This is a genomic window from Microbispora bryophytorum (assembly GCF_006874465.1).
Taxonomy (GTDB): Bacteria; Actinomycetota; Actinomycetes; order Streptosporangiales; family Streptosporangiaceae; genus Microbispora; species Microbispora bryophytorum.
The window spans coordinates 343618-387015 of sequence record NZ_VIRL01000004.1 but is presented as its reverse complement, the minus strand read 5'-3'; the positions used below and the strand labels follow the sequence as shown (position 1 = coordinate 387015).

The following is a 43398-nucleotide window of genomic DNA, read 5'->3' as shown; positions in this document are numbered from 1 at the left end:
CCGCCCCCCGCAAGGAACGCACCATCGATGTCGGCCGTCAACGACGACACGTCCAACACCCGCCCGTCAGGCGCGAGCACGCACGGCCGCTCCGCACCCACCGGACCCACCCGCAACAGCTTCACGAAACGCCTCCTTGGAGATACACCCGATGTCTCAACCGGCCGAGCCTGCCACAGCCACCGGGCTGGTGTAAAGACGGGATGTTGTGCCGCAACACCGACGAGCAGACCCCGCATTCATCCGATCACCGCACGGGCCTGGCTTAGTTAGTTCAGCTAACTACTAAGGTGGACCTCCGGCGCCGCCATCACTCGGGCAGTGCCGTGATCGCAGGGAAAGGGAATCGGAATGACGGACGCGATGTGGGCCGGCACGGTCGCCGTGACCGGGCACGAAGGCGCCGAGCTCGAAGCGTACGCGGCACGGCCGCTGGGCTCCTCCCCCCACGGCGGGGTCGTGGTGATCCACCACATGCCCGGCTACGACGAGGCCACCAAGGAGATCGTGCGCAGCTTCGCCGCGCACGGCTACGCGGCGATCTGCCCCAACCTGTACTCCCGGGAGGGCGCCGGCGTCAGCCCGGACGACCAGGCCGCCGCGGCCCGGGCCAAGGGCGGCGTCCCGGACGAGCAGCTCGTCGGCGACGTCGCGGGCGCCGCCGCCTACCTCAAGGGCCTGGAGCACGCCAACGGCAAGATCGGCGTGATCGGCTACTGCTCCGGTGGACGGCAGACGTTCCTGGCCGCCTGCTCGCTCCGGATCGACGCGGCCGTCGACTGCTACGGGGCCTTCGTGGTCACCGCGCCGCCCGCCGACTTCCCGCTCACGGCCGAGCCGCTGATCTCCCGGGCCGCCGACCTGTCCTGCCCGCTGCTCGGGCTCTTCGGCGCGGACGACAAGTTCCCCTCGCCGGAGGAGGTGGACGTGCTCGCCGCCGAGCTGGACAAGCTCGGCAAGGAACACGAGTTCCACGTCTTCCCCGACGCCGGCCACGGCTTCTTCGCCACCGACCGGCCGAACTACCGTCCCGCCGCCGCGGTGGAGGGCTGGAAGAAGGTCTTCGGGTTCTTCGGCCGTCACCTCGCCGCCTGAGGAGAACAAAATGTGCACCTATCTCACCGAGAAGATCCGGATGGACGGCGCCGCCAAGGGGGCGTCGGGCTGGTTCACGGTCACCGACGGCATGGTCTACGTCGACCATCCCTACCACGCGTGCCAGGAGCACACGGTGAACATCGACCTCACCAACCCGGCCGAGGGTCCATCGGCCCGGGTCGCGATCGAGCTCACCGAGGAGGCGGCGCTCGCCCTGGTGGACGCCATCAACAAGGCCCTGGCCGCAGCGCCGCCCGGACTCGCGTCGGCCGCCGGCCGATCCGCCTCCCTCTGATCCTGCCCCCGTCCGCCGGCCGCGCGACGCCTGCCCTAGGTGAACGGGCAGGGGCCGCGGGCGGCCGGCGGACGGCGCGCGTCAGACGTCGAGCGACATGTACAGGCGGGTCCCGCCCGGCCGGAAGCCCACGCGTTCGTAGACCCGGCGCGATCCCTCGCCGCCGTACTCCAGCCACACCGACCGTGCTCCCCTGGCGAGCAGCGCCTCGGCGAGCGTGGCGGTGACCGCGCCGGCGATGCCCCGCCCGCGGAAATCGGGGCGGGTGCCGACCCCGGCGAGCTCCGACGTCTCCACGGCCGGAGCCGAGCACATGGCCGCTCCGGCGCAGCCGCCGCCGGGCGCCCGGACGAACCGGACCGCGCCGCCGCCCTCCTCCGTACGGCGCAGCCGGGCCACCCCCTCCGGCGACGAGGCGCCCTGTCCGCCGAACGCCTCGGACAGGGCGGCGTCGATCGCCGCGTAGTCCTCGTCCGTGGACGGCGTCTCCACCGGGAGGACGACCGGCGGCGGCGTCAGCGTGGCCGGGCTGCAGACGAGGTAGTCGTGCACCGCCTCGACGGTGAACCCCGCCTCGCGGAGCGCGGGCTCCACGGCGGGCGCGGCGTCCGGGGCGAACTCGAGACGGGGCTTGAGCCCGCGCTCCCGGAACGCCCCGATCAGCGCCGCGACGTCCCGTCCGCCCGGCCGGGCGCCGGGCAGGGGTGTGGCGTAGTTGATGTAGGGGCTGGTGGTGCCGGGCTCCATACCGACGACGAAGCCCCCGATCTCGACGACTTCGGGACGGCGGCGAAGGTTGGCCACGGCGAAACTCTGGACATCGATGCCCACGGTGATATCGACCTCACGAATGAAAGGCGGAGCGGTTCGCCCGCCGCGCGGAGCGGAGGGGTGAACTCGCATATGACGCCATCCCGGACGGGATGGAGAAGGTGCGCAGGGCACCGTCACGTGGGGCCGCCGCCGTGAGACGGTGAAGGCAGTGAACCGATGACGCGGAAGCGTACCGGTCAGTGCCGACGGCGGCCGCTGTGGGACGCCGAGAACATAGGCTTCATTCCTTCGCTGCTGTCTGGGTGAAACGCGGCCACTTTCCCACGCGGGTCAGTGAGCGCGCAATCCGTTTTGTCCGGCGGGGTCAGCGCGTCGCGGGGGCGAGCATGCCGACGAGGTCAGAGGCGTCGAGAGGGCGGATCGCGGCCGGGTCGAGACGGGCGGGGTGCAGGGCGTAGACCTGTGCCCCCTCGCTCACCCGCACGTCGTCCTCCAGCACCACGTCCTCCAACACCACGGCGAGACCCGCTTCCGCCGCGCCTGCCTTCGCCGCCGGGTCGGCCGCCCGCCGTACGCCGAGGCGGGACGCGAAGGCGGCGGCGTCCTCACCGGGGCGACGCGCGTACCGGCTCACGGCGCCGTCGCGGTGCCGTACGACGACCTCGCGGGCGCGGGCGGCGGCGTGCCAGCAGGCGACCTCCCACAGGGTGACGCGCTCGCCGAGACCGTAGGCGTCCTCGGCGGCCGCGCCCAGACGGGCGAGTTGCTCCTCGTGTTCGTACACGTTGTGGAACCCGCCGAACGCGGACACGTTGAGGTCCACCCAGCGCATCGTGCGCGACCAGAGGTCGGCGACGAGCGGGACGAGGATCTTGGCCGGGCCGGTCAGGTCGAAGCGCTGCCGTACGGCGAGCGGGTCGAACAGGCCGTCCGGGTCGTCCATGAATCCGGCGAAACCGCGGACCAGTTCGTCGAACGGCACGTCGTTGTAACTGAACACGACGGGCACCACATACCTGCCGCCGATCGCGCGCAGCGCGGTCACGTCGAGGTCCACGAACTCCGACGCGCCCAGCGGCTCGGGCGCGGAGGTCAGATCCCCGGAGTGGACGGCGGCGCTCGCGCCGAGCCGCAGGTGCGTGTAGTCGCACAGCCCGGCGAACGTCCACCGCGCGTCGAACACCGCCACCGACAGGTCCAGGTCGACCACGCGATCCGCGGGCTCCGCCCAGTGCAGGAACAACCGGATGCGCTCGCCACCCGGCAGCGGCCGAACGCTCCCGCGCGGCAGCCGTACCAGCGAGGCCGAGGCGGACCGCTCTGCCTCCGGCGCGAGCAGGTCGGTGAGCTCCTCGTCCAGCAGCGCGGTCCCGACGGGCGGCAGCGCGGCTGCCCGGCGCAGCAGCTCGCCTGTCAGCACGGCGGACAGGGCGGCCACGGTCTCGGGAGCGAGCTCCTCGCGGGCGTCGGGCTCGGCCCAGATCCGCGCCGCTCCCCCGCGCGGCAGGAACATGCGGGTACCGCCCGGCGGCGTGCGCAACTGGCCCAGGGTGGCGATCAGCACGGCCGGGGAGACGTGCGGCGCGGCGGCGCGCAGAGCCTCGGCGAGGTCGGCGGCGGGCAGGCGGCGGGCGAGATCGGCGGTGCGCCGCAGCAGCTCTCCCGGCCGGCGCGCCAGCAGGGCGAGGGCCTCGCGGGGATCGGTCCGCAGCGCGTCCTCGAACCGCCCCGCGAACGTGCGGGCGCGCAGCCGTACGCCGTCGAACGACAGCAGGTCCCCGTGGGCCGCCACGCGCTCCAGCAGGACGTCCGCCATCGGCGTGCCCTTCCGCAGCGGGGTGCCGCGCAACACCGCGAACGCCAGGGCCGCGTCCGGGTGACGCCGGTGGAACTCGTGCGGGTGCAGCACCTCCGCCATGTGCCGCCACTGCGCCGGGTAGCGGTGCAGGTCCTCGATCAGGTACGGCAGCGCCTGCCGGTCCAGCGCGGCGAGGAGCGCGCGGCGCACCGGCCGGGACAGGCTCGTACGGCGCGGGGGGTGGGCGCGCAACCCGGGGTCGCCGCCCATGAGAGCGTGGAGCAGCCGCAGCACGTCGGTCGCCGTGTCGGCGTGCGCCGTGAGCAGGGCCAGGTCGCCGTGCCGTACGGCCGTGGCCAGGACGACGGCGCGGGTCTCGCGGGCCGGGATCTTCTCGGGCAGCCAGCCTGCCGACTCGGGCCAGAAGCGATCGACGATCTCGGCGACGACCGCCCTGTCCTCCGCGCGCGGCGCGGCCTGCCGGGACAGCAGCGGACCCAGCAGGTCGCGGGCCCGGGCGGTGGGGTCGTCGCACAGCCCGAGCAGGGTCAGCGTCTCCGGCACCCGGCCGTTCCACCTGACGGCCGGAGCGTAGACGTCGTCGGCCGGGCGCAGGAAGGGATCGCCGGGGTCGATCCGGCGATGGCAGATCGGGCAGGCGCTGTAGTCGGCGCCGTCCCAGCACGTGCGGCAGACGAGGTGCGCGCACGGGGACACCGGATGGACGGCGGCGACCTCCCCGCACAGCACGCACGGCTGCTCCGGCCGCTGGAGCAGCATGGAGAACACCCTGCGGACGAACAGCTCCACCGTGTCGGCCGGGACCGACTCCGGAAAGCGGCGGAACAGCGGCGTGTGCACGACGTGCCCGCCCAGCTGGGCCGACAGGGCGGAGACGAGCGCGCGGCCCGCCTGCCCGAGATCCCCGGCGTCCAGCTCGGCCAGCCGGGCACGCAGCGGCGCGCTCAGCACGTGCCCGAGCTGGAGCAGGTCGGCCTCCAGCGCGACCACCCCGTCGGCGACGGCGGCGAGGGGCCGTGCCCGGCGGGACGACCGCGACGGACTGCCGGAGCTCCCCGGGCCCGCGACGGCGGCCTTCCGCTCGGCGGCGGGGGCGAGGACGGCGGGCACCAGAAGGTCGGGGGCGACCAGCCGCTGCCGCAGCAGCAACTCCGCCAGCCGGTCCACGGGCATCCTCCCTGTGTGCGAGCGATCGGGCACGCGCCGAGAACGTGAGACGGGGCGGAGAACGGACGCACTAAAGCGATTAAAGATCGAGAAGGAAGCACGTCCAGGAGCCGCCCCGTGCCCCGAACCCTAGCCCGCCGCCCGATCTTGTGTCGTCCCCTTTTCCCCGTACGCCGGGGCCGGCGACCGCGACGCACGTGACCGCCTATAGGCGGCAACAAAAAACGCGGTCCCTCGCGCGCGCCGCGTTGCCTACGCCGCGTTTGCCTACGCCGCGTTTGCCTACGCCGCGGGCTCGGCCAGGGTGAACCACCTCGACGCGACCGGGACCATCGCCCCCGGCATGGGGCGAGGTCACCCGCCAGGGGCTGCGGCACCCGTCTCGCGCGTCATGCGATGGACCGGCGGGGCGAAGGGAGCTCCCCCGCCGGTCACCGCCGTGCGCCGCCTACCCGCGGGCGGCGGCTACCATTCTTCGCCGCCCGGTGCGCCGGTCCCCCGGCGCGGGCCGCCGTGCTCGTGCTGCCGGTAGTTCGCGGCGAACGCCAGCGCTCCGAGGCCGAACAGGAAGATGATCGCCCCGGTGACCACGTTGTTCCAGATGGTCGCCGTGGTCGCCGGCTGGCCGCGGATCACCCACGGCGCGATGATCGTCCAGGCGCCGAGCACCGGCACCACCCAGCTCATGCCGTACGTGCGGCCGAAGGCGGACGCGCAGCCCATCGCGAGCGCCGCGACCGTCAGCCCGACGATCAGGTTGTTGATCGCCAGAGCGCCGAAACCGCTGAAGCCTACGATCCACGGCGAGAGAGCGAGATAGACCCCCGCGAGGAACGTCACTCCGTCCATGACCTGTGCGGGAGCGGTCGATCCCGCGCGGTCGTACGTCTGGCGCAGCTCCGTCACGTCCGGACGGCGGGCCAGACCTGGTCGCACCATGTCGCGTCACCTCTTCCCCCAGACGGGCCGGGCCGAAGACCCGGACCCCTCGCTTGCATCATCCAACGCCGCAGGCGGCGAAGGGGAGGTCGCGAGATGCGCAGGAAACAGATGGACGCCATCGCTCAGTCAGATGTTCCCGCCCGGGGCGCGAGCGCCCGGGCCACGTTCACGACGGAGATGTGGCTGTACGCCTGGGGGAAGTTGCCGGTCTGACGCCCCGTGCGGACGTCGATCGCCGATGAGGGCGTAGCCCTCGATGCGCATCGTCCTCCCCCGCAGTCCCGGGGACTTACCCGGTCATAAGGGGACGAACCCGGCGATCAGCCGAGGCCGAGGACGTACCGCTCGACGAACTCGTTGGCGAAAACGCCGCGCGGGTCGTAGTGCCGCGCCAGCGCCGCGAAGTCGTCCAGGCGCTCGTAGCGGGAGCGCAGGACGTCCGCGGGAAGCGTGAAGACCTTCCCCCAGTGGGGCCGCGCGCCGAACGGCGCCAGGCACTCCTCGATCGCGGTGAGCACGGGCGTCACGGCGGCGGTGTCCTTGATCCAGGTGAAGTGGAAGGCCACGGTGTCGCGGCCCCCGCTCGGGCTCAGCCACAGGTCGTCGGCGGCGATCGTGCGGATCTCGGAGATCTGCAGGACCGGGGCGATGCGGTCCCGGATCCCGCCGAGGGCGTGGAACGCCGCGGCCGCGTGCCGCCGGGGCACCATGTACTCCGACTGGAGCTCCTCGCCGCTGCTGGGGGTGAAGTCGGGCCGGAAGTGCGGCAGACGCTCGAACCAGGGGCCGGGGACGCCCATCTGGGCCGTGCAGTGCACCGCGGACATGCCGGGCACGGGGTGCCTCGGGCCGTCGGCCGGCGTCGCGCCGAAGAAGCCGCCGCCGGTCTCGGCGCCGTAGCGCCCTCCGGCGGCCGTCGCCCCCTCCGCGCCGCCCGCGGCCCGCTCCTTCACCCAGACCTGGTTGATCCGGGAGGTCCGCCAGTCGGTGAACAGGCTGACGCTGTACGCGGCGGACATGACGGCGGCGAACCGGTCGTCCAGCACCTCGGCCGGCAGGCCCTCGTACACGCGCTGGCGGACGTCGAACGACGGCACGACGTCGAGCGTCATGGCGACGACGGCGCCGAGGGCGCCCAGCGCGACGACGGCCCCGGCGAACCGGTCGCCGTCCGCGTCGCGGCTCAGGGTGACGAGGTCGCCGTCCGCGGTCACCATCTCGATCGCGCGTACGGATGTGGCGAGACCGCCGTTGCCATCGCCCGAGCCGTGGGTGCCGGTCGCGCAGGAGCCCGCGACCGAGATGTGGGGCAGGGACGCGAGGTTGGGCAGCGCATAGCCCTTGTCGTGCAGACGGCGGCCCAGCTCGCCGTACCGGACGCTCGCGGCGACCCGCACCGTGGACGACCCGGCGTCGATCTCGATCTCCGGTGGCAGCGCGTCGAGCGAGATCAGCGCGCCCGCGGAGTCGGCGATGCGGTTGAAGGAGTGGCCGCTGCCCAGCACGCGGGCCTTCTCGCTCCGCGCCACCAGGGCGCGCACCTCGTCCACCGAGGAGGGCCGCTCGACCGATTCGGCCCCGAAGGTGATGTTGCCTGCCCAGTTTGTCACCAATTGAGTCACAGAGGAGTTCTACCGGAACATCGCGCCCGCATGCGGGCCGGATGCCCGCCTGGGTGCGGTTCACCTTCCCGGTGACGCTGGGTCTCGCCGGGCCCGCAGCCGCGCGGAGACCGGCGGCGACCACGACCGTTTCGCCGCGATTCGGTGACGCCGTTGGCCATGCGGGTCCGTGCCGGGCGGGAATGAACAAGGGACGGGAAGGGGGACGCCATGCCGACGACCGGGGTCAGCCATCCGCTGTTCGCCCGCTTCTACACGTGGTTCAGCCAGGTGCTCGACCGGCAGGGGATGTCCGGACAGCGCGAGGCGCTGGTGGCGGGGCTGTCGGGCCGGGTGATCGAGGTCGGCGCGGGCAACGGGCTGAACTTCGCCCACTATCCGCCGTCCGTCACCGCCGTGCTGGCCGTCGAGCCCGAACCGCGGCTGCGGGCGGTCGCCCTCGACGCGGCCCGTCAGGCGCGGGCGCGGATCGAGGTCGCCGGCGGCCTGGCCGACCGGCTCCCCGCCTCCGACGGCGAGTTCGACGCGGCGGTGGTGTCGTTCGTGCTGTGCTCGCTGCCCGATCCCGTCGCCGGACTGCGGGAGATCCGCCGCGTGCTGGTCCCCGGCGGGCGGCTGCGCTTCCTCGAACACGTCCGCGCCGGGCCCACGGGCTGGGCCAGGGCGCAGGACCTGCTGGACGCGAGCGTGTGGCCTGGCCTGACCGGCGGCTGCCACACGGGCCGCGACAGCGTGACGGCCGTCGAGGCGGCCGGCTTCACCGTCGAGTCGCTGGAGCGCTTCGTCTTCCCCGCCCGCGTCCGCAGTCCCATCTCCTTCTGCGTACGCGGCGAGGCCCGATCCTGAGACTCGGGTTCAGCGGGCGTCCGGGCGGCTCGCCAGAGCGTCGTACCGCCGGAAGGCGGACACCCCGAAGCCGGTCACCAGGACCAGCAGGGCGCATATCAGGCCGCCGCCCGCCCAGGAGGACACGAGCCCGAAGGCGTCCGCGGTGGCGCCCGCCCGCAGGTCGCCCAGGCGGGGCCCGCCGGCGACGACGACCATGAACACCCCCTGCAGGCGTCCGCGCATCTCGTCGGGCGCGTAGGTCTGCAGGATCGTCTGCCGCCAGACGGCGGAGGCGAGGTCCGTCGCGCCGCCGATCGCCAGCAGCGCCACCACCAGCCACAACGGCTGGGCCAGCGCCGCGGCGGTCACCGTCACGCCCCACAGGGCGATCACGAGCGTGAGCGCCACCCCCTGGCGGCGTACGCGGCCGACCCAGCCGGAGAAGACGCCGGCGACGACCGCCCCGATGGCGATGCTCGCCGACAGCCAGCCGAACGCCACGGTGGAGCCGCCGAAGCGCTCGGCCGCCATCTCGGGGAACAGCGCCCTCGGCATCGCGAACGCCATCGCGATGATGTCCACCACGAACGACATGAGCACGACGGGCTTGCTCACCACGTATCGGAGCCCGTCGACCACCGAGCGCAGGCCCGGCCGGGAGATCTCGCCGACGGGCGCCAGCGTCGGCAGCCGCACCGCCGCGTAGAAGCCGGCGCCGAACAGGACGGCGTCGATGAGGTACGCGGTGGCGTACCCGCCCTTGGCGAGCACCACCCCCGCCAGCAGCGGCCCGACCACCGTGCCGATGCTGCTGACGAGGAAGTTGAGGGTGTTGGCCGCGGGAACCCGCTCGGTGGGCACGATGCGGGGAATGATCGCCCCGCGCGTGGCCGAGGTGACGGCGAAGCCGATCGACTGCAGAGCGATGACGGCGAGGATGAGATAGACGCTGCCGAGCCCCGACCAGGCGTGCAGCAGCAGGGCGACGGTGGACAGCCAGGCCACCACCGAGCCGGCCAGCAGGAGCCGGCGGCGGTCCATCGCGTCGGCGACCGCGCCGCCCCACAGACCGAAGACGACCAGCGGGACGAGGCTCACCGGCCCGAGCATGCCCACCCACAGGGACGACCCCGTGAGGTTGTAGACCTGCCCGCTCACAGCCACCGAGGTGAGCTGGAAGCCGACGAAGGAGACGCCCTGCCCCACCAGCAGCCGCCGGTACGCGGGGATGCTCAGGGGCCGGGTGTCGAGGGCGATACGCTTCAGAACTCCCTGTACCCCCGCCACCCGCTACCTCGCTGATCTGGGCATATGAAACATTTGGGGTACTTTACCCTGATCGCGAACAGTAGCCGTGACCGGAGTCCCGGAAAAGATCGGACCGGAAAAGATCGGACCGGAACCGCCCGGCATGAATGCGACGACCGCCGGAGCGGGCGGCACCGGGGAGAGCGTCCGGGACGGACCCTCCGAACGCCCCCCGACGGCATGAACGATAGTTAATTTTTTCGGAACAATCCCGAATGTTTCCGCCCCGAAGGGTGCGCCGCCGCACGAACGGCCGACGCCGGCGACGTGTCTCGCCCCGCCTCGGCCGGGCGGCGGACGCGGACCGCTCCGCCGACACCGCACCTCACCGCCCCCCGCGAGGGCTCCACTCCGAAATTTCTGTCTGTGTGTCGAAACATCAGGTGACGAGAACGTCAGGCCACGAGCGGGGCGGTGCTGCCGCGCACGACGAGCCCGGTGGTGAGTTCGAGGCGGTTCTGCGGCGGGGAGTCCCCGCGGGCGATGGCGACCACCATCGTCGTCGCGGCGGCGGCCATCTCGGTCAGCGGCTGGCGGACCGTGGTCAGCGCGGGGATGAGCCACTGCGCCATCGGCAGGTCGTCGAAGCCGACCACGCTCAGCTCGTCGGGGATGCGCAGCCCCCTCTCGTGGGCCGCCTGGTACACGCCCATCGCCTGCGCGTCGTTGAAGGCGAACACGGCGGTCGGGGGCTGGGGCAGGGCGAGCAAGGAGCGGGCGTGCTCCAGGCCGTCCTCCGCGCTGAAGTCGCCCTGCCGGACGAGCTCCGGATCCGTCGGCACACCCGCGGTGTCCATGGCGGCGCGGAACCCGTCGAGCCGCGCGCGGCTGGACAGGGCGTCGGCGGGACCGGTGATGAGGGCGATGCGCCGATGTCCCAGCTCCAGCAGGTGGCGCGCGGCCGACAGGCCGCCGCTCCAGTTGCCCGCGCCCACCGAGGGCATCTTGTGCCCCGGATCGCCGGTGGGATCGACCAGCACCACGGGGATGTCCCGGGTCCTGAGCTGCCCGTACTGGGCCCGGGTGAGGCCGGAGAAGACCACGATCACGCCGTGGGGGCGACGGCCGATCACCCCCTCGATCCAGCCCTTGGCGGGAGGATGGTGGTCCTGCAACTCGGAGACGACCACCGCGAGGCCGTGCTCGCGAGCCACCTGCTCGACCCCCTTGATGACCTCCATCGCGTACCCGCCCTCCAGCTCGTTGAAGACCAGTTCGATGAGGGGAGCCGCGGTGGGGCGCTTCTTCTGCCGGCGATACCCGTGCTCGCGTATAAGGTCCTCGACCAGGGCGCGGGTCTCGGGGGCGACCTCGGACCTGCCGTTGACGACCTTGGAGACGGTCGCGGGGGACACCCCCGCCAGCTCGGCGAGCTGGGCGATGGTCAGCGGCCGGGAGGGGATGCGGTCCGGCGGTGTCGGCTCCCTGGTCGTCGTCATGGCCGCAGTTTAGCTCGAACTTTCGGACAGTAACCCGAATGTTTCGGATGTCTCACTGTCCGATCCTTGACGGCCTCCAACGCCCCGGCCTAGAGTCCACATAAACTATCGGTCCTAATTCGGAAACTTTCGGACCACAGTTTCAGACGACAGTTCGGATGAGACAGGGGTGCGGATGAGCAGGGGGCGCTCGATGCGGTTGCTCGCGCGCCGCCGTCTGCCGCCGCCGCGGCCCGGATACGGCCGGGCCGATCGTCACCTGGGTCCCGTACGGCGTCTTCCGGGGCCGAGGCCCACGCGACGGATCGACAAGCAAGGGATGTCATGACATTCGTAGACGCGCCGGGGCTCGCGCCCTGGCGGGACGGCGACCGGCCTCTCGACGAGCGCGTGGACGCGCTGCTGGGCGAGATGACGCTGGAGGAGAAGGTCGCCCAGCTCGGATCGGTGTGGGTCGACATCTCGCCCGCCGGCTCGGAGGCGGCGGGCGGCAATGTCGCGCCGCTGCAGGACCTGTTCATGAAGGACGGCACAAACCTCGCCGACCGGATGCGCGACGGGGTCGGCCATCTGACCCGGGTGTACGGCACGGCGCCGGTGAGCCCGGCGGAGGGCGCGGCCGGACTGCGGAAGATGCAGGATCAGGTGATCGCGGCCAACCGGTTCGGGATCCCGGCCATCGCCCACGAGGAGTGCCTGACCGGGTTCGCCACCTACGGCGCGACCGCCTACCCCACCCCGCTGGCCTGGGCCGCGACCTTCGACCCCGCGCTGGTGGAGCGGATGGCGCTGGCCATCGGCGACGACCTGCGCGCCGTCGGCGTCCATCAGGGCCTGTCGCCGGTGCTCGACGTGGTGCGCGACTACCGGTGGGGCCGGGTCGAGGAGACCCTCGGCGAGGACCCCTACCTGGTGGGTCAGATCGGCGCGGCCTACGTGCGCGGCCTGGAGAACGCCGGGATCATCGCGACGCTCAAGCACTTCGCCGGATACTCCGCCTCCCGGGCGGGCCGCAACCACGCCCCGGTCAGCATCGGCCCGCGCGAGATGGCCGACGTCATCCTCCCGCCGTTCGAGACGGCCATCCGCGAGGGCGGCGCCCGCTCGGTGATGAACTCCTACACCGACATCGACGGCGTGCCCGTCGGCGCCCACGCCGGCCTGCTGCGCGGGGTGCTGCGCGACCAGTGGGGATTCGACGGCACGGTCGTGGCCGACTACTGGGCGGTGCCGTTCCTGGCCATGAACCACAACGTCGCCGCCGACGAGACGCACGCCGGCGTGGTCGCGATGCGCGCGGGCATCGACGTCGAGCTGCCCGAGACGGTCGGCTACGGCACCCGCCTGGCCGAGCAGGTGCGGGCCGGCAACGTGGACGAGGCCCTGGTCGACGAAGCCGTGCGCCGGGTGCTGCGGCAGAAGATCGAGCTCGGCCTGCTCGGCGACGGCCCCCTCGTGCCCGAGGGCGCCGGCGACGTCGACCTGGACAGCCCCCGCAACCGCGACCTGGCCCGCACCGTGGCCGAGCACTCCGTCGTGCTGCTGAGCAACCCCACCGGCACGCTGCCGCTGGCCTCCGGCACGACCGCCCGCATCGCCGTCGTCGGCCCGTGCGCCGACGACCCGCAGACCCTGCTCGGCTGCTACGCCTTCCCCAACCACGTGCTCGACCGCTTCCCCGACCACGGCATGGGCCTGCCCATCGCGCCCGTCCTGGACCTCCTGCGGGCCGAGTTCCCCGATGCCGACCTGCGCTACGCACAGGGCGCCGAGGTGTCGGGCGACGACACCTCTGGCATCGCCGAGGCGGCCGCCCTGGCCGCGCAGTCCGACCTCGTGCTGCTGTGCGTCGGCGACCGGGCCGGGCTGTTCGGCAACGGCACCTCCGGCGAGGGCTGCGACGCCGACCACCTCGCCCTGCCCGGAGTCCAGCCCGAGCTGGTCGAGGCGGTCCTGGCCACCGGCACGCCGGTCGTCCTGGTCGTCGTGTCCGGCCGCCCGTACGCGATCGGCGCCTACGCCGGCCGTGCCGCCGCCACGCTCCAGGCGTTCCTGCCGGGCGTGGAGGGTGGCACGGCGATCGCGGGGGTGCTCAGCGGCCGGGTCGAGCCCTCGGGCCGCCTGCCCGTCCAGATCCCCGGCTCCCCCTTCGTCAACCCCTCCACCTATCTGCAGCCGCCTCTGGGACTGCGCACCGACGGCATCTCCGTGTCCGACCCGACCCCGGCCTTCCCCTTCGGCCACGGGCTGTCGTACACGACGGTGACCTACGACGCGATGACGACCTCGGCGGAGCGGTGCCCCACGGACGGCACGGTCGAGGCGCGGGTGACCGTCACCAACACCGGCGCCAGGCCGGCGGCGGAGGTCGTGCAGCTCTACGCCTCCGACCCGGTGGCGCAGGTGGCCCGCCCCGTCGCGCAGCTCGTCGGCTTCGCCCGGGTGCCGCTCGCGCCCGGGCAGACCCGCGAAGTGATCTTCGAGATCCCCGCCGACGCCTTCTCCTACACCGATCCCGGCCTGCGCAGGATCGTCGAGCCGGGCGTCATCGCGCTCACCGCGGGACCGTCCGCCGCCGACCGCCCCCTGCGGTCCGACATCCTGCTGACCGGCGACACCGTCGTGCTCGGCCGGGCCCGGCGGCTCACCACCCACGCGCGGGTGCCGGCGCCGGCCTCCTGACCGTGACACGCGTGCGGCGGGCGGCCGAGCCGCCCGCCGCGACGCCGTCCCGCCGCCGCGCTCGGCGACAACGCGGCCCCGCCCGGGCCGGACATCCCCCCGCCGCCGCGCTCGGCGACCCCGGCCGGGGCCGAACACACCCCGCCGCCGCTCCTGTCCGCCGCTGCTCCCCTCCGGGGCAGGAAACACTGTGAACCACCCCCCGTGAAAGGAGCCTCCCCGATGGCCCGGACCGACCTCGACGCGCTCGCACTGAACGCGCTCACCCTGGAGCAGAAGGCTTCACTGCTGTCGGGCCGGGATTTCTGGACGACCAAGCCGCTCGATGAGGCCGCGATTCCGTCCATCACACTGTGCGACGGACCGCACGGCGTACGCCGCGAGGCCGGCGGCTCCGACCACCTCGGCATCAACGAGAGCATCCCCGCCACCTGCTTCCCGCCCGCGGCCGCGGTCGGGTCGAGCTGGGATCCCGAGGTGGCCGCCCGGATCGGCGCCGCCGTCGGCCGGGAGGGCCGGGCCCTCGGCGTGGCGGTCGTGCTCGGCCCCGGCGTGAACATCAAGCGCTCGCCGCTGTGCGGGCGCAACTTCGAGTACTACTCGGAGGATCCCCTGCTCTCCGGCGTACTGGCCGCGGCGCACGTCGCCGCGCTGCAGGCCGAGGGACCCGGCGCGTCGGTCAAGCACTTCGCCGCCAACAACCAGGAGACCGAGCGCATGCGGGTCAGCGCCGAGGTGGACGAGCGCACGCTGCGCGAGATCTACTTCCCCGCGTTCGAGCGGGTGGTCACCCAGGCGCGGCCGGCCACCGTGATGTGCTCCTACAACCGCGTCAACGGCGTCCACGCCTCGCAGAACCGGTGGCTGCTCACCGACGTCCTACGCCGCGAGTGGGGCTTCAACGGCGTCGTCGTCTCCGACTGGGGCGCGGTCCAGGACCGCGTCGCCGCGCTGGCCGCGGGCCTGGACCTCGAAATGCCGAGGACCGGCGGCGCGAGCGACCGTCGCATCGTGGACGCCGTCCGCGCGGGCGACCTCGACGAGGCCACCGTGAACGCGAGCGTGCGCCGCGTCGTCGCCCTCACCGAACGCCACAGCGGCGTCTCCGGCGCGTTCGACTCCGACGCCCACCACGCGCTCGCCCGCGAACTCGCCGCCGAATGCGCCGTGCTGCTCAAGAACGAGGACGGCACGCTCCCGCTCTCCGCGGAAGCCCGCATCGCCGTGATCGGCGAGTTCGCCGCCAGGCCCCGGTTCCAGGGCGGCGGCAGTTCCCACGTGCACGCCACCCGGGTCGACGCGGCGCTCGACGCGATCCGCGCCCTCGCCCCGGACGTCGCCTACGCCCCGGGGTTCTCGCTGGACGGATCGGGCGACGCGCGGGAGCTTCGCGAGGCGGCGGCCGAGGCCGCCGCGTCCGCCGACGTCGCGGTCGTCTTCGCCGGGCTGAGCGAGCGTGAGGAGTCGGAGGGCTTCGACCGGGAGACGATCGACCTGCCCGCCGTCCAGATCGAGCTGATCCGCGCCGTCGCCGCCGCGACCCGCCGTACGGTGGTCGTCCTGTCCAACGGCGGCGTCGTCTCCCTGGAGGGCTGGCACGACGACGTGGACGCCGTGCTGGAGGGCTGGCTGCTCGGCCAGGCGGGCGGCTCCGCCGTCGCCGATCTCCTCTTCGGCGCCGTCAACCCTTCGGGCCGCCTCGCCGAGAGCATCCCGGTGCGGCTGAAGGACACGCCGAGCTACCTCAACTTCCCGGGCGAGGCCGGGCAGGTGCGCTACGGCGAGGGCGTCATGGTCGGCTACCGCTACTACGAGACGGTCGAGCTGCCCGTGCGTTACCCCTTCGGTCACGGCCTGAGCTACACGACGTTCGCGATCGACGGCCTCAGGGTCGTCCGCACGGGCGACGACAGGGCGACCGTCACCATGAGGGTGACCAACACCGGCGATCGGGCGGGCAAGCACGTGGTGCAGGTCTACGTGTCCACCGCCGCGGGTCCCGTACGGCGACCCGTCCGGGAGCTGCGGGCCTTCAGAAAGGTCTCCCTCGCCCCCGGCGAGTCGCGCACGGTCACCCTTCCTCTCGACCGGCGGGCGTTCGCGTACTACGACGTCCCGCTCGGCCGGTGGACCGTCGCGCCCGGCGACTACACGATCCAGATCGGCGAGAACGCCTCGTCCGTCGTGGCCGAGACGACGATCGGTCTGGGCGGCGACTCCGTCGTCCCCGTGGTGTCGCTCGACTCGACGCTCGGCGAGTGGCTCTCGCACCCGCTCGCCGGGCCCGCCCTGCTGCGGGTCCTCAGCGGTGGGAAGAGCCGGCGGACCGAGGAGGACGACGAGAACGGGCTGCGGATGGCCTCGTCGATGCCGATGGGACGGTTCCTGACCTTCGCCGGCATCGACATCCCGCACGCGACCCTGCGGGAGCTGGTGGAGCTGGGCGGGTCGGACGGCGCGGCGGCCTGAGCCGGTCTCGTCGTTCGTCGTGTCCGGGGGCCGAGGACACATCTCGACATTTCCGATTGTCGGAGCAAGCTGTCAAAATCGGCACCTGTGTCCCTAAGATGGTGATCGCCTCATCCGGTGGACCGGACCCGAGCGATGGAGGGCGGAGCGTGCACGAGGAGCTGGCTCCCGCGTGGGTGGTGGACCCCGGCACGCCGAGCGTGGCCCGGATGTACGACTACTACCTGGGCGGCAAGGACAATTTCGCGGCCGACCGCCAAGCCGCGGAGAAGATCATCTCGATCCTGCCCAACGCCCGCGAGGTCGCCCGGGCCAACCGCGCCTTCCTCGTGCGGGCCGTACGGCACCTGGCGCGCTCGGGCATCCGGCAGTTCCTCGACATCGGCACCGGGCTGCCGACCCAGGAGAACGTCCACCAGGTGGCGCAGGCCGAGGCGCCGGAGTCCCGGATCGTCTACGTCGACAACGACCCGATCGTGCTCGTCCATGCCCGCGCCCTGCTCGCCGACAACCCCCGGTCGATCGTGATCGACGGCGACATGCGGAAACCGGAGTCGATCCTCGGCCACCCGGGCGTCCGCACCCACCTCGACCTCACCCGGCCGGTCGCCTTGATCATGCTGGCCGTCCTCCACTTCGTGACCGACGACGCGGAGGCGGCGCGCGTCGTCGGCGCGTTCCGCGAGCCGCTCGCCCCGGGCAGCCACCTCGTGGTCTCCCACATCACCCAGGGCGACCTGGACGAGGACGCGGTCAGGCGGGGCCGGGACGTCTACACCACGACCACCGCGGGCGGCATCGTGCCGCGCACCGCGGCCCAGGTGCGCGGCTTCCTCGACGGCCTGCACGTGCTGGAGCCCGGCGTGGTGCCGCTGCACCGGTGGCGGCCCGAGAACGCGGAACCCGAATGGAACGGCGTGCCGGGAGGCGACATCCTGGGCGGAGTCGGCCTCGTCACCTGACGCCGGCGCGTCGCTCACCCCCGTGCGGCGCGGGCCCGTCACCGGGCCAGGGCGCCCCTCCGGGCCGCGGCCCGGTGCGCCGAACGACGCCGCATCTCCGCGAGCACCTCCAGGGGGCTGGCCAGGAGCCTGGAGAAGGCCAGCTCCGCGGCGCCGACCAGCGTGACGTCGTCGCCGAGCGCCGACACCCGCAGCCGCACCTGCTCGCGGGAGATCACCATGGCGTTCGCCTCCACCCGGTGACCGACCTGCGCCGCCGAGCCCGGGTACACGTCCCGCAGCATCCCGCCGAAGATCACCATGCCGGGGTTGAAGAGGTTGATCAGGTTCGCCACGCCGATGCCCAGCCAGTCGCCGATCCGGTGCAGCGCCTCCCCGGCCGCCGCATCCCCGCGTCCGGCGGCCTCCACCACCGCGCGCACGCCCTCACGGCCGCTCAGCTCGCCCGAACGGCCCGCGGCGTCGATCAAGGCGTGCTCGCCGACCTCGGCCTCCAGACAGCCGCGTGAGCCGCACATGCAGGGCCGCCCGTCGTACGGATTCACCATCATGTGCCCCAGCTCGCACCCGTAGCCGCCGTCGCCGCCGAGCAGCCTGCCGCCGACGATGATCCCGCCGCCCACTCCGACGTCGCCGTGCAGGTAGATCAGGTTGTCGAAGCCACGGCCCACGCCGCGGTCGCGCTCGGCCAGCGCGCCGAGGTGGGCCTCGTTGCCCACGAGCACCGGCAGCCCCAGGCGCGAGCCGAGCTCGACACCGAACGCCTGGTCCACCCACCCCACGTAGGGCCCGTACCGCACCGTGCCGTCGTCGGGCCGGATCATGCCGCAGTAGGCCGCGCCGACTCCGACGCACACCGAACCCGGCCGGACGCCGCGCCGCAGCTCACGGCCGAAGCCCGCGAGCACGCCGACGACGTCCTCCAGGTCCGCGCCCGCGCGGGGCCTGACCGCCTCCCGGCGGTCGAGGATCTCACCGCCCAGTCCCACCCGGGCCGCGACCAGGCGGTCGACCCGGACGTCGAAGGCCAGCACGTGCGCACGGTCGCGCTCCGGGCGGACCACCAGCGACGGCCGTCCCGCCCTGCCGGTGTCTCCGGGCAGCTCCTCGCCGACCAGGCCCGCCGCGGACAGCTCGGCGGTCAGTGCCATGATGGTGCTGCGGTTCAGGCCCATCCGATCGGCCAGCTCCGAACGGGAGAGCGCGCCGGACAGGTGCACGTGCCGCAGCAGATCGCCGAGGTTGCGCCGGCGCATCTCCTCCTGGGACCGACCGGCTTTCGACATGGTGCGCGGATCCTGACGACTCGGAGGAGTTCCTCGGTGGCGGGCCGTGGACAGGAGGGCAGGGCCGAGACCCCTTCCTCACTGTGAGGTTACCAATCGAGGCGCCCGCGGCGGAGCCCCGCGCTCACCGGCGATCCCGCTCACCCGATACCGCGCGCCCGCGGTTCCGCGCCGCCCGAGGGCCGGTCCCCCGCCGGCCTGCGGAGACCGCCGCGTGCCGGTCCGCCGCCCCCGCACGGATCGCCGTCCCTCCACGACGCGCCGCTCTCGCACGGGCCGCCTCCACGCGGGCCGGCTCCGCGCGGGCCGCCGCTCTCGCACGGGCCGCCGCTCTCGCTTTGCGGGACGTGTGCGGGGCCGGGGCCGTAGAAGCGCCCGGGTCGGGCGTGCCGAGCATCTGCGCGATGTCACACGCCCGGTTGCCCCTGCACATCGCGTTCTGAATGCCGGTCCCGCCGTTCGCGACGTTGATGGTGATCTGTTGCGTCCCGCGGTTGATCGTGGAAGCCGAGGCGGTGAGCCCGGGCTGGGCGGCGTCCGGCTGCGGCTGCGAGGGCCGGAGCCCGGACTCCTGGTGGCGTGGCGCCTCCCGCCCGTGGGTGCGCGTGATCGCGGCGGCGGGTCCCGCGGCGGCCAGCGCCGCCACGACGGACGCGCAGGCGAGGAGACGGAGGCCGATCTTCCTCATGGCCGTCCCGCCGTACCGCTGACACTTCATCGCGCGCCCCCGCCAGTCTCCGCCGCAGTGCTCCGGGCGGCCCCTTTCCGCCCGGGCCTTTTCAGGCTAGTGACCCGTCGGTTTCCCGCGCCCGGCGCGCGCGGCGTCTTGCGGCATCATTGCCATATCAGTCAGCGTGACCCCCGCATTCGCGGACCTGCGGCCCGTGTGCATTCGAACGCGATCACCAGCCGCGGGAAGTGATGGGCATGTTCTGCCAGACCTTGCACTTCCTCGGGCCGGGACCGCAGAAGACGCCCTGGGTGCTGATGCGGCCGCCGTTCGTGATCCCGGTCTGCTGCTGGCCCATCATGAAGGTCGGGGCGAACACACCGTTGAGATTCTGGTTGAACCTGCCGTTGCCCGACTTGAGTTGCCGGGCCGTGGCCGTCCCGCCCGCCGCCACCTGGCCCCCGCGGTCGCCGTGGCCGCCGTGGCCGGTGGCCTTCATCGGGGCACGGCCCGGCAACCGCGCGCTCGCGCCCGCCTCCTGAGCCGCGGCGCTCCACGCGATCGCGGCCACGAGAGCGGCCAGCGTCAGGCGACGGGCCGTCCGAACCCGAAACGGCCCGGAGCGGGACATGCGGCGGCGAGACATCGTGGAACGCACCTACCTACCAAGGTCATGCGGCATTTGGGCTTTCGTCGCGGACACAAGCAACGACGATCTCATACCCCGCCCCACGGCCTCGGCCCCGCACATGCCAAGCGGGGCATGGATGCTGACGTATTTTTTGTCGCTATGCCTTCTGAACGGATATCAAACGTTCATCCCCGAAAGTCTCACTATCGGGCTAAATCCGGTGACATGACATTCGTACCGAGCCGTGTTTCGGCCGGGGTCTTCGCCGGGCTCATTCGCCAGGCTTATTCGCCGACGGCGTCGCGATAGACCCAGGCGCCTTCGTGGCGGACGAAGCGGCTCTGCTCCCGCATCTCGCCGGGCTGTCCGCGATAGTCGTATCCGGCGCGGAAGGTGACGATGCCCTCGGTGTGGATCGGGCTCCCGCCGGTGGCCGCCTCGATCTCCAGCCCGGTCCACCGCATGTCCCGGTCGAAGTCGACCTGTGCCGGACGGGTGGAGGGATGCCAGGTCCGCAGCAGGTACGCCTCGTCCTCCACCGCGAACGCGGAGAAGCGCGAGCGCATCAGCGCCTCGGCCGTCGGCGCCGACTGCCCCGCGTGGAACCGGCCGCAGCAGTCGCCGTAGCCGGCCGGCAGGCCACAGGGACAGGGCTCGCCGGGGCGCGGCGTACGGCGGGAACGAGAGGTACGGCTCACCCCGCGAGGCTATCGCCCCCCGCCGGGCGCTCGCTCGCGTCCCGGCCTCTCGCGGACCGCACGGACGTCACCGCGACCGGCGCGGCCCGCCGAGTCACCGGACGGCGGCGGTTCTTCATGAACCGCCTGCCGGAGACCTCGCCGTTCAGCCGTCCCGGCCGTCACCGGCGGTGGCCGCGGCCCGGCTCACCGGGCGGAGCGCCACGCCGAAGCCGGTCAGTTGTAGGGGTTGTCGTAGGTGCCGGTGCTCTTGGTGCGCATCTGGTGACCGGTGCTGCCGAACCACCCGCCGGTCACGTCGAAGCGGACGTTGCGGACGGTGCTGCCGAAGTTCACCTCGCCGCTGTACACGAAAGCCTGCTGGCACCCGGCATAGGACGTGGTGCCGGTCTGGGTCGGCCAGGACGAACTCGTGCCGTTGACGTTGATCTAAAAGTACGGCGCGGGGTAGGCGTGCTGCCAGCACAGCCGCAGCGAGTAGCGGTACTTCGTGTTGCCGTCGTCGAACGCCACCGTGCCGTCCAGGAGGGCCGGTCACCGGTCCCGCCGCCATCAGCAGATCTTGTAGTCCTGCCGCGACGAGTTGTACGCACAGGAGCCGACGAGCGCGCCGGACGCGTTCCGCAGGTAGGCCTTGTCCTTGGTCTGGTTCCAGATGTAGGCGAGCGTTCCCCCGCTCCTGCCCCAGTAGAGGGTGGTGGAGGTGTCCTTCCCCCGGCCGGTCCGCAGGGTGACCGTCTTCCCGGCTCCGAGGGTGAACGGGCCGAACGTGTAGACGTGGTCCGATCGCTTCGTGTCGTCGCGGACGGTCCAGCCCTTGAGGCTGACGGCCTTCTTCGTCGTGTTCTTGATCTGCACGTACTCGCCGTTCAGGCTGCTGTTCGCGCCGAAGTCCGGCGAGCCGGGCGAGTCGTAGTAGATCTTGGTGATCCTTATGGCCGGGCCCGCCGCGTAGGCGGGCTGGGAGACGGCGACCACACCGGCGGCCACCGCTGCGGCCGCCAGCAGAGATCGGGTACGCACAGGGATGCTCCTGAGTTGGGGGGACATGATCGACATCGATCATATTGACCAATGTCGGGCGAGCCGCCGCCGGGGATCCGCCAGACGTCCACCACTTTCCGCTTCTGGAACGACACGACCGACACCGAGCCCTCGCCCCGGTTGGACACGTACAGGTGGCGCGAGTCGCGGCTCACGTACAGGCCGTGCGCGCCCCGGCCGGTCGGCAGGAGACGCAGGACCTTGTACGTCGCCGCGTCCACCGGCCACACCCCACGTGAAGGCGTTGATGACCGGTTGCCTGTCGCGGGACGTCGACGACACCCACGGCACCGCGCTGAACAGGCTCGTCACGGTCGTGTGAGGGCCTCCGTGCCCGGCCGAGCTGAGCCCCCGCCCGCGCACGACTTCGGACACCGCTCCGTCCGGGCCGATCTCGTCGGTCACGGCACCGAGCTCGCCTCAGGCGCCCCCGGTCGTCTGCGGACCTGGCGAGCCCGAGCGGGCGCACGTCACCGACGAGTACTGCCTGGTCCACCGGATCGAGGAGGCAGTCGAGAGCTGCACCGCCGCCCTCGGGCGGTTCGCCTGATCATGTGACCGGCCCGGCGGCGGGGCCGCCACAGTCGTGTCGCGATTGTCCACAGCGGACACGGGACGGCTATCGTCGGATTGCGGCAAAGCGATCATCAGAATGCCGGTGACCCGAGGAGGTCGCGTGCGCGACGTGTCCCCACCCCTGCACATGCGACGGGACGGATTCCATCCCGTCCCGGAGCTCTCCGCGCTGCGGGACGACGAGGGGGTGACCCGGATCCGCACCGTGTTCGGCACCGACGCCTGGCTGGTCACCGGATTCGAGGATGTCCGTACGGTGCTGAGCCGTCCCGATCTGTTCAGCAACGCGCTCGTGCCTCCGCTCCGGCCACCCGGCGCCCCGCCGCCGAGCAAGGAGGAGACCGCCGCGATGCGCGCCGGCAATCTGCTCGGCTCCGACCCTCCCGAGCACACCCGGCTGCGCCGGATGCTCACGGCCCAGTTCACCGTCCGCCGTATGCGCCGGCTGGAGCCCAGGGTCCAGCAGATCGTCGACGACCATCTGGACGCCATGGAGCGCGGCGGACCGCCCGCCGATCTGGTGACGGACTTCGCCCTCCCGGTTCCCTCCCTGGTGATCTGCGAACTGCTGGGCGTGCCGTACGCCGACCGGGCCGGCTTTCAGGGAACGTCCAAGCGGATGCTGGACGTGTCCCTGCCTCCGGACGAACGCGCGGCCGCGGCGGCGGAGGCTCGGGCGTACATCGCGGGCCTGATCAAGGCGATTCGCAAAGATCCCGGTGAGGATCTGCTCGGGATGCTCGTACGCGAGCACGGCGACGAGTTGAGCGACGCCGAACTCACCGGGATCGGCACCCTGCTGCTGCTCGCCGGGCACGAGACCACGGCCAACATGCTGTCCTTGGGCACACTCGCCCTGCTGCGGCACCCCGACCAGCTCGCGCTGCTGCGCGACGAGCCCGACCGCGTGGACGCCGCCGTCGAGGAACTGCTGCGCTGGCTGAGCATCGTGCACTCAGGAACGGCCAAGATCACGACGGCCGAGGTCCGGCTGGGCGACCGGACCCTCGGCCCCGGCGAGACCGTCATCTGCTCGCTTCCCGCCGCCAACCGCGACCCGGGGTTCATCCCGAACCCAGACGACCTGGACATCCGCCGGGATGCCGTCGGCCACATCGCGTTCGGGCACGGCATCCATCACTGTCTCGGGGCTCCCCTGGCCCGCATGGAGATGCGCATCGCGTTCCCCGCCCTGCTGCGCAGGTTTACCGGCCTGCGACCGGCGGGCGAACCCCTGTTCCGCTCCTTCACCGTCGTGCACGGCCTGACCGCCATGCCGATCACCTGGTAGGCGTCCCGCACGGCGGCCACCGTCGAGGGCGCCGCCGTGCTCGCCCGCCCGCAGGCCGGCACTGCCCGCCTGATCCACGGCCGGCCTGCCGGTGGAGCCCTCGGCGATCAGGTCGTGGGACGCGGATCAGGCTGCGCCGGCGCGGGGCGGTGGGTGCGCAGCCGGACGGCGTGGTCGAGCACGCCGTGGTCGTAGGCGGTCTCGGCGTGCAGCGCCAGATCGACGCCGGACACCTCCTCCTCCTCGCTCACCCGGAAACCCATCAGCCGGTGGATCAGCTTGCCGATCCCGTAGGTGACGACGAAGGCGTACAGCGCCACCACCGGGACCGCCATCGCCTGCTTGCCCAGCTGGGCCAGCCCGCCGCCGTACAGCAGGCCCCGGGGGCCGTCGGCGCCGGTGAGCGTACGGGTGGCCAGCAACCCGATGAGCAGGGTGCCGACGATGCCCCCGACCAGATGCACGCCGACCACGTCGAGGGAGTCGTCGTAGCCGTGCCGGAACTTCAAGCCGACCGCCTGCGAGCAGATCATGCCCGCGGCCAGGCCGATCCCCAGGGCGCCGAGCACGTCGACCGAGCCGCACGACGGTGTGATCGCGACCAGCCCGGCCACGACGCCCGAGGCGACCCCGAACGTGGTGGGGCGGCCGTCACGACGCTGCTCCACCAGCAGCCAGCCCAGCAGGCCGGTGCACCCCGCGGCCAGGGTGTTGAGGAAGACGGCGGCGGCGGTGCCGTCCGCGGCCAGCGCGGAACCGGCGTTGAACCCGAACCAGCCGAACCACAGCAGCCCGGCGCCGAGCAGCACCAGGGGCAGGTTGTGCGGCCGCATGGCCTCGGCCTTGAATCCGATCCGCGGCCCGAGCACCAGCGCCAGAGCCAGCCCGGAGGCCCCCGAGGTGATCTCCACGACCAGGCCGCCCGCGTAGTCGAGAGTGCCCATGGCGTGGATCCAGCCGCCGGGGCCCCACACCCAGTGGGCGATGGGCGCGTAGACCACGAGCGCCCACACCGGGACGAAGACCATCCAGGCCGAGAAGCGGGCCCGGTCGGCGATGGCGCCGCTGATCAGTGCCGCGGTGATGACGGCGAAGGTGAGCTGGAACGTCGCGAACAGCAGCGTGGGCACCTGCCCGGTGACCGATTCGGTGGTGATGTCGTGCAGCCCCACATGGGTCAGGCCGCCGATCAGTCCCCCGATGTCGGGGCCGAACGCCAGGCTGTATCCGGCGGCCAGCCAGACGAGGGTGACCAGGGCGATCGAGACGAAGCTCATCATGATCATGTTGAGCACGCTCTTGGCCCTGACCATCCCGCCGTAGAAGAAGGCCAGGCCCGGCGTCATCAGCAGGACGAGCGCGGTACAGGCCAGGAGCCAGGCGGTCGCGCCACCATCTACCTTCACCGGCATGTCATCGCCTCACACTCCTCAGCATGGTCGTCCGGCGGTTCCGCCACGACCGCACCATGAGACTCACCGTTGGCGGTTTCATGGCGTATTCGGGAGTGTTACTGCGATGTTTCTTATTGCGAGGGCGTTACCGGCTCCTCACCGGCTTCTCACCGGCTTCCCACCGAACCGTGCTCGACCAGGTCGAGATCGAAGCCGCGCTCGCGGCCCGCAGCGTCGTGCGAGGGTTCGATCCTGGATGCGTCGCAAAGGCAGAGGTCCGGCGGCCTCCTCCCCCGGGTCTTGGATCGAGGGAGGAGGCCCTGCCGACGTCCGATGTGGAGCGTCAGGCCACCGAGGCGGGGAACCGCTCCCAGACGCGGTGGGCGGCCATCAGCCGCCGCACAGCGGTGAAGACCTCCGTGGCCGAGTCACCGGAGATCACGCCTGGTGTGCCGGAGACCCCCGACTGGGCGAGCAGCTTCGCGCCCGCGCCCCAGGCGCCGATCGCCTTGGTGTGCCGCCAGCACTCCTCGATCATGAGCGTCACCCGCGGGTCGGCCGCGACGGAGTCGCCGGCGCCCGCTTTGGCGTCCCGCGCGGGCAGGGCGTCGGGGGCCGGCGCCGGCGCGGCCGCCACGAGCAGGGCGTCGAACTCGATCGACCGGGCGGTGGCGAAGGTCCGCTGCACGGGCATGTCGGCCAGCATCCCACCGTGCGGGGCGATCAACAGCGGCACCATGCCGGCGGCGAACACGGCCCTGCGCAGGTCGCGTACGCCGTCGAGGTCGGCGCCGTCGTCCACGACGATGCCGACGATGCGGCCGTCGGCCGGCCACTCCTTGCCCACCTGCGAGAGCGCGGGGCTCGGCGCCGGGTCGGCGAGCGGCAGGGCCGGCTCGGGCGCGGGCAGGCCCAGCCCGGTGGCGACCTCCCGGCAGAGGACCGGGTCGATGTTCGCCAGGCACTGGAGCTGACGCTCCTTGATCGCCTGCTCGTAGCACTTGCCCAGCTCGAAGGTGTAGGCGCGGATGATGTGCTCCTTCTCCACAGGCGACATGCTCCGCCAGAACAGGCGGGCCTGGCTGAAGTGGTCGTCGAAGGACACGGGGTTGGCGCGGACCTTCCTCGATCGGGCCACCTCGACCTGGGTGTCGACGAACGCGTTCTCGGCGTCACCGGCGACGAACGGGTTGCCGCCGTCCAGGGAGTTCGGCCGGTACGGCGCGACCCCGGCGTGCACGGCGTGCTGGTGGAAACCGTCACGGAGCATGTCGTTGACCGGGCAGTGCGGCCGGTTGATCGGAATCTGCGCGAAGTTCGGGCCGCCCAGCCGGGTGATCTGGGTGTCGAGGTAGGAGAACAGCCGCGTCTGCAGCAGCGGATCGTTGGTGACGTCGATGCCCGGCGGCAGGTGGCCGACGTGGAAGGCGACCTGCTCGACCTCGGCGAAGAAGTTCGCAGGCGTCCGGTTGAGCGTCATCCGTCCGACGGGCTGCACCGGCGCGAGCTCCTCGGGCACGATCTTGGTCGGGTCCAGCAGGTCGATGCCCTCGAAGGTCTGGTCCGGAGTGTCGGGGAACACCTGGATGCCGAGCTCCCACTCGGGGTAGGCGCCGGCCTCGATCGCGTCGTACAGGTCGCGACGGTGGAAGTCGGGGTCCATGCCGCCGAGCATCTGCGCCTCTTCCCAGGTCAGGGAGTGCACGCCGAGCTTGGGCTTCCAGTGGAACTTGACCAGCACCGTCTCCCCGGCCTCGTTCACCAGCCGGAAGGTGTGGACGCCGAAGCCCTCCATCATCCGGAAGGAGCGCGGGATCCCCCGGTCGGACATGTTCCACATGGTGTGGTGCTGCGCCTCGGTGTGCAGGGAGACGAAGTCCCAGAACGTGTCGTGCGCGCTCTGCGCCTGAGGGATCTCCCTGTCCGGGTGCGGCTTGCCCGCGTGGATGACGTCGGGAAACTTGATGCCGTCCTGGATGAAGAACACCGGGATGTTGTTGGCGACGAGGTCGAAGGTGCCCTCGTCGGTGTAGAACTTCGTCGCGAAGCCGCGGGTGTCGCGGACCGTGTCGGCCGAGCCGCGCGAACCGAGGACGGTGGAGAACCGCACGAAGACATCGGTCTTCCGCCCCTTCTTGAGGAAGCCGGCCCTGGTCACCGCCGAGGCGGTGCCGTAGGCCTCGAACACGCCGTGGGCGCCGGCGCCCCGGGCGTGGACGACGCGCTCGGGGATGCGCTCGTGGTCGAAGTGCGTGATCTTCTCGCGCAGGTGGTGGTCCTGCAGCAGGGTCGGACCGCGCTCGCCCGCCTTCAGCGAGTGGTCGGTGTCACGCAGCCGCGCCCCCTGCGCGGTGGTGAGGTAGGCGCCCTGCTGGCCCTTCGACGTGGCAGGTGCTCCGGTCTCCGCTCCGGTCGGCGTGACGGTGGCGGGAGCGCCCTGTTCCTTCTTCGGCGGCAGCGGATCACGGGGCGTCGCCGGCTCCTCGACGGTCGCCGGAGCGCTGCCCGGCGAGCCGGGAACGTCCGGCGTCAGGAAGTCGGCCACCTTCTCGGTGGCGTTCTCCACGACGTCCTTGACGGCCTTGGCAGGCTTGCTGGCATCCATTCGGCGAGATCCTCCATGGAGCGATTCGGACACGTCCGCGCCGCAGTACCCGCAGGTAGGAGACCCAAACACGCGGTACGCGCCCGGAGACCGGCCGCCGCTGCGGCCCGGGCGGCCCTCGTCCGGGCGGCCCGTGTCCGTCCACGACGACGCAGCGCCGGGACCGCGCCGCCATCAAGGGCGCGAAATCATGCCTGGCCGGTCACTTCAGGGCGTTCGCGGCGAGCCGCAGATCGGTGAAGGCCCGGTCGAGGTGAGTGTGCAGGTCGTCGGTGCGGTCGGCTCCCCACCGGCGAATGGCGATCGAGTAGGTGTCCATGCCCACCTGGGCGCACAGGGCCGCGAGCGGCTCGGCGACGCCGCGGGCCCGGAGGGCGTCGGTGAGCGCGACGACGAGGGCCGCGCTCTTGGCCAGCGCCCGTTCCTGCAGGGCCGGCGTGGCGGCGATGACCGGAGCCCGCCGCTGGGTGATCGGGAGGTTGCGCTCGATCAGCGGCACGGTCTGGTGGAACGCGGCCCGCAGGGTGGGCAGTGGTCTGGTGCCGGCCGGCACCGCTGCGACCGCGCCGGTCAGCAGGTCCCGTAGCTGCGCCTCGCCGTCGAAGAAGACCTCACGCTTGTCGGCGAAATGGCGGAAGAAGGTCCGCTCGGTGACCCCGGCGCGGGCGGCGATGTCCCCGGTCGTGGTCTTGTCGTAGCCACGCTCCAGATACAGCTCGAGCGCGGCCTCCTGGAGTCGCAGCCGCACATCATCCCCGTTTCGTGGCACGGCTCTGACGCTACCACGAGCGTCAGTGACTGACATGAATTTGCGTCAGTCACTGACGCAGCGTACCGTCAGTCACTGACGCAAATTCGTCAGTTCCTGACGTAAAGAAGGTCACCGTGGAACAGCGTTTCACCGGCAAGACCGTCGTGGTCACCGGAGCCGGCTCCGGCATCGGCGAGGGCATCGCGCGGCGGTTCGCCGCCGAAGGGGCCAACGTCGTCCTCGCCGCACGGCGCAAGGACCGGCTGGAGGCCCTCGCGGCCGAGTTCGGCACCCACCGTGCGCTCCCGGTCGCCACCGACGTCACCAGCCAGGACGAGGTACAGGCGATGATCGACGCCGGCGCCGCCCGGTTCGGCGGCATCGACGTCCTGGTCTCCAACGCCGGCGTCGGCCTCGGCAAGGAGTTCGCCGAGACGACGCTGGCGGACTGGCGGCTGGTCATGTGCACCGACGTCGACAGTTGCTTCTTCGGCGCGCAGGCGGCGCTGCCGTACCTCAAGGACAGCCGCGGCAGCATCGTCCAGATCGCCTCGGCCTCCCGCCTCGGCGGCGACCGCCGGCTCACCGCCTACAACGCGGCCAAGGGTGCGGTCGTGAACTTCACCCGCGGGCTCGCCTTCGACCTCGGCCAGTTCGGCATCCGGGTGAACACCGTCGCCCCGTCACTGACCGGACCGGAAGAACTGGCGACGAAGCACGCCGACCTGATCGAACGCTTCAACCAGCGGCGGGCACTCGCCGGCTTCAGCACCCCAGCCGACATCGCCGCCGCGGTCAGCTTCCTCGCCTCGGACGACGCCCGTTTCATCACCGGCGCCATCCTGCCCGTCGACGGCGGCATCACCGCCGGCAGCGGCCAGCCCTCCCTGTTCTGAAAGGACCTCCCATGCCTGGAACCATCGACGCGCTCGACCCCGAACTCGCCGCCGCGTTCGCCGCGATGCCCAAGGCCGCGAACGGCACCCTGCTCGAACTCTCCGACATCCCCGGCCTGCGTGCGCAATTCCGCGCGGCCCGCGCCCACCTGGCCCCGGCCCCGGCGGACCCGCGGGTCACGATCGAGACGCTGCGCATTCCCCGAGCCGATCGGACCGAACTCGAGGTGGTCCTCTATCGCCCAGCCGGTGCCGAGCACGCCCTACCGGCCCTGGTCTGGTTCCACGCCGGCGCCCAGGTCCTCGGCGACGACGCCCGCGACGACGACGCCTACCACACCGCTCTGGCCCTGGACCTCGGCTGCGTCCTGGCCGCCGTTGTCTACCGGCTCGCCCCGGAGACCCCGGCTCCCGGCGCCGCCGAGGACGGATACCTCGCCTACACCCACCTCGCCGAGCACGCCGTCGAGCACCGGATCGACCCGCACCGGATCGGACTCGCCGGTGCCAGTGGCGGCGGAGCGCCCGCCGCGGCCACCGCGCTCATGGTGCGCGACCGGCAGGCCGTACGGCCGTGCTCGCTGTCCCTGCTCTACCCGATGCTCGACGACCGCCTGGAGACGCCGTCGAGCTTCGAGGCCGTCTCCGAGGTGGTCTTCGCCCGTCCGGACATCCGGCTCGCCTGGGCCGCGGTCCTGGGCGACCGGTTGGACACCGGCGACGTGCACCCGTACTCCGCACCCGGCCGCGCCACAGACCTCGCCGACCTGCCGGACACCTTCGTCGCCGTCGCCCAGTTCGATGTGCTGCGGGACGAGGGCATCGACTTCGCCCGCCGGCTGACCGCCGCCGGAGTGCCGGTCGACCTGCACCTCTACGCCCGCGCGTTCCACGCCTGGGACCGCTTCGCGGCCACATCGACCCTGGCCCGCTCGTTCGAGCAGACCTGGCACACCTTCCTCCGCCGCAACCTGCACGGCTGAGCCGCAACCTGCACAGCTGATCTGCCGGCCTGATCATCGCCGTCGCGCCTCGATCGCTGTCACCCCCGCGACCGCGCGTCATCGGCGCCCGAGTCCCGGACATGCGGATGGTCCCCGGGCGACGCGGACGCCTCCGAGCCCGGCGGCCCGAGGGCCCGGGTCGTCGTGCGCCTCGGGCGTCACGCCTCCCGGATGCTGATGGCGGCGCGGTGGTGGCGGGGGGAGTCGACCTCGTCGAGCAGCGCGATCGCGAAGTCCGCGTACGTGATCCGGCTGGCCACGTCGCCGTGGTCGGCGGGCAGGTACCGGCCGGTGCGGGTGCCTTCGTGGTCGAAGTCGCCCGCGGGCGCCACGTACACCCAGTCCAGGTCGCGGGACCGAAGCTCGTCAAGGCCCGCTGCGTGGCCGAGGAAGAAGTCGCGGTACTCGTTCGGATAGCCGGGCTCGTCCATCAGGGGAACACCGGACGCCCCGGGCATGACCGATGCGAGACCGACCACCACCAGGCGGGGTACGCCCGCCTTCGCCAGGCCGGTGGACAGGGCGCGGGCCGACGCGGTGAAGAAGCCGTGCGGTGAAACGGACAGGTCCACGGCGGCGCTGATGGCGGCGTCGTGCCCGGCGGCCGCGCGTTCGACGCTCACCGGGTCCGTGACGTCGCCCGCCACCACCCGCACGTCACCCAGGTCGCTGTGGCCCGTGGGGTCACGCACCACAGCGGTGACCTGGTGACCGCGCCGGCGCGCCTCCGCGACCGCCTGCCGCCCGGCCCGGCCCCCCGCGCCGAAGATCACGATGTTCATGGCGAACCACCTCTCACCAGGGCCGGGGCCCGTGCGCCCGGCCGGTGCCCGGACGTTATCCGGCGCCGCGGTTACCACCGGGATACCGGTTATCGTGAGGCCATGAGGGAACCCCTGCCCGCCGACATGTTCGACGAGCTGTGTCCGTCCTCGCTCAATCCGATCCGAATCGGCGACAAGTGGGCGCCGCTGATCATCCGCTGCCTCGAACACGGGCCGCGCCGGTTCTCCGAGCTGCGCGTGCCGCTGAAGCGCGTCACTCCCAAGGTCCTCACCCAGTCGCTGCGGTCCCTCGAACGGGACGGTCTGGTCAGGCGCACCGTCTACGCAGAGGCCACCCCCCACGTCGAGTACGAACTGACCCCGCTCGGGCGCAGCCTGCTCGAACCGTTGGCGGCCGCCTGCGTTTGGACGGCGGAGCACTGGGACGAACTACTCGACGCCCGCGAGTCGTACGACCACGCCGCCCGCCTCGACCCCAGGCCATCGCCCCGTACGGGGGCAACGGCTTCGAGGACACCGGAGAGCCCGGCAGCCTGACGCGTGAAGACGCGGGCACCCAGACGACGCCGGGACCCGCCGCAGGCAAGAAGGCGCCGACGGACACACCGATGGCGCTGGGCGAAGAAATACGGCGAATGAGACCGGCGCGCGGCGCCCGGCCGGTGTGTCCCGGCCGGAGTGGCAGCCGGGGCGCACCGGGGTCAGGCGCCGCGCTGCGCCAACAGCAGGTAGGTCAAGATCTCCGGGTAGACCATCGGGGACGGCTGGATCTCGCAGCGGAAGCCGCGCGCCTCCAGCAGCTCCCTGATTTCGGCCATCCGGCCGTGCAGGTCCTGGACCTCCATCACCACATTGTCGATGCGGTCCCACTGGTCGTCGGCGATGCCGCGCAGCACCTCCAGCTCCGCGCCCTCCACGTCGACCTTCATAAGGTCGATGTGCGCCAGGCCGGACAGGTAGCTCTCCAGACGGCGGACCGGCACGGTGAGATACTCGGGCTCGTACTGCGCGGTCACATCCCAGTCGGGATGCCGCTGCCTGACCACGCTGACCTGCAACTCCTTGTCCTCGGGATAGCGCGTGGAGTTGCCTGGCATGTTCGGGTAGTGCACGAATGACGTGTCCTCGACACGCTCACCGATGGCCTCTCGGACGACGCGGACCCCGGTCAGCCCGTGCAGCTCGATGTTGCGGCACAGGTAGTCGGCGGTTCGCGGCACCGGCTCGAAGGCAAGAATCGAGGCGCTCGGCCACTGCCGCTTGGCGAAGACCGTGAACAGGCCGATGTTCGCGCCGACGTCGACGATCGTGGGTCTCTCCGAGAGGGAGAACTGGTCGTAGCACTCGTGCTCGAAGATTTCCTGGTACTGGAAATTCGCCTCGTGCTCGACCGGGGCGTACAGCTTCAGCTCTTCGTCGCCCAGCACGAGCAGGTCGTTTGCCCTCACGATGTCCACTGGTCTCTCCGGGAGTGATGGGTGGCTGATTCCACCGGCCGGAGCTCTCAGAAGAGCCGGCTGGAGGGGCGTACGCTGCGGACGCGGCGAATGTCTCGCCGCTCAGGTGGTGCCTGGGATGCCGACCGTCGCCGGGTCGCGGTCGCCGAGGCGGCGGACGCACGACTCGTAGCCGGAAATGGGGGCGGCGGTGCCGGTGGCCCGGCAGCGGCTCGCAACACGTAGCAAGTCCATCGGCGGCATGAGCCGACGGTCGTGATGACCATTTACAGGTTCGCGGTCAAGGCGCCGTCGGCGATCGTCACACCCTTGGGGGTGTTCGCCGAGCCGGAGGCGTGCTGGAGGAACGCCATCCGTCCGGCTCGGCACCGAACGTCTGTGGCCAGAGCGACTGCTGACTCTCGTCATTGATCAGGACGAGAAACATGCCGTCCTCGTCGTCATACGGGGTGATCATGGTCGCTCCCACTTCCTTGAGTCGATCGGGCGACGCCCCGCTACTTGTGTCCCGGGGGCGTTGGCGGGCTCGACAACTCCACCGAGCCGACGGCCCGGATCCGCGTGAAGACTTAACACAAGGATGATCAACTGAGTTGAATTTTGTGTCAAGGGCACATCCATCGACAACCCTCTGGTCCCAACTCCGAACAGCCCTGGCACTGGTTGGCCGGAGATACACCCGAATGTCGCCGGTCGCGGGCACATAAACCTGATCACGTGGTTGGTGCCGGACCGGTGATGTCGGCCCGGCACCGACGACTGGCTCAGCCGTGCAGGGCTTCCTTGAGAACGGCGACGGCCTGCGCGACGGCAGCTTTGGCCGCGTGAGTGTCGTGCATGGCGTTGACCATTACGAAGTCGTGAATGATCCCCCCGTACCGCACCTGCGTGACTGGAACGCCCGCTTCACGCAGCTTGCCCGCGAACGCCTCCCCCTCGTCCCGCAGAACGTCGGCCTCAGCGGTGATGATCAGCGCGGGCGGCAGGCCGGTCAGCTGCTCGGCGGTGGCGCGCAGCGGCGAGGCCGTGACCTGTGCGCGGTCCTGCTCAATGATGGTGTACTGATCCCAGAGCCACTTCATCGCCTCGCGGGTGAGGAAGTAGCCTTCGGCGAACTCCGTGTACGAAGGGGTGTCGAAGTTGGCGTCGGTCACCGGGTAGAACAGCACCTGCTGGACGAACGAGACGTCACCGCGTTCTTTCGCCATAAGCGTCAAAGCGATGGCCATGTTGCCCCCTACCGAGTCGCCCGCGATAGCGATCTTCGAAGAGTCCAGCCCCTTCCCGGCGCCATCGGTGTCAACCCACTGAGCCACACGGTAGGACTGCTCGTTCGCGACCGGGTACTGCACGTCCGGGGAACGGTCGTACTCGGGAAAGACCACGGCCGCGTTCGCGCCGACGGCCAGGTCGCGTACGAGGCGGTCGTGGGTGTGCGCACCGCCGAACACCCAGCCGCCGCCATGGGTGTAGATGATCACTGGAAGGGTTCCGACGGCGCCTTTGGGCTTGACTATGCGGACTTTCACCGAACCGGTGGGGCCGCCGTCGACGCTGATCCACTCCTCGTCGATCTCGGGTTTGAAGATCGGACTGTCCTGCACTGCGTCGACGGCCTTGCGACCCGCCTCTGGAGCAAGCTGGTGGAGAAACGGGGGCTCCGCGGTCGCATCGATGAACCCCTGCGCCGCCTTCTCAAGCGAGATGCCCAAAGGGTTTCCTGCCATGGTCATACCTCTGCTCCTTGTGTGCCAGGTTGAATCTCAGCCGAGTTCGGCGATCGCGTCGGTGATGGAGGTCGCCGCTTCGGACGGGTGGGTCTGCATCACCAGGTGAGGAGCATCGATCTCAATCACCTTCCGCAGCCCGGCCCGCTTGTAACCGAAGCGCTCGACATCGGCATTGATGGTGCGGTCGGCGCTGGAGACGATTCCCAGCCCGGCTTGGTCTTCCACGCGGCCACCGATGCGGCTCTCCGAACGCGATCGTCGACAGAGGCCACTGTGATACCGCGAACGCCTCGATGTAAGCCGCGTCGCCGGACAGGCGGTGGTTGAAGACGGGTGGCACGAGGACCTTGTCGCCCTGGTCAAGTAGCCGCAGCGTCACTGGCGCCCAGCTGGCACCATCGGCGAAGGCACCGTGTACCAGCACGATGGCGGGAGTTTCGAACATCTTTTGAAATGTTGAGTCAAGCCCTTGAACCCGTCAAGCCGTGGGGTGCGTGCGGCTCGGACTGTGTGCTCTCGGGCAGCATGAGTTCGCTGTACGCGCTGCGACCGCCGGAAGGAACGGCCCTTGTACGCCCACCTCGCGCCGAACGCCCACGACGCGGTGCGTGCGGCGTGGGGCGAACGCGATAACGCACGAGCAACGCACGATCAAAAAAAGAGCCCGGCGGCTGTGTCGCCGTCCGGGCTCTGACCTGCTGTGATGCTGGTGGGCGATACTGGGATCGAACCAGTGACCTCTTCGGTGTGAAGCAGATCGGCCAGACCGCCGACCTGGATCAAAAGCTGCTCTGACCTGGACCGATTATCCGTGGATGTCCGTCTCCGTCTGTGGGCGTCCACGGTCGTTGTCACTCAGTTCGTCACTCAATCCGATGACCGACGCGATCCGACTTGCTGCTACGTCTCGCCGTTACCCCGCCCATGTCACATTGAAGATGGTGATGAGCTCGTCGGCCTCGTCCACCTTGAAATACATGACGCCGAACTCTCCAAAGGTAGTCATCCGGAATTCGGGCTCGTCCTTGTAAAGGGAGCGCGCATCCCATGGCTCTTCCAGAAGATCCGTCGTGCGTGAGATCAGGGCATCAAGCGCCTCTCCTGGCAGGCCCTTCATCTGAGACAGCGCCGCCACGTGGAGCTCCACACGGTAGCTCATCGGCGGTCGGCCCAGCCAGGAAAAGCATCGTCCATCGACACGAACTCGTCACGCCGGCCCTCGCGAACCGCTTGCTCGGCACGGGCGAAGTCCGGATTGGACACCGCGGCCGCATGCAGTCGCCACACACGCAACAGCTCGCGGAGTTGCTGGAACCGCCATACCTCGTGGGCCGCGTCCAACGCGCTGTGGTACTCGCTGAGGAACTGCTCGTGCCACCGCTCCGGCAGCACACGCAAGATCTCCGCAGGGTCGTCCTCGGCGTGATGCACCGGCTCGGCTGTCATGCCATCAGGCTACCGCCGCGGCCTGGGGCACCCCGAATGTTCCGCCGAATCGATCAGCTCACATCGTCCGGCAGACTGTCGGCATGCGCAAGGACGATCACGTACCTGCCGACGTCGAGGCCTTCCTCTTCGATCGCGATTCGCAGATCCGCGCTTCCCGGGACGAATTGGTAGGCCGTGAAGGCGCCTGGGCAGGTGGGGTGCGGGCCGCGGAAGGGTACCTGCGCCGGGTGGTCGCCAATCTCAATCGAGTTCCCGAACTGGTCGTGGAGCACGCGGAGTTCGGACACTACGGCTCCGGCTACGCGTCGTTCGTGGACGTCTTCTTGACCCGGCGTAACGGATCCGCTCGTCGCGTCGATCTAGACGGCCACACGACGGTTCAAGGATTATCAGTGGCGTTGTGCCGCCTCGCCCCGATCGCGTGCGTGCTGTCGCCCGACGAGCGCTCCCATCACCCCGACGGTCACGGGTACCACTCCATGCCTTGCCTCAACGCCGTCACCGAAATGCCGATCCCCGGATGGGAGAAGGGCTGCGAACAGATCTTCCAGGTCCTGGATCGACACCGCATCGCCCTCGTCGGTCCTCGTCTCCTCAGCCGACCGGCCTTGCCCCACTTGAGGATCGACACGAACCTCGACGACGGACCGCCCCACTCGATCTTCGACGTCTGGTTCCACTGGATGGACTGATGACGCAACCGATCCATAGAGCACCGGAACAGTAGTCACCCAGACGAAGTGAAAGGCCGACCCGCTGGACAGCGGCCCGGCCTCCTGAACTGCACGAACATGGTGGGCGATACTGGGATCGAACCAGTGACCTCTTCGGTGTGAAGCAGATCGGCCACACCGCCGACCTGGATCAAACAGTCCTCCCCGCCGCTGATCTCTACGGGGGGGCGGCCCGAGCGGCTAGAGGCCAAAGCTTTGAACAGCGAAAAGGCCCGTTGGAGATGTGGTCTCCGACGGGCCTTGATCGTGTGGGCGATACTGGGATCGAACCAGTGACCTCTTCGGTGTGAACGAAGCGCTCTCCCGCTGAGCTAATCGCCCGGGATCGTCTGCGCCTTGCGGCGCCGACGGGGAAAACCATACCGCACTCGAGGGGGTGGTGGCGAAAGCACGGACCGGTCGGCTCGATCGTCCCGCCTTCGTCAACACCTTCGAAAGGTTCGCCAGACCATCCCCGGCGTGGGGGTGTGGTGTCATAGCATCGTGATGCTCCATGCTCGACCTATACGCACGACCTGAGATCATTCGCCCGCAATGGCATCGCCGGCGCGGCCCCGCCGACACGCAAAGCAGAGGTAAGGACAAGCCTGTTGGTGATGTTTGAGCTGGTAGATGACCGAATGTCAAGCTGTGATCTGCGTTACAGAAGGGCCTGGAGGCGGAATCTTTCCTACGGGTCTCTTCGTTCGTCTCGTAGCACCAACGCCCGGCGAGGCCCGACCGCACAGTGAAGACGCAGTGAAAGCCCCTGACAGGGGACCCGACGACGAAAAGGTTTGGCTGACGATGAACAGCACCACCGTCTCTGCCGAGCTGGGCCTTCGGCTTGTGGTCCCCGACCGTACGACCGTCCCCCTGCTCGCCGGCCTCAGCTACACGGCCGAGGACCCGTACGCCATCCGGATGGCCTTCCACGTGGGGAATGACGAGCCGGTCGAGTGGATCTTCGCCCGTGAGCTGCTGACCGTGGGCATCGTGCGGCGCGTGGGAGACGGAGACGTCCAGGTGTGGCCGGCCCGTTCGGACGGTGAGCGGACGCTCAACATCAGCCTCACCTCGCCCTTCGGCCAGGCCCTGTTCGAGGTGCCTCTGGCCCCTCTCACCGAGTTCCTGCATCGGACCTACGAGCTCGTCTCAGCCGGTCGTGAGACCGACTTCATGGACTTGGACGAGGAGCTCACCAACATGCTCTGGAGCTCCTAACGACGGAGCTCCTAACGAGACTCAGGCGGTGTCTGACGAATCGCGCCCAGCCGTGCCTGGCACAGGCGGCGACGGGCAGCATTTGTCAGACACTCCCTGGCCCAGCCTCCGCTCGATCCCCCGCATCCGCGCGATCTCGATCTGCTGGCCGGACATGACGTCCTGGGCCATCGCCCGCATGGCCCGGTCCCGTCCCCGGCGCAGTTCCAGCGCCGCCATGCCGACCGCGCCCTCGTGGTGCCGGATCATCAGCGTGAGGAACAGCGTGTCGAAGGCGTGCCCCCGCGCCGTACGCAGGCGGGTGAGCTCCTCTTCGCTCGCCATGCCGTAGCCGCTCATCCCGTGGTCACCCGTACTGTGATCGTGCGCGGGCGGCGGGGTGCGGCCCAGGCTCCGCAGCCACGACTCCATCACGGCGATCTCCGGGCGCTGCCCGTCCACCACGCGATTCGCCACCGCCGTCACCAGCGGGTCCCCGGTGCGCGCCGCGGCCAGGCCGGCCATCTCCAGCGCCTGCCGGTGATGCGGGATCATCTCCTCGGCGAACCGCACGTCCGCCGCCACCGGCCCCTCCGCCGCCCGTGCGCGGGCCGGCGGGGACTCGGACTGCCCGGGGGCGCCGGGGGCGATCACCTGGGCGTCGGCGCGCGCCGGTGGAGCGGCCTCGGGTGCGCAAGCGGCCAGTACCGGCGCAACTGCCAGCACAACCGTTACCAATCCGGTCCGCACCGGCCCCGGGCTCGACATAACTTCCATAGTGGGTGATGATCCGCGGACTTGGGGGCGATGTGAGCAGAGCGAGGCTGAAGGCCGTGCTGGTGGCGGCCGTCGTCCTCCTGGCCCCGGCCTGCGCCTCCGAAGAGGAGCCCGCGTCGTCCCCGGCGGCCGCCCCGACCGGCATCCCGGGCCAAGACGAGATCAGGCACAGCCCCAACATGACGCTGGTCGCCAACGTTCCCCTGGCGGCGCCGTTCGACGGCCCGGACGACTGGGGCACCGACATGGCCTTCCAGGGCCGCTACGCGTTCGTGGGCAACTACGGGGGCTTCACGGTGCACGACATCGGCGACCCCGAGCACCCCAAGGCCGTCGCCCGGGTGCGGTGCCCCGGCGGGCAGAACGACATCTCGGTCTCCGGCGACCTGCTGTTCCTGTCGGTGGACGAACCCCGTACGGACGACACCTGCGCGAGCGACGCCGGAGACCCGGCGGCCGCGGGAGCGTGGGAGGGCATCCGCGTCTTCGACATCTCCGACAAGACCCACCCGCGCTACCTCAAGGCCGTACGCACCGAGTGCGGCTCCCACACGCACGCCGTCGTGCCGGGCAGCGACGCGGGCACGGTCTACCTGTACGTCTCCTCCCCCGGCCCGGAACCGGACACGACGAACTGCCGGCCACCCCACCAGAACATTTCGATCGTGGAGGTTCCCGTCGCCGACCCCGGGCAGGCGCGGGTCGTGGCCAAGCCCGAGCTGTTCGCGGGCAGGCCGGCGGGCGAGGAGGAGACGGGCGGCTGCCACGACATCACCGTCTACCCCGACAAGGACCTGGCCGCGGGCGCCTGCTTCGGCGACGGCGTCCTGCTGGACATCTCCGACCCGGTGCACCCCACGCTGCTGCAGACCGTGCGCGACGAGAAGAACTTCTCCATCTGGCACTCGGCCACGTTCGACAACGAGGGCACCAAGGTCGTCTTCAGCGACGAGATGGGCGGCGGGATGGCCGCCACCTGCCTGCCCTCGGTCAGCGCGACCAAGGGAGCCGACGCGATCTACACCCTGACGCCGGAGCGCAGGCTCGTCCGGCAGGGCTACTTCAAGATCCCGCGGGTCCAGAGCGCCGAGGAGAACTGCGTGGCCCACAACGGCGCGCTGGTGCCCGTCCCGGGCCGCGACGTGATGGTCCAGGGGTGGTACATGGGCGGAGTCTCGGTCTGGGACTTCACCGACTCCGCCCATCCCCAGGAGATCGCCTACTTCGAGCGCGGACCGCTGCCGCCGGATCTTCACCTCGGCGGCTCCTGGTCGGCCTATTACTACAACGGCTACATCTACTCCAGCGACATCACCAACGGCCTCGACGTGCTGCGCCTCGACGACCCCCGGACCGATCCCGCCAAGGCCGTGCGCCTGGAGGAGCTCAACGCCCAGAGCCAGCGCCCGTACTGAGGATCACGGGTCGAGGTCGGCCGCCGAACGCTCGGCGAAGACCTTCATGGCCTCCAGCGTGACCGGCCCGGGCGCCTGCGGCAGCACCTTGCCGTCCACGGCCCTGATCGGCTGGATGTCACGGGTCGTGGAGGTGAGGAACGCCTCCTCGGCCTCGTACAGCGCCGAGATCGGCACGTCGGCCTCCTCGCCGCCGCACCATTCGAGGGCGAGCGCGCGGGTGACGCCGGCCAGGCAGCCGGAGGAGAGCGTCGGGGTGATCAGGCGGCCGCCGGTGACGAAGAAGATGTTGCTTCCGGTGCCCTCGCACAGGTTTCCGGCGAGGTTCTCGAAGATCGCCTCGGCGCCGCCGCGCTCCTTGGCGTAGGCCAGGGCCTTGGCGTTGTCGCCGTAGGAGGTGCTCTTGACGCCGGACAGCGCGCCGCGCTCGTTGCGGGGCCAGGGCACCACGACGACGTCGGCGGTGGCGGGGAACGGCGCCTGCTCGCCCACGATGGCGATCGCGCTCGTGCCGGCCGACCCCCGGTCGGAGCCGAGCGGCCCGGGGCCGCTGGTGTAGGTGATCCTGATGCGCGCCAGCGGCCACTTCGGCGCGGCCGCCAGGCAACGGCGCACGCCGTCGGCGATCGCGGCGAGGTCGGGCTCGGGCAGGTCCATCCGCTTGGCCGACAGCGCCAGCCGGTCGAGGTGGCGGGTCAGCGCGAAGGACTCCCCGTTCACCGCCTTGACCGTCTCGAACACGCCGTCGCCGACCATCAGCCCGTGGTCGTACACCGAGACCACGGCCTTGTCGGGCTCGTACAGCTCCCCGTTCACCCAGATGGGTACAGACATCTCCTGCTCCGTTCGTTACCGATGTCGCGGCCCGCCCGCGGACGCGAGGCCGATGAGCCGGGCGGCCTTGAGCTCGGTCTCGTGCCATTCCCTTCGGGGGTCGGACCCCCAGGTGATGCCCGCGCCCGTACCGAACCGGATCCTGTCGTGCTCGATCCAGAAGGTGCGGATGCCGACCGCCAGCGCCCCCTCGCGCCGGTCGGCGTCGACCCAGCCCACGGCCCCACAGTACGGCCCGCGGGGCTCCGGTTCGAGCTCGTTGATGATCCGCAGCGCCGAGGACTTCGGCGCTCCGGTCACCGAACCCGGGGGGAAGGTGGCGGTGATCAGCTCCGGCCAGCCGACGCCGCCGGCCAGCCGCGCCCTCACCGTGGACACCAGGTGCACGAGCCCGGGGTGCTCCTCGACCACGAACAGCGAGGGCACGCTCACCGAGCCTACCTCCGCCACGCGGCCGAGGTCGTTGCGGACCAGGTCGACGATCATGAGGTTCTCGGCGTAGTCCTTGTCGAGGAGGTCGTCCGCCGTCACGCCGGTGCCCTTGATCGGCCGGGACTCGACCACCGCGCCGCTCCTGGACAGGTACAGCTCCGGCGAGGCCGACACGACCGTCAGCCCCGGCACGCCCACGACGGCCGCGTACGGCGCGGGGTTGCCCTCCGCCAGCCGTACGGCGAGGGCGAGGGGGTCCACGTCCGGCGTGGGCAGCGGCGCGGACAGGATGCGGCAGAGGTTGGCCTGGTAGACCTCTCCCCGCTCGATGTAGTCCCTGATCCGCCGGACGCCCCGCTCATACCCCTCCCGGTCGAGGGACGTGCCCCAGGCGCCGGGGTCGGGTCCCCGCCACCGGCCGCGCGGCGTGGGCAGCGGCGCGGGCCGCACCGTGTCGAACCGCGCGCAGACGACCTTCCCCTCGTACGACACGACCACCGCCCACCAGCCGGAGCCGTCGAGAGCGGCCAGGTCGGTGGTCACCTCCCGCAGGCCGGTGGCCAGATATCCCCCGATGTGGGCGAAGGCGTCGTACACGTGTCCATTGTCGCGTCCCCGGGCGGCCGGGTGGCTCCCGGAGCCGTGAATCAGACGGCCCGCCGGGTCAGCAGGCCGAGCAGCGCGCGGGCGGCCGGGAGCGGGGCCCTGCGCGGCAGGGCGGCGTACACGGTGCGGCGCGGCGCGAACTCGCCGAGCGACCGCAGCGCCACGTCCCCGCGTACGGCGGGCGCGGCCATGGCCGGCACCAGCGTCACCCCGAGCCCCGCGGCCACATAGCCGAGCTTGCCGGTCCACTCCCCGATCCGCAGTTCGACCCTGGGCGCGAAGCCGGCCCGGGCGCAGGCGGCGCCGAGCATGGTCACGGTGCCGGGAGGTGCGCCCTCGATCCAGCTCTCGTCACGCAGGTCGCGCAGGTCCACCTTCTCGCACCCGGCCAGCGGATGGTCGGCGGGGAGGGCGACGAGCAGTTCGTCCTCCATCAGGCGGGTGACCTCCACCTCGGGACCGGCCCCCAGCCCGGAGGGATAGTCGCTCACCACCGCGATGTCGATCTCCGCGCGGCCGAGTCCGTCCATGAGCACGGTGCTCAGGCCCTCCACCATGCCGACCGTCACCTCGGGGCGGGAGGCCCGCAGGTCGCGCAGGGCGGCGGGGACCAGCACGGCGTTGGCCGTGGCGAACGCGCCGACCCGCAGCCGCCCGCCGCTGCCCTGGTGGATGGCGGCGAGCTCCTCCGCCGCCCGGCCGAGCCGCTCCAGCACCTCGCGGGCGTAGCGGTGCAGCGTCCGGCCCGCCGGCGTCAGCCGTACCCCCCGGGGCAGCCGCGCGAACAGCGGGCCGCCCGCCTGGGCCTCCAGGGACGCGATGCGCCGGGACACGGCCGACTGGGTGTAGTTGAGCTGGATCGCGGCGGCCGTGAACGACCCCGTCCGGGCCACGACGTCGAGCAGAACAAGCGCGTCGGTGTCGAACATGCTCCATCCGTGAGGCAGGGGATCCACAAGCGAAGGGAATGGACGCCATGCAATCTAGTCGCTGGTGGAGTGGTTTCCCCCTCCAATAATGTCCAGGACATGATTGCTTTTCTTGGTTTGGGGCGTATGGGTGTCCCGATGGCCGGCCGCCTCGTCGCCGCCGGTTACAAGGTGATTGTGTGGAACCGTACGCCACGGGAGATGCCGGGCGCGGAGGCGGCCCCCTCCCCCGCCGCGGCCGTCGCCGGAGCGGACATCGTGATCACCATGTTGAGTGATCCGGATGCCGTGTCCGAGGTGGTGCGGGCCGCGCTGCCGGGGCTGCGGCCGGGATCGGTGCTGGTGGAGATGTCCACGATCGGCCCCGACGCGGTGCGGCGGCTGCGCGGCCTGCTCCCCGAGAGTGTGGGCCTGGTCGACGCCCCCGTGCTGGGCAGCGTGGGCCCGGCCGCCGAGGGAACGCTGGCCGTGCTCGCCGGGGGCCGCGCGGAGGACCTCGACCGCGTGTCGGAGGTGCTGCGGGTCTTCGGGACGGTCCACGAGGCGGGCGGGCCGGGATCGGGCGCCGCGACCAAGCTCGCCGTGATGAGCGCGCTGGTGACCGCCCAGGCAGGGCTCGCGGAGACGCTGGCCTACGCGGACGGCCTCGGGGTCGGCCGCACCGCCCTCCTGGACGTCCTCGGGGCGACGCCGCTGGCCGGGCTGGCGGAGCGGCTGCGGCCGGTGGTCGAGTCGGGCCCCTTCGAGACGAGGTACGCCCTCGGCCTGGCCGCCAAGGACCTGCGGCTGGCCACGGAGGGGCCGGGAAGCCACCAGA

42 protein-coding genes and 1 tRNA gene (1 of these 43 only partly in view) are annotated in these 43398 nt (G+C 71.2%); 15 read left to right on the top strand and 28 right to left on the bottom strand.

Features of this window, described 5'->3' with window-relative positions; translation table 11 throughout:
• Nucleotides 1-351 precede the first annotated feature (351 nt).
• A complete protein-coding gene (locus FLX07_RS11955; RefSeq protein WP_142570583.1) occupies nucleotides 352-1095 on the top strand; it encodes a dienelactone hydrolase family protein in 744 nt (247 codons plus the stop codon).
• 10 nt (nucleotides 1096-1105) lie between these two features.
• Nucleotides 1106-1393, top strand: a complete 288-nt coding sequence (locus FLX07_RS11950) for a DUF6295 family protein (protein ID WP_142570581.1) — start codon at nucleotides 1106-1108, stop codon at nucleotides 1391-1393.
• Nucleotides 1394-1474: 81 nt separating this feature from the next.
• Here FLX07_RS11950 and FLX07_RS11945 read toward each other — a convergent pair whose 3' ends face one another.
• From FLX07_RS11945 to FLX07_RS11930, 4 genes are all read right to left on the bottom strand, one after another.
• The gene (locus FLX07_RS11945; RefSeq protein ID WP_142570579.1) at nucleotides 1475-2224 is read right to left on the bottom strand and encodes a GNAT family N-acetyltransferase; all 750 of its coding nucleotides are present in this window, start codon (nucleotides 2222-2224) and stop codon (nucleotides 1475-1477) included.
• Nucleotides 2225-2531: 307 nt separating this feature from the next.
• The gene (locus tag FLX07_RS11940; protein WP_142570577.1) at nucleotides 2532-5153 is read right to left on the bottom strand and encodes an MXAN_6230/SCO0854 family RING domain-containing protein; all 2622 of its coding nucleotides are present in this window, start codon (nucleotides 5151-5153) and stop codon (nucleotides 2532-2534) included.
• 465 nt (nucleotides 5154-5618) lie between these two features.
• Nucleotides 5619-6092 carry an SPW repeat protein gene (locus FLX07_RS11935; protein ID WP_142570576.1) on the bottom strand — a complete coding sequence of 158 codons (474 nt, stop codon included), beginning with the start codon at nucleotides 6090-6092 and terminating at the stop codon, nucleotides 5619-5621.
• Between the two features lie 323 nt (nucleotides 6093-6415).
• Complete coding sequence (locus tag FLX07_RS11930) at nucleotides 6416-7705, bottom strand: D-arabinono-1,4-lactone oxidase (protein WP_229689693.1); 1290 nt, start codon at nucleotides 7703-7705, stop codon at nucleotides 6416-6418.
• Nucleotides 7706-7927: 222 nt separating this feature from the next.
• Between FLX07_RS11930 and FLX07_RS11925 the strand changes: the two genes are divergently transcribed.
• Nucleotides 7928-8563 carry a class I SAM-dependent methyltransferase gene (locus FLX07_RS11925; protein ID WP_142570572.1) on the top strand — a complete coding sequence of 212 codons (636 nt, stop codon included), beginning with the start codon at nucleotides 7928-7930 and terminating at the stop codon, nucleotides 8561-8563.
• A gap of 9 nt (nucleotides 8564-8572) precedes the next feature.
• Here FLX07_RS11925 and FLX07_RS11920 read toward each other — a convergent pair whose 3' ends face one another.
• The gene (locus tag FLX07_RS11920) at nucleotides 8573-9832 is read right to left on the bottom strand and encodes an MFS transporter (RefSeq protein ID WP_142570570.1); all 1260 of its coding nucleotides are present in this window, start codon (nucleotides 9830-9832) and stop codon (nucleotides 8573-8575) included.
• Nucleotides 9833-10248: 416 nt separating this feature from the next.
• The gene (locus FLX07_RS11915) at nucleotides 10249-11292 is read right to left on the bottom strand and encodes a LacI family DNA-binding transcriptional regulator (protein ID WP_142570568.1); all 1044 of its coding nucleotides are present in this window, start codon (nucleotides 11290-11292) and stop codon (nucleotides 10249-10251) included.
• 324 nt (nucleotides 11293-11616) lie between these two features.
• Between FLX07_RS11915 and FLX07_RS11910 the strand changes: the two genes are divergently transcribed.
• From FLX07_RS11910 to FLX07_RS11900, 3 genes are all read left to right on the top strand, one after another.
• Nucleotides 11617-13974: a beta-xylosidase/alpha-l-arabinosidase gene (locus tag FLX07_RS11910; protein ID WP_142570566.1), complete on the top strand. Its 2358-nt coding sequence runs from the start codon at nucleotides 11617-11619 to the stop codon at nucleotides 13972-13974.
• A 222-nt stretch (nucleotides 13975-14196) separates the two neighbouring features.
• Nucleotides 14197-16443, top strand: coding sequence for a glycoside hydrolase family 3 C-terminal domain-containing protein (locus tag FLX07_RS11905; RefSeq protein WP_142570564.1), 2247 nt, complete (start codon nucleotides 14197-14199; stop codon nucleotides 16441-16443).
• A gap of 149 nt (nucleotides 16444-16592) precedes the next feature.
• On the top strand, nucleotides 16593-17405 hold the full coding sequence (locus FLX07_RS11900; protein WP_229689692.1) for an SAM-dependent methyltransferase: 813 nt from the start codon (nucleotides 16593-16595) through the stop codon (nucleotides 17403-17405).
• 38 nt (nucleotides 17406-17443) lie between these two features.
• Here the strand turns inward: FLX07_RS11900 and FLX07_RS11895 are convergent, their stop codons facing one another.
• Entirely contained in the window at nucleotides 17444-18691 is a 1248-nt protein-coding gene (locus tag FLX07_RS11895; protein WP_208762165.1) for an ROK family transcriptional regulator, read from the bottom strand.
• Nucleotides 18692-19185: 494 nt separating this feature from the next.
• Here FLX07_RS11895 and FLX07_RS11890 point away from each other — a divergent pair, with 494 nt between their 5' ends.
• Nucleotides 19186-19401 carry a hypothetical protein gene (locus tag FLX07_RS11890; RefSeq protein ID WP_142570560.1) on the top strand — a complete coding sequence of 72 codons (216 nt, stop codon included), beginning with the start codon at nucleotides 19186-19188 and terminating at the stop codon, nucleotides 19399-19401.
• Between the two features lie 192 nt (nucleotides 19402-19593).
• On the opposite strand, the gene FLX07_RS11885 is transcribed toward FLX07_RS11890, so the two are convergent.
• The 5 genes from FLX07_RS11885 to FLX07_RS38835 form a co-directional block, all read right to left on the bottom strand.
• Complete coding sequence (locus tag FLX07_RS11885) at nucleotides 19594-19932, bottom strand: hypothetical protein (protein ID WP_142570558.1); 339 nt, start codon at nucleotides 19930-19932, stop codon at nucleotides 19594-19596.
• A 344-nt stretch (nucleotides 19933-20276) separates the two neighbouring features.
• Nucleotides 20277-20690 (bottom strand): YchJ family protein, encoded by a 414-nt coding sequence (locus tag FLX07_RS11880; RefSeq protein ID WP_142570556.1) that lies wholly within the window; start codon nucleotides 20688-20690, stop codon nucleotides 20277-20279.
• Nucleotides 20691-20906: 216 nt separating this feature from the next.
• The gene (locus FLX07_RS38355) at nucleotides 20907-21041 is read right to left on the bottom strand and encodes a hypothetical protein (protein WP_263407620.1); all 135 of its coding nucleotides are present in this window, start codon (nucleotides 21039-21041) and stop codon (nucleotides 20907-20909) included.
• 201 nt (nucleotides 21042-21242) lie between these two features.
• Nucleotides 21243-21713, bottom strand: coding sequence for a lamin tail domain-containing protein (locus FLX07_RS11875; protein WP_229689691.1), 471 nt, complete (start codon nucleotides 21711-21713; stop codon nucleotides 21243-21245).
• On the bottom strand, nucleotides 21623-21955 hold the full coding sequence (locus tag FLX07_RS38835) for a YncE family protein (RefSeq protein ID WP_142570552.1): 333 nt from the start codon (nucleotides 21953-21955) through the stop codon (nucleotides 21623-21625). The genes FLX07_RS11875 and FLX07_RS38835 overlap by 91 nt, the downstream gene beginning before the upstream one ends.
• 455 nt (nucleotides 21956-22410) lie before the next feature.
• Here FLX07_RS38835 and FLX07_RS11860 point away from each other — a divergent pair, with 455 nt between their 5' ends.
• Nucleotides 22411-23601 carry a cytochrome P450 gene (locus FLX07_RS11860; RefSeq protein ID WP_229689690.1) on the top strand — a complete coding sequence of 397 codons (1191 nt, stop codon included), beginning with the start codon at nucleotides 22411-22413 and terminating at the stop codon, nucleotides 23599-23601.
• 107 nt (nucleotides 23602-23708) lie between these two features.
• Here the strand turns inward: FLX07_RS11860 and FLX07_RS11855 are convergent, their stop codons facing one another.
• From FLX07_RS11855 to FLX07_RS11845, 3 genes are all read right to left on the bottom strand, one after another.
• On the bottom strand, nucleotides 23709-25013 hold the full coding sequence (locus FLX07_RS11855) for an ammonium transporter (protein WP_142570548.1): 1305 nt from the start codon (nucleotides 25011-25013) through the stop codon (nucleotides 23709-23711).
• A 325-nt stretch (nucleotides 25014-25338) separates the two neighbouring features.
• The gene (locus FLX07_RS11850) at nucleotides 25339-27600 is read right to left on the bottom strand and encodes a catalase (RefSeq protein WP_142570546.1); all 2262 of its coding nucleotides are present in this window, start codon (nucleotides 27598-27600) and stop codon (nucleotides 25339-25341) included.
• 202 nt (nucleotides 27601-27802) lie between these two features.
• Nucleotides 27803-28369, bottom strand: a complete 567-nt coding sequence (locus FLX07_RS11845; protein WP_142570544.1) for a TetR/AcrR family transcriptional regulator — start codon at nucleotides 28367-28369, stop codon at nucleotides 27803-27805.
• A 116-nt stretch (nucleotides 28370-28485) separates the two neighbouring features.
• Here FLX07_RS11845 and budC point away from each other — a divergent pair, with 116 nt between their 5' ends.
• On the top strand, nucleotides 28486-29247 hold the full coding sequence (gene budC / locus FLX07_RS11840) for a meso-2,3-butanediol dehydrogenase (RefSeq protein ID WP_142570542.1): 762 nt from the start codon (nucleotides 28486-28488) through the stop codon (nucleotides 29245-29247).
• An 11-nt stretch (nucleotides 29248-29258) separates the two neighbouring features.
• The gene (locus FLX07_RS11835; RefSeq protein ID WP_142570540.1) at nucleotides 29259-30230 is read left to right on the top strand and encodes an alpha/beta hydrolase fold domain-containing protein; all 972 of its coding nucleotides are present in this window, start codon (nucleotides 29259-29261) and stop codon (nucleotides 30228-30230) included.
• Nucleotides 30231-30409: 179 nt separating this feature from the next.
• On the opposite strand, the gene FLX07_RS11830 is transcribed toward FLX07_RS11835, so the two are convergent.
• Entirely contained in the window at nucleotides 30410-31033 is a 624-nt protein-coding gene (locus tag FLX07_RS11830) for an NAD(P)-dependent oxidoreductase (RefSeq protein WP_142570538.1), read from the bottom strand.
• 102 nt (nucleotides 31034-31135) lie between these two features.
• Between FLX07_RS11830 and FLX07_RS11825 the strand changes: the two genes are divergently transcribed.
• A complete protein-coding gene (locus tag FLX07_RS11825; RefSeq protein ID WP_142570536.1) occupies nucleotides 31136-31573 on the top strand; it encodes a winged helix-turn-helix transcriptional regulator in 438 nt (145 codons plus the stop codon).
• Nucleotides 31574-31737: 164 nt separating this feature from the next.
• Here the strand turns inward: FLX07_RS11825 and FLX07_RS11820 are convergent, their stop codons facing one another.
• The 7 genes from FLX07_RS11820 to FLX07_RS11790 all read right to left on the bottom strand — a co-directional run bounded on the left by FLX07_RS11820 (nucleotide 31738) and on the right by FLX07_RS11790 (nucleotide 35669).
• A complete protein-coding gene (locus tag FLX07_RS11820; protein WP_208762164.1) occupies nucleotides 31738-32493 on the bottom strand; it encodes an FkbM family methyltransferase in 756 nt (251 codons plus the stop codon).
• Between the two features lie 102 nt (nucleotides 32494-32595).
• Nucleotides 32596-32736: a fatty acyl-AMP ligase gene (locus FLX07_RS11815; RefSeq protein ID WP_142570532.1), complete on the bottom strand. Its 141-nt coding sequence runs from the start codon at nucleotides 32734-32736 to the stop codon at nucleotides 32596-32598.
• 58 nt (nucleotides 32737-32794) lie between these two features.
• On the bottom strand, nucleotides 32795-32950 hold the full coding sequence (locus FLX07_RS11810) for an MbtH family NRPS accessory protein (protein ID WP_142570530.1): 156 nt from the start codon (nucleotides 32948-32950) through the stop codon (nucleotides 32795-32797).
• A 307-nt stretch (nucleotides 32951-33257) separates the two neighbouring features.
• Nucleotides 33258-34226 carry an alpha/beta hydrolase gene (locus tag FLX07_RS11805; protein WP_373292533.1) on the bottom strand — a complete coding sequence of 323 codons (969 nt, stop codon included), beginning with the start codon at nucleotides 34224-34226 and terminating at the stop codon, nucleotides 33258-33260.
• Nucleotides 34227-34256: 30 nt separating this feature from the next.
• Nucleotides 34257-34448, bottom strand: a complete 192-nt coding sequence (locus tag FLX07_RS37660) for a hypothetical protein (RefSeq protein ID WP_223853275.1) — start codon at nucleotides 34446-34448, stop codon at nucleotides 34257-34259.
• Nucleotides 34449-35136: 688 nt separating this feature from the next.
• The gene (locus FLX07_RS11795) at nucleotides 35137-35370 is read right to left on the bottom strand and encodes a hypothetical protein (RefSeq protein WP_142570528.1); all 234 of its coding nucleotides are present in this window, start codon (nucleotides 35368-35370) and stop codon (nucleotides 35137-35139) included.
• Between the two features lie 8 nt (nucleotides 35371-35378).
• Nucleotides 35379-35669: a DUF6247 family protein gene (locus FLX07_RS11790; RefSeq protein ID WP_142570526.1), complete on the bottom strand. Its 291-nt coding sequence runs from the start codon at nucleotides 35667-35669 to the stop codon at nucleotides 35379-35381.
• 83 nt (nucleotides 35670-35752) lie between these two features.
• Between FLX07_RS11790 and FLX07_RS11785 the strand changes: the two genes are divergently transcribed.
• Nucleotides 35753-36364: a hypothetical protein gene (locus FLX07_RS11785; RefSeq protein WP_142570524.1), complete on the top strand. Its 612-nt coding sequence runs from the start codon at nucleotides 35753-35755 to the stop codon at nucleotides 36362-36364.
• A gap of 291 nt (nucleotides 36365-36655) precedes the next feature.
• Here the strand turns inward: FLX07_RS11785 and FLX07_RS11780 are convergent.
• A tRNA-Val gene (locus FLX07_RS11780) sits at nucleotides 36656-36727 on the bottom strand.
• A 465-nt stretch (nucleotides 36728-37192) separates the two neighbouring features.
• Here FLX07_RS11780 and FLX07_RS11775 point away from each other — a divergent pair.
• The gene (locus FLX07_RS11775) at nucleotides 37193-37609 is read left to right on the top strand and encodes an SsgA family sporulation/cell division regulator (RefSeq protein ID WP_139575157.1); all 417 of its coding nucleotides are present in this window, start codon (nucleotides 37193-37195) and stop codon (nucleotides 37607-37609) included.
• A gap of 21 nt (nucleotides 37610-37630) precedes the next feature.
• Here the strand turns inward: FLX07_RS11775 and FLX07_RS11770 are convergent, their stop codons facing one another.
• Nucleotides 37631-38314 (bottom strand): DUF305 domain-containing protein, encoded by a 684-nt coding sequence (locus FLX07_RS11770; protein ID WP_229689689.1) that lies wholly within the window; start codon nucleotides 38312-38314, stop codon nucleotides 37631-37633.
• Nucleotides 38315-38397: 83 nt separating this feature from the next.
• On the opposite strand from FLX07_RS11770, the gene FLX07_RS11765 reads away from it, so the two are divergent.
• Nucleotides 38398-39780 carry an LVIVD repeat-containing protein gene (locus tag FLX07_RS11765; protein WP_229689688.1) on the top strand — a complete coding sequence of 461 codons (1383 nt, stop codon included), beginning with the start codon at nucleotides 38398-38400 and terminating at the stop codon, nucleotides 39778-39780.
• A gap of 3 nt (nucleotides 39781-39783) precedes the next feature.
• Here FLX07_RS11765 and FLX07_RS11760 read toward each other — a convergent pair whose 3' ends face one another.
• The 3 genes from FLX07_RS11760 to FLX07_RS11750 are packed head-to-tail and all read right to left on the bottom strand — an operon-like array spanning nucleotide 39784 to nucleotide 42581.
• Nucleotides 39784-40614, bottom strand: a complete 831-nt coding sequence (locus FLX07_RS11760; protein WP_142570518.1) for an aminotransferase class IV — start codon at nucleotides 40612-40614, stop codon at nucleotides 39784-39786.
• Nucleotides 40615-40629: 15 nt separating this feature from the next.
• Complete coding sequence (locus FLX07_RS11755) at nucleotides 40630-41643, bottom strand: chorismate-binding protein (protein WP_142570516.1); 1014 nt, start codon at nucleotides 41641-41643, stop codon at nucleotides 40630-40632.
• Nucleotides 41644-41693: 50 nt separating this feature from the next.
• On the bottom strand, nucleotides 41694-42581 hold the full coding sequence (locus FLX07_RS11750; protein WP_142570514.1) for a LysR family transcriptional regulator: 888 nt from the start codon (nucleotides 42579-42581) through the stop codon (nucleotides 41694-41696).
• A 126-nt stretch (nucleotides 42582-42707) separates the two neighbouring features.
• Here FLX07_RS11750 and FLX07_RS11745 point away from each other — a divergent pair, with 126 nt between their 5' ends.
• On the top strand, nucleotides 42708-43398 hold the 5' portion of the coding sequence (locus FLX07_RS11745) for an NAD(P)-dependent oxidoreductase (protein WP_229689687.1). Its footprint extends 125 nt past the window's final position; the window shows 691 of its 816 coding nt (coding positions 1-691); it begins with the start codon at nucleotides 42708-42710; its stop codon lies beyond the right edge, outside the window.

Excerpts from the sequence above, each read along its gene's own strand:
- FLX07_RS11955 (WP_142570583.1), top strand. The coding sequence starts at position 352 with ATGACGGACGCGATGTGGGCCGGCACGGTCGCCGTGACCGGGCACGAA.
- FLX07_RS11825 (WP_142570536.1), top strand. The coding sequence starts at position 31,136 with ATGAGGGAACCCCTGCCCGCCGACATGTTCGACGAGCTGTGTCCGTCC.
- FLX07_RS11805 (WP_373292533.1), bottom strand. The coding sequence starts at position 34,226 with ATGACCATGGCAGGAAACCCTTTGGGCATCTCGCTTGAGAAGGCGGCG.
- FLX07_RS11850 (WP_142570546.1), bottom strand. The coding sequence starts at position 27,600 with ATGGATGCCAGCAAGCCTGCCAAGGCCGTCAAGGACGTCGTGGAGAAC.
- FLX07_RS11895 (WP_208762165.1), bottom strand. The coding sequence starts at position 18,691 with ATGTCGAAAGCCGGTCGGTCCCAGGAGGAGATGCGCCGGCGCAACCTC.
- FLX07_RS11810 (WP_142570530.1), bottom strand. The coding sequence starts at position 32,950 with ATGATCACCCCGTATGACGACGAGGACGGCATGTTTCTCGTCCTGATC.
- FLX07_RS11790 (WP_142570526.1), bottom strand. The coding sequence starts at position 35,669 with ATGACAGCCGAGCCGGTGCATCACGCCGAGGACGACCCTGCGGAGATC.
- FLX07_RS11905 (WP_142570564.1), top strand. The coding sequence starts at position 14,197 with ATGGCCCGGACCGACCTCGACGCGCTCGCACTGAACGCGCTCACCCTG.
- FLX07_RS11750 (WP_142570514.1), bottom strand. The coding sequence starts at position 42,581 with ATGTTCGACACCGACGCGCTTGTTCTGCTCGACGTCGTGGCCCGGACG.
- FLX07_RS11910 (WP_142570566.1), top strand. The coding sequence starts at position 11,617 with ATGACATTCGTAGACGCGCCGGGGCTCGCGCCCTGGCGGGACGGCGAC.
- FLX07_RS11935 (WP_142570576.1), bottom strand. The coding sequence starts at position 6,092 with ATGGTGCGACCAGGTCTGGCCCGCCGTCCGGACGTGACGGAGCTGCGC.
- FLX07_RS11785 (WP_142570524.1), top strand. The coding sequence starts at position 35,753 with ATGCGCAAGGACGATCACGTACCTGCCGACGTCGAGGCCTTCCTCTTC.
- FLX07_RS11835 (WP_142570540.1), top strand. The coding sequence starts at position 29,259 with ATGCCTGGAACCATCGACGCGCTCGACCCCGAACTCGCCGCCGCGTTC.
- FLX07_RS11775 (WP_139575157.1), top strand. The coding sequence starts at position 37,193 with ATGAACAGCACCACCGTCTCTGCCGAGCTGGGCCTTCGGCTTGTGGTC.
- FLX07_RS11855 (WP_142570548.1), bottom strand. The coding sequence starts at position 25,013 with ATGCCGGTGAAGGTAGATGGTGGCGCGACCGCCTGGCTCCTGGCCTGT.
- FLX07_RS11950 (WP_142570581.1), top strand. The coding sequence starts at position 1,106 with ATGTGCACCTATCTCACCGAGAAGATCCGGATGGACGGCGCCGCCAAG.
- FLX07_RS11915 (WP_142570568.1), bottom strand. The coding sequence starts at position 11,292 with ATGACGACGACCAGGGAGCCGACACCGCCGGACCGCATCCCCTCCCGG.
- FLX07_RS11830 (WP_142570538.1), bottom strand. The coding sequence starts at position 31,033 with ATGAACATCGTGATCTTCGGCGCGGGGGGCCGGGCCGGGCGGCAGGCG.
- FLX07_RS11925 (WP_142570572.1), top strand. The coding sequence starts at position 7,928 with ATGCCGACGACCGGGGTCAGCCATCCGCTGTTCGCCCGCTTCTACACG.
- FLX07_RS11815 (WP_142570532.1), bottom strand. The coding sequence starts at position 32,736 with ATGCCGCCGATGGACTTGCTACGTGTTGCGAGCCGCTGCCGGGCCACC.
- FLX07_RS11760 (WP_142570518.1), bottom strand. The coding sequence starts at position 40,614 with ATGTCTGTACCCATCTGGGTGAACGGGGAGCTGTACGAGCCCGACAAG.